The sequence below is a fragment of the Streptomyces sp. NPDC036815 genome (assembly GCF_055609205.1).
In genome coordinates this window covers 335396-390301 of sequence record NZ_JBVJPW010000005.1, presented here as the reverse complement: position 1 = coordinate 390301, position 54906 = coordinate 335396, and the positions used below count along the sequence as shown (strand labels likewise).

At 72.2% G+C, this 54906-nt stretch carries 54 protein-coding genes and 1 riboswitch (2 of these 55 only partly in view); of the genes, 22 read left to right on the top strand and 32 right to left on the bottom strand.

All coding sequences use genetic code 11. The annotated features are described in order from the left end of the window. A protein-coding gene (locus ACZ69I_RS14900) for a TetR/AcrR family transcriptional regulator C-terminal domain-containing protein (RefSeq protein WP_470832430.1) crosses the window boundary here: on the bottom strand, positions 1-416 show its 5' portion. It extends 232 nt beyond the left edge of the window; the window shows 416 of its 648 coding nt (coding positions 1-416); its start codon is at positions 414-416; its stop codon lies off the left edge, out of view. 37 nt (positions 417-453) lie between these two features. Between ACZ69I_RS14900 and ACZ69I_RS14895 the strand changes: the two genes are divergently transcribed. After that, the gene (locus tag ACZ69I_RS14895) at positions 454-1887 is read left to right on the top strand and encodes an FAD-dependent monooxygenase (protein WP_470832428.1); all 1434 of its coding nucleotides are present in this window, start codon (positions 454-456) and stop codon (positions 1885-1887) included. A 34-nt stretch (positions 1888-1921) separates the two neighbouring features. After that, positions 1922-2389 carry a MarR family winged helix-turn-helix transcriptional regulator gene (locus tag ACZ69I_RS14890; RefSeq protein WP_470832426.1) on the top strand — a complete coding sequence of 156 codons (468 nt, stop codon included), beginning with the start codon at positions 1922-1924 and terminating at the stop codon, positions 2387-2389. 12 nt (positions 2390-2401) lie between these two features. On the opposite strand, the gene leuE is transcribed toward ACZ69I_RS14890, so the two are convergent. Further along, entirely contained in the window at positions 2402-3061 is a 660-nt protein-coding gene (leuE, locus tag ACZ69I_RS14885; protein ID WP_470832425.1) for a leucine efflux protein LeuE, read from the bottom strand. Positions 3062-3122: 61 nt separating this feature from the next. Beyond that, positions 3123-4703, bottom strand: coding sequence for an acyl-CoA mutase large subunit family protein (locus ACZ69I_RS14880; RefSeq protein ID WP_467670204.1), 1581 nt, complete (start codon positions 4701-4703; stop codon positions 3123-3125). A gap of 99 nt (positions 4704-4802) precedes the next feature. Here ACZ69I_RS14880 and ACZ69I_RS14875 point away from each other — a divergent pair, with 99 nt between their 5' ends. Then, positions 4803-5696 carry a L,D-transpeptidase family protein gene (locus tag ACZ69I_RS14875; protein ID WP_467670206.1) on the top strand — a complete coding sequence of 298 codons (894 nt, stop codon included), beginning with the start codon at positions 4803-4805 and terminating at the stop codon, positions 5694-5696. A 196-nt stretch (positions 5697-5892) separates the two neighbouring features. On the opposite strand, the gene ACZ69I_RS14870 is transcribed toward ACZ69I_RS14875, so the two are convergent. Further along, positions 5893-7023, bottom strand: coding sequence for a hypothetical protein (locus tag ACZ69I_RS14870; protein ID WP_470832423.1), 1131 nt, complete (start codon positions 7021-7023; stop codon positions 5893-5895). Next, the gene (locus ACZ69I_RS14865; RefSeq protein WP_467670210.1) at positions 7023-7688 is read right to left on the bottom strand and encodes an RNA polymerase sigma factor; all 666 of its coding nucleotides are present in this window, start codon (positions 7686-7688) and stop codon (positions 7023-7025) included. The genes ACZ69I_RS14870 and ACZ69I_RS14865 overlap by 1 nt, the downstream gene beginning before the upstream one ends. 740 nt (positions 7689-8428) lie before the next feature. Between ACZ69I_RS14865 and ACZ69I_RS14860 the strand changes: the two genes are divergently transcribed. Further along, on the top strand, positions 8429-11053 hold the full coding sequence (locus ACZ69I_RS14860) for an FG-GAP-like repeat-containing protein (protein ID WP_470832422.1): 2625 nt from the start codon (positions 8429-8431) through the stop codon (positions 11051-11053). 47 nt (positions 11054-11100) lie between these two features. Here ACZ69I_RS14860 and ACZ69I_RS14855 read toward each other — a convergent pair whose 3' ends face one another. From ACZ69I_RS14855 to ACZ69I_RS14830, 6 genes are all read right to left on the bottom strand, one after another. After that, positions 11101-12699: an amino acid ABC transporter substrate-binding protein gene (locus ACZ69I_RS14855; protein ID WP_470832420.1), complete on the bottom strand. Its 1599-nt coding sequence runs from the start codon at positions 12697-12699 to the stop codon at positions 11101-11103. A 41-nt stretch (positions 12700-12740) separates the two neighbouring features. Beyond that, positions 12741-14951: a hypothetical protein gene (locus ACZ69I_RS14850; protein ID WP_467670216.1), complete on the bottom strand. Its 2211-nt coding sequence runs from the start codon at positions 14949-14951 to the stop codon at positions 12741-12743. A gap of 168 nt (positions 14952-15119) precedes the next feature. Next, positions 15120-15719, bottom strand: coding sequence for a hypothetical protein (locus ACZ69I_RS14845; RefSeq protein ID WP_470832419.1), 600 nt, complete (start codon positions 15717-15719; stop codon positions 15120-15122). Between the two features lie 63 nt (positions 15720-15782). After that, the gene (locus ACZ69I_RS14840) at positions 15783-16289 is read right to left on the bottom strand and encodes a hypothetical protein (RefSeq protein WP_470832417.1); all 507 of its coding nucleotides are present in this window, start codon (positions 16287-16289) and stop codon (positions 15783-15785) included. Positions 16290-16373: 84 nt separating this feature from the next. Continuing rightward, positions 16374-17108 carry a DUF4328 domain-containing protein gene (locus ACZ69I_RS14835; protein ID WP_467670222.1) on the bottom strand — a complete coding sequence of 245 codons (735 nt, stop codon included), beginning with the start codon at positions 17106-17108 and terminating at the stop codon, positions 16374-16376. Positions 17109-17183: 75 nt separating this feature from the next. Next, positions 17184-18770 carry a beta-N-acetylhexosaminidase gene (locus tag ACZ69I_RS14830; protein WP_470832415.1) on the bottom strand — a complete coding sequence of 529 codons (1587 nt, stop codon included), beginning with the start codon at positions 18768-18770 and terminating at the stop codon, positions 17184-17186. Positions 18771-19054: 284 nt separating this feature from the next. Between ACZ69I_RS14830 and ACZ69I_RS14825 the strand changes: the two genes are divergently transcribed. The 6 genes from ACZ69I_RS14825 to ACZ69I_RS14800 all read left to right on the top strand — a co-directional run bounded on the left by ACZ69I_RS14825 (position 19055) and on the right by ACZ69I_RS14800 (position 23758). Then, entirely contained in the window at positions 19055-19618 is a 564-nt protein-coding gene (locus ACZ69I_RS14825; RefSeq protein ID WP_467670226.1) for a 2-oxo-4-hydroxy-4-carboxy-5-ureidoimidazoline decarboxylase, read from the top strand. A 149-nt stretch (positions 19619-19767) separates the two neighbouring features. Beyond that, positions 19768-20148, top strand: a complete 381-nt coding sequence (gene sdhC / locus ACZ69I_RS14820) for a succinate dehydrogenase, cytochrome b556 subunit (protein ID WP_361716248.1) — start codon at positions 19768-19770, stop codon at positions 20146-20148. A gap of 8 nt (positions 20149-20156) precedes the next feature. Then, on the top strand, positions 20157-20651 hold the full coding sequence (locus ACZ69I_RS14815) for a succinate dehydrogenase hydrophobic membrane anchor subunit (protein ID WP_389720234.1): 495 nt from the start codon (positions 20157-20159) through the stop codon (positions 20649-20651). Between the two features lie 16 nt (positions 20652-20667). Continuing rightward, positions 20668-22422 (top strand): succinate dehydrogenase flavoprotein subunit, encoded by a 1755-nt coding sequence (gene sdhA / locus ACZ69I_RS14810; RefSeq protein ID WP_470832413.1) that lies wholly within the window; start codon positions 20668-20670, stop codon positions 22420-22422. Next, on the top strand, positions 22422-23192 hold the full coding sequence (locus ACZ69I_RS14805; RefSeq protein WP_362993249.1) for a succinate dehydrogenase iron-sulfur subunit: 771 nt from the start codon (positions 22422-22424) through the stop codon (positions 23190-23192). The genes sdhA and ACZ69I_RS14805 overlap by 1 nt, the downstream gene beginning before the upstream one ends. 155 nt (positions 23193-23347) lie before the next feature. Further along, the gene (locus tag ACZ69I_RS14800; protein WP_467670850.1) at positions 23348-23758 is read left to right on the top strand and encodes a VOC family protein; all 411 of its coding nucleotides are present in this window, start codon (positions 23348-23350) and stop codon (positions 23756-23758) included. 34 nt (positions 23759-23792) lie between these two features. Here the strand turns inward: ACZ69I_RS14800 and ACZ69I_RS14795 are convergent, their stop codons facing one another. The 3 genes from ACZ69I_RS14795 to ACZ69I_RS14785 all read right to left on the bottom strand — a co-directional run bounded on the left by ACZ69I_RS14795 (position 23793) and on the right by ACZ69I_RS14785 (position 26228). Continuing rightward, positions 23793-24191: an ATP-binding protein gene (locus ACZ69I_RS14795; protein WP_467670231.1), complete on the bottom strand. Its 399-nt coding sequence runs from the start codon at positions 24189-24191 to the stop codon at positions 23793-23795. Positions 24192-24375: 184 nt separating this feature from the next. After that, a complete protein-coding gene (locus tag ACZ69I_RS14790) occupies positions 24376-25011 on the bottom strand; it encodes a response regulator (protein ID WP_470832411.1) in 636 nt (211 codons plus the stop codon). Then, positions 25008-26228, bottom strand: a complete 1221-nt coding sequence (locus tag ACZ69I_RS14785; RefSeq protein WP_470832410.1) for a sensor histidine kinase — start codon at positions 26226-26228, stop codon at positions 25008-25010. The genes ACZ69I_RS14790 and ACZ69I_RS14785 overlap by 4 nt, the downstream gene beginning before the upstream one ends. A 173-nt stretch (positions 26229-26401) precedes the next feature. Between ACZ69I_RS14785 and ACZ69I_RS14780 the strand changes: the two genes are divergently transcribed. Both ACZ69I_RS14780 and ACZ69I_RS14775 read left to right on the top strand, forming a co-directional pair. Then, positions 26402-27493: an ABC transporter permease gene (locus tag ACZ69I_RS14780; protein WP_470832408.1), complete on the top strand. Its 1092-nt coding sequence runs from the start codon at positions 26402-26404 to the stop codon at positions 27491-27493. Continuing rightward, positions 27490-28266: an ABC transporter ATP-binding protein gene (locus tag ACZ69I_RS14775; protein ID WP_470832407.1), complete on the top strand. Its 777-nt coding sequence runs from the start codon at positions 27490-27492 to the stop codon at positions 28264-28266. Before ACZ69I_RS14780 ends, ACZ69I_RS14775 begins: the two co-directional genes overlap by 4 nt. On the opposite strand, the gene ACZ69I_RS14770 is transcribed toward ACZ69I_RS14775, so the two are convergent. Next, the gene (locus ACZ69I_RS14770; RefSeq protein WP_470832405.1) at positions 28170-29549 is read right to left on the bottom strand and encodes a metallophosphoesterase; all 1380 of its coding nucleotides are present in this window, start codon (positions 29547-29549) and stop codon (positions 28170-28172) included. The genes ACZ69I_RS14775 and ACZ69I_RS14770 overlap by 97 nt on opposite strands. Then, entirely contained in the window at positions 29546-29794 is a 249-nt protein-coding gene (locus tag ACZ69I_RS14765) for an SCO4848 family membrane protein (protein WP_389720226.1), read from the bottom strand. The genes ACZ69I_RS14770 and ACZ69I_RS14765 overlap by 4 nt, the downstream gene beginning before the upstream one ends. A 109-nt stretch (positions 29795-29903) precedes the next feature. Here ACZ69I_RS14765 and ACZ69I_RS14760 point away from each other — a divergent pair, with 109 nt between their 5' ends. Next, complete coding sequence (locus ACZ69I_RS14760; RefSeq protein WP_467670235.1) at positions 29904-31172, top strand: D-alanyl-D-alanine carboxypeptidase family protein; 1269 nt, start codon at positions 29904-29906, stop codon at positions 31170-31172. 8 nt (positions 31173-31180) lie between these two features. On the opposite strand, the gene ACZ69I_RS14755 is transcribed toward ACZ69I_RS14760, so the two are convergent. From ACZ69I_RS14755 to ACZ69I_RS14740, 4 genes are read right to left on the bottom strand one after another with little or no spacing between them, the layout of a single operon-like run. Further along, complete coding sequence (locus ACZ69I_RS14755; protein WP_470832404.1) at positions 31181-32137, bottom strand: YihY/virulence factor BrkB family protein; 957 nt, start codon at positions 32135-32137, stop codon at positions 31181-31183. Then, on the bottom strand, positions 32125-32592 hold the full coding sequence (locus tag ACZ69I_RS14750) for a GtrA family protein (protein WP_467670852.1): 468 nt from the start codon (positions 32590-32592) through the stop codon (positions 32125-32127). The genes ACZ69I_RS14755 and ACZ69I_RS14750 overlap by 13 nt, the downstream gene beginning before the upstream one ends. Before the next feature lie 55 nt (positions 32593-32647). After that, entirely contained in the window at positions 32648-33601 is a 954-nt protein-coding gene (locus ACZ69I_RS14745; protein WP_467670239.1) for a decaprenyl-phosphate phosphoribosyltransferase, read from the bottom strand. Continuing rightward, complete coding sequence (locus ACZ69I_RS14740; RefSeq protein ID WP_470832403.1) at positions 33594-34115, bottom strand: phosphatase PAP2 family protein; 522 nt, start codon at positions 34113-34115, stop codon at positions 33594-33596. The genes ACZ69I_RS14745 and ACZ69I_RS14740 overlap by 8 nt, the downstream gene beginning before the upstream one ends. A 186-nt stretch (positions 34116-34301) precedes the next feature. On the opposite strand from ACZ69I_RS14740, the gene ACZ69I_RS14735 reads away from it, so the two are divergent. Together ACZ69I_RS14735 and ACZ69I_RS14730 are read left to right on the top strand one after the other, a co-directional pair. Continuing rightward, positions 34302-35744, top strand: a complete 1443-nt coding sequence (locus tag ACZ69I_RS14735; protein ID WP_470832402.1) for an FAD-binding protein — start codon at positions 34302-34304, stop codon at positions 35742-35744. 13 nt (positions 35745-35757) lie between these two features. Then, positions 35758-36513 (top strand): decaprenylphospho-beta-D-erythro-pentofuranosid-2-ulose 2-reductase, encoded by a 756-nt coding sequence (locus ACZ69I_RS14730; protein ID WP_389720214.1) that lies wholly within the window; start codon positions 35758-35760, stop codon positions 36511-36513. A gap of 27 nt (positions 36514-36540) precedes the next feature. Here ACZ69I_RS14730 and ACZ69I_RS14725 read toward each other — a convergent pair whose 3' ends face one another. The 3 genes from ACZ69I_RS14725 to ACZ69I_RS14715 form a co-directional block, all read right to left on the bottom strand. Next, complete coding sequence (locus tag ACZ69I_RS14725; RefSeq protein WP_470832401.1) at positions 36541-37122, bottom strand: 2'-5' RNA ligase family protein; 582 nt, start codon at positions 37120-37122, stop codon at positions 36541-36543. A 95-nt stretch (positions 37123-37217) separates the two neighbouring features. Then, positions 37218-38231, bottom strand: a complete 1014-nt coding sequence (gene trpS / locus ACZ69I_RS14720; protein WP_467670247.1) for a tryptophan--tRNA ligase — start codon at positions 38229-38231, stop codon at positions 37218-37220. Between the two features lie 85 nt (positions 38232-38316). Then, positions 38317-39606, bottom strand: coding sequence for a serine hydroxymethyltransferase (locus ACZ69I_RS14715; RefSeq protein WP_470832399.1), 1290 nt, complete (start codon positions 39604-39606; stop codon positions 38317-38319). 40 nt (positions 39607-39646) lie between these two features. Beyond that, positions 39647-39736, bottom strand: a riboswitch (ZMP/ZTP riboswitch). Positions 39737-39801: 65 nt separating this feature from the next. Here ACZ69I_RS14715 and rocD point away from each other — a divergent pair. Next, positions 39802-41076 (top strand): ornithine--oxo-acid transaminase, encoded by a 1275-nt coding sequence (gene rocD / locus ACZ69I_RS14710; protein WP_470832456.1) that lies wholly within the window; start codon positions 39802-39804, stop codon positions 41074-41076. A gap of 109 nt (positions 41077-41185) precedes the next feature. Here the strand turns inward: rocD and ACZ69I_RS14705 are convergent, their stop codons facing one another. Next, on the bottom strand, positions 41186-41602 hold the full coding sequence (locus tag ACZ69I_RS14705) for an ATP-binding protein (RefSeq protein ID WP_467670251.1): 417 nt from the start codon (positions 41600-41602) through the stop codon (positions 41186-41188). A 142-nt stretch (positions 41603-41744) separates the two neighbouring features. Here ACZ69I_RS14705 and ACZ69I_RS14700 point away from each other — a divergent pair, with 142 nt between their 5' ends. Both ACZ69I_RS14700 and ACZ69I_RS14695 read left to right on the top strand, forming a co-directional pair. After that, positions 41745-42587, top strand: coding sequence for a helix-turn-helix domain-containing protein (locus ACZ69I_RS14700; RefSeq protein ID WP_470832398.1), 843 nt, complete (start codon positions 41745-41747; stop codon positions 42585-42587). Beyond that, positions 42584-42811 (top strand): DUF397 domain-containing protein, encoded by a 228-nt coding sequence (locus ACZ69I_RS14695; RefSeq protein ID WP_389720204.1) that lies wholly within the window; start codon positions 42584-42586, stop codon positions 42809-42811. The genes ACZ69I_RS14700 and ACZ69I_RS14695 overlap by 4 nt, the downstream gene beginning before the upstream one ends. Before the next feature lie 24 nt (positions 42812-42835). Here ACZ69I_RS14695 and ACZ69I_RS14690 read toward each other — a convergent pair whose 3' ends face one another. Both ACZ69I_RS14690 and ACZ69I_RS14685 read right to left on the bottom strand, forming a co-directional pair. Further along, positions 42836-44023 carry a glutathionylspermidine synthase family protein gene (locus ACZ69I_RS14690; protein ID WP_470832396.1) on the bottom strand — a complete coding sequence of 396 codons (1188 nt, stop codon included), beginning with the start codon at positions 44021-44023 and terminating at the stop codon, positions 42836-42838. A gap of 25 nt (positions 44024-44048) precedes the next feature. Next, a complete protein-coding gene (locus tag ACZ69I_RS14685; RefSeq protein WP_470832394.1) occupies positions 44049-44426 on the bottom strand; it encodes a hypothetical protein in 378 nt (125 codons plus the stop codon). A 143-nt stretch (positions 44427-44569) separates the two neighbouring features. On the opposite strand from ACZ69I_RS14685, the gene ACZ69I_RS14680 reads away from it, so the two are divergent. Then, positions 44570-45409, top strand: coding sequence for a DMT family protein (locus tag ACZ69I_RS14680; protein ID WP_470832455.1), 840 nt, complete (start codon positions 44570-44572; stop codon positions 45407-45409). Positions 45410-45717: 308 nt separating this feature from the next. Here ACZ69I_RS14680 and pdxR read toward each other — a convergent pair whose 3' ends face one another. Further along, positions 45718-47148 (bottom strand): MocR-like pyridoxine biosynthesis transcription factor PdxR, encoded by a 1431-nt coding sequence (pdxR, locus tag ACZ69I_RS14675; protein WP_470832392.1) that lies wholly within the window; start codon positions 47146-47148, stop codon positions 45718-45720. A gap of 46 nt (positions 47149-47194) precedes the next feature. Here pdxR and ACZ69I_RS14670 point away from each other — a divergent pair, with 46 nt between their 5' ends. Genes ACZ69I_RS14670 through ACZ69I_RS14660 form a run of 3 tightly spaced genes read left to right on the top strand, consistent with a single transcriptional unit; the run spans position 47195 to position 48887 of the window. Next, positions 47195-47719 (top strand): carboxymuconolactone decarboxylase family protein, encoded by a 525-nt coding sequence (locus ACZ69I_RS14670; RefSeq protein ID WP_467670261.1) that lies wholly within the window; start codon positions 47195-47197, stop codon positions 47717-47719. After that, positions 47716-48162: a carboxymuconolactone decarboxylase family protein gene (locus ACZ69I_RS14665; RefSeq protein WP_470832390.1), complete on the top strand. Its 447-nt coding sequence runs from the start codon at positions 47716-47718 to the stop codon at positions 48160-48162. The genes ACZ69I_RS14670 and ACZ69I_RS14665 overlap by 4 nt, the downstream gene beginning before the upstream one ends. Further along, positions 48156-48887 carry an isocitrate lyase/PEP mutase family protein gene (locus ACZ69I_RS14660; RefSeq protein WP_470832388.1) on the top strand — a complete coding sequence of 244 codons (732 nt, stop codon included), beginning with the start codon at positions 48156-48158 and terminating at the stop codon, positions 48885-48887. Before ACZ69I_RS14665 ends, ACZ69I_RS14660 begins: the two co-directional genes overlap by 7 nt. A gap of 59 nt (positions 48888-48946) precedes the next feature. On the opposite strand, the gene ACZ69I_RS14655 is transcribed toward ACZ69I_RS14660, so the two are convergent. From ACZ69I_RS14655 to ACZ69I_RS14635, 5 genes are all read right to left on the bottom strand, one after another. Continuing rightward, positions 48947-49912 carry an ABC transporter substrate-binding protein gene (locus ACZ69I_RS14655; RefSeq protein WP_467670268.1) on the bottom strand — a complete coding sequence of 322 codons (966 nt, stop codon included), beginning with the start codon at positions 49910-49912 and terminating at the stop codon, positions 48947-48949. Between the two features lies 1 nt (position 49913). Beyond that, positions 49914-51881, bottom strand: a complete 1968-nt coding sequence (locus tag ACZ69I_RS14650) for an ABC transporter permease (RefSeq protein WP_470832386.1) — start codon at positions 51879-51881, stop codon at positions 49914-49916. Next, positions 51881-53002, bottom strand: coding sequence for a quaternary amine ABC transporter ATP-binding protein (locus ACZ69I_RS14645; protein WP_467670272.1), 1122 nt, complete (start codon positions 53000-53002; stop codon positions 51881-51883). Before ACZ69I_RS14645 ends, ACZ69I_RS14650 begins: the two co-directional genes overlap by 1 nt. Continuing rightward, complete coding sequence (locus tag ACZ69I_RS14640) at positions 52999-54534, bottom strand: GMC family oxidoreductase (RefSeq protein ID WP_467670274.1); 1536 nt, start codon at positions 54532-54534, stop codon at positions 52999-53001. The genes ACZ69I_RS14645 and ACZ69I_RS14640 overlap by 4 nt, the downstream gene beginning before the upstream one ends. Before the next feature lie 123 nt (positions 54535-54657). Next, positions 54658-54906, bottom strand: the 3' portion of a protein-coding gene (locus ACZ69I_RS14635; RefSeq protein WP_470832384.1) for an aldehyde dehydrogenase family protein. 1281 nt of this gene lie beyond the right edge of the window; the window shows 249 of its 1530 coding nt (coding positions 1282-1530); the start codon falls outside the window, past its right edge; it ends in the stop codon at positions 54658-54660.

Below are 54906 nucleotides of genomic sequence, written 5' to 3'. Positions count from 1 at the left end.
GTGAACCAGGCGCGCGCGGCCGGGCCCGGCGCGAAGCCCGCCTCGACGAGCACCCGCAGCATGGCCTCCATCGGCGCCGCGTACGACAGGTCCGTGTAGCGCGTGCCGCTGAACACCTTGGCGCCGTCGCGGTAGCGCAGCAGATGCGCGCGCAGGCCCCGCATCGCGCCGGTGAGCGTGGACTGCCAGTCGGGGCCGGGGGTGCTCAGGAACTCCTCGCCCATCCGCCGCATCATCTCGGTGGCCATCTCGTCGAGCAGCGCCTGTTTGTCCTTGAAGTGCCAGTACAGGGCGGGTGCCTTGACGTCGAGGCGCTGTGCGATGGCGCGCAGGGTGAGCCCTTCGAGTCCGGTCTCGTTCAGCAGGTCGAGTGCGGTGCGCGCGACGCGGGCGCGGTCCAGTTTCGTTGTGGCCACCTTGACAATTTAACACCGTTAAGCGCAGGCTTCCGCCATGGAACTTAACGACGTTAAGGAAACCGGTGTGCTCGTCGTGGGCGCCGGTCCGACCGGCCTCACCCTCGCCTGCGACCTCGCGCGGCGCGGCGTGCGCACCCTCGTGGCCGAGCAGGCCCCGGCCCTCTTCCCCGGCTCGCGCGGCAAGGGTCTGCAACCCCGCACCATGGAGGTCTTCGACGACCTGGGCGTGGTCGGCGCGGTCATGGCGGCGGGCGGGCCGCTCCCGGTCGGCATGGTGTGGCGGGACGGCGTGCGGCAGGGCGAGCACCGGATGTATGACCCGCCGGAGTCGACGGAGACCGCCCCGTACATCGAGCCGTGCCTGCTCCCCCAGTGGCGCACCCAGGAGATCCTGCTCGCCCGGCTGCGGGAGCTCGGCGGCGACGTCGTGTTCGGCGCGGCGGTGACGGAGCTCGCGCAGGCTCCCGACGGGGTCACCGCGCGGCTCTCGACGGGCGCGGCGGTGCGCGCGGCGTACGCGGTGGCGGCGGACGGCGGCCGCTCCACCCTGCGCCGGGCCCTCGGTATCACGATGACCGGCGAGACCGTCGACCCGAACCCGATCCTGGTGGCCGACGTCCGCGTCCGCGCGCTCGACCGGGACAACTGGCACATGTTCCCGGCCACCGACGACAGCGGCCTGTACACGGCGATCTGCCCGCTGCCCGGGACCGCGGACTTCCAGCTGACCGCCCAGTTCCCCGCGGGGGCCACTCCCGACCTCTCCCTCCGGGGCGTACGGGAGCTCGTCGCCGCCCGCACGCACCTGGACGCCGACGACGTGACCGAGCTGCGCTGGGCGTCCGACTTCCGGCCGCGCGCGGCCCTTGCGGACCGCTTCCGCGAGGGCCGCGTCTTCCTGGCGGGCGACGCGGCGCACGTCCACTCGCCCGCCGGCGGCCAGGGCCTGAACACCAGCGTCCAGGACGCCTACAACCTGGGCTGGAAGCTGGGCGCGGTGCTGCGGCACGGCGCGCCCGCCGCCCTGCTCGACACGTACGAGGAGGAGCGGCTGCCCAACGCCGCGCAGATGCTGGGCCTCTCCACCCGGATCCACCGGGGCGAGGCGCGGCGCGGTGCGGCTACCCGGCAGCTCGGCATCGGCTACCGCGCGTCGTCACTGGCGGTGGAGACCCGGGCGGGCGTGGGCGATGAGGAGCTGCGGGCGGGCGACCGGGCGCCGGACGGGCCGTGCGGCACCGGCACGCTGTTCGACGCGTTCCGCGGCCCGCACTGCACCCTCCTCGCGGTCGGAACGGACGGCGAACTACCGCCGCTGGACCAGGAGTTGGTGCACGTCCACCGCGTCCCCGCGTACGAGCCGTACGGAAAGGGCCTGTTCCTGGTGCGCCCGGACGGCTACGTGGGCTGGGCGGGCGCCGACGCGCGGGACGGGCTCACGGAGTACCTGGCGCGGTGCGGGTGTTGACCTCAAGTGCGCTTGAAGTTCTAGATTCCGGTGCATGACCAGTTTCACGTATTCGCACAGCGACGCGGACCTCGCGGGCCAGCCCGTCGGCTACTGGAGTTCGGCGGCGGGCGCGGCCGTCGTCCACCACATCCGCACCACCCTCGCCGGGATGGGGCTCACCCAGCCCCAGTGGTGGACCCTCAACCAGCTCCCGCAGGCCCCGGACGGCCGCCACCGCGACGAGGTCGTGGCCGCCCTGAAGGGCTACCTCGAAGTCGGCGAGGGCGCCCTGCACCACGACATCGGGGCCCTGCGCGACCGCGGCCTGATCACCGAGGACGACACGGGCCGCATCGCCCTCACCGACGAGGGCCGCACGCTCCGGGACCGCGTCGCCGAACGCCAGAAGGAGCTGCGCGCGCAGATCCACGAGGGCATCACGGACGAGGACTACGTCCGCACCCTGAAGGTCCTCCAGCGCATGATCCACAACGTGGGCGGCTCGGCCTGGCACCAGTGAGTGCGGTGCGCATCAGACGCTGCTGAGCGACAGCTTCACCGCGAACCCGAGGAACAGCGCACCCGCCGCCGACGAGGCGCCCGCCGCAAGGCGCCTGCGGCGGCGGAAGGCGTCCGCGAGCCGGGTCCCGCTGAAGATCAGGGCCGTCAGGTAGAGGACGCTCGCGAGCTGCGCGAAGGCGCCGAGGACGACGAAGGAGAGCGCCGGGTAGGCGTAGTCGGCGTCGACGAACTGCACGAAGAAGGCGATGAAGAACAGGATCGCCTTCGGATTGAGCAGACTGATCACCAGAGCCCTGCGGAACGGCCGCTCGGCGGGGCTCCCGGTGCCGCCGCCCCCGCCCGCCACGTCCGCGGCCTTCTCGTGCCGCGCGCGCCACAGGGCGAGGGCGCCCCGCAGCATCCCGACCGCGAGCCACGCCAGGTACCCGGCGCCCGCGTACTTCACGATCCCGAAGAGCACCGCGTTGGCCTGCAGCAGCGAGGCCACTCCGGCGGCGGACAGCGTCATCAGGACGGTATCGCCGCACCAGACGCCCGCGGCCGCGGTGTAACCGGTCCGCACGCCCCGTCGGGCGGCCACGGAGAGCACGTACAGGGAGTTCGGACCCGGCAGCAGAATGATCAGTGCGAGGCCCGCGAGATAGGTCGGAAGATCGGTGACACCCAACATGGCGGGAGTCTCGCACGCCCCCGCGGAGCGGCTCGAACGGCGTCCGGACTGCGGACACCCGTCAGAACGCGTCGGTCGGCACGTACGCCCCCCACACCTCCCGCAGCGCGTCGCAGACCTCGCCCACCGTGGCGCGGGCGCGCAGGGCCTCCTTCATCGGGTGGAGGACGTTGGCGGAACCCTTCGCCGCCTCGCGCAGGGCCGTGAGGGACGCGTCGACCGCCCGCTGGTCCCGTTCCGCGCGGAGGCGGGTGAGGCGGGCCGCCTGCTGGGCCTCGATGGCCGGGTCGACGCGCAGGGGCTCGTACGGCTCCTCCTCGTCGAGCCGGAAGCGGTTGACGCCGACCACCACGCGCTCGCCGCTGTCCGTCTCCTGCGCGATGCGGTAGGCGTTGCGCTCGATCTCGCCTTTCTGGAAGCCCTGTTCGATGGCGTGCACCGCGCCGCCCAGGTCCTCGACCCGGCGCATCAGGTCGAGGGCCGCGCCCTCCACGTCGTCCGTCATGCGCTCCACGACGTAGGACCCGGCGAAGGGGTCCACGGTCGCCGTCACGTCCGTCTCGTACGCGAGGACCTGCTGGGTGCGCAGGGCCAGGCGGGCCGACGTGGCGGTGGGCAGCGCGATGGCCTCGTCGAAGGAGTTGGTGTGCAGCGACTGCGTGCCGCCGAGCACCGCGCCGAGGCCCTGCACGGCCACCCGGACGAGGTTCACCTCGGGCTGCTGCGCGGTGAGCTGGACGCCCGCCGTCTGCGTGTGGAAGCGCAGCATCAGGGACTTGGGGTCGCGCGCGCCGAACTCCTCGCGCATCACCCGGGCCCAGATCCGCCTGGCCGCACGGAACTTGGCGACCTCTTCCAGGATGGTCGTGCGCGCCACGAAGAAGAAGGAAAGGCGCGGCGCGAAGTCGTCCACGTCCATGCCCGCCGCGACCGCCGTACGGACGTACTCGATGCCGTCGGCCAGCGTGAAGGCGATCTCCTGCGCGGGCGAGGCACCCGCCTCCGCCATGTGGTAGCCGGAGATCGAGATGGTGTTCCAGCGGGGGATCTCGGCCCGGCAGTACTGGAAGGTGTCCGCGACCAGGCGCAGGGACGGCTGGGGCGGGAAGATGTACGTGCCGCGTGCGATGTACTCCTTGAGCACGTCGTTCTGGATCGTGCCGGTCAGCTGCCCGGCGGCGACGCCCTGCTCCTCGGCGACCAGTTGGTAGAGGAGCAGCAGCAGCGCGGCGGGCGCGTTGATCGTCATCGACGTGGAGACCTTGTCCAGCGGGATGCCGTCGAACAGGACCCGCATGTCGTCGATCGAGTCGACGGCGACGCCCACCTTGCCGACCTCGCCACTCGCGATCGGTGCGTCGGAGTCGTGGCCCATCTGGGTGGGCAGGTCGAAGGCGACGGACAGGCCGGTGGTGCCGTGCTCGATGAGCTGGCGGTAGCGGGCGTTGGACTCGGTGGCGGTGCCGAACCCGGCGTACTGCCGCATCGTCCAGGGGCGGCCGGTGTACATCGTCGGGTAGACGCCGCGCGTGAAGGGGTACGCGCCGGGGGCGCCGAGCTTCTCCGCCGGGTCCCAGCCCGCCAGCGCGTCGGGGCCGTACACGGGTTCGATGGGCAGTCCTGATTCCGACTCGTGTGTCATGCGTCCAGCTTGCGCCCGCACCCGGGACGCGTCACTCGCGGCAAACCGGGAAACACTAGGGGAAGTGTTGTGGGAAGTGTTGTCCGTGAGCACCGATCCATGAGTACCGGGGGCGTGATGGGCAGGGGCGCGATATCGGCAGGGGCCGTGGCGGTGCTGGTCCTGGCCGCGGGGTGCAAGGCGGTCGCGGTCGACACGGACGCGGGGCCGTCCGGCGGGGACGGCAAACGGGGCACGGCGGCCACCCGGCCACCGACGCGGGCTCCGGCCGCACCCCCTGCCAGGACCCCCGCCTCGCCCGCCACCCCCTCGCCCGCCGCTCCCCCATCCGCCGCGACGGCCTCCCCGCCACCGCCCCGCGCCATGACGCTCATGCGGCAGGGCGACCACGGCGGCCAGGTGCGGGAGCTGCAGGCCAGGCTGCGGCAGGTCGCCTGGTTCCTCGGCGCCCCCACGGGGACGTACGGCGAGGCCACCGCCAGGGCCGTGGCGGGCTTCCAGGCCAAGCGCGGCCTGCCCCGCACCGGCGAGACGGACACCGTCACGCTGCGCAGACTGGTCGACATGACGCGCGAGCCGACGCGGTACGAGCTGTACGCGGGCGGGGGCATGCCCGCCGCCGCGCCGGACGAGCGCTGCCTGACCGGGCGGGTCCTGTGCATCGCCAAGAGCACCCGCACGCTGACCTGGATGATCGACGGCAAGGCCGTTTCGACGATGGACGTGCGGTTCGGCTCGCAGTACACCCCGACCCGCGAAGGCGCCTTCACCGTCTACTGGAAGTCCCGGCACCACGTCTCGACGCTCTACGACACCGCCATGCCGTACGCCATGTTCTTCAGCGGCGGCCAGGCCGTGCACTACTCGTCGGACTTCGCGGCGCGCGGCTACTCCGGCGCGTCGCACGGCTGCGTGAACGTGCGGGACGAGAAGAAGATCGCGAGCCTGTTCGCCCAGGTGCGGAGCGGCGACCGCGTGGTCATCTACAAGTGACCGGGTGCGACCTGATGCCGGGCTCCGGTGAAAAGCGGCGTGGGCGGGATCGGGGGAACGTATCCCGCCCACGCCGAGGGCACGGAGCCGAAGGTACGGGGGGAACCCCCGGCTCGTGCGTGGGCCGATGACCAGTCGGCTCACTTCTTACTGCGTCACCGCCGCTGAAAACGTCACACCCCGGTTCGGGCGCCCGTCACGGCAGGTGCGGGAGGGGGCTGTACGAACCCGTGGGGGCCGTGGGGGTCGTCCGCGGTACGGACGGGGAGGACATGGGGGGCCCGGGGGCGCCACCGCCGTCACCGCCCGAGCCGCCGTCCTCCTCGCCGCCCTCGCCGTCGCCGTGGTCGCCACCGCCACCGTGACCGCCGCCGCCCTGGTGACCGCCGCCCGGACGGTCGCCGAGGAGCCGGCCGCAGAACTCCTCCACGCGGGCCGGACCCTTGGCCGCCTCCTCCAGGCGGCGCCGCTTGTCGCCGTCCAGCTCACCGCTGCGGTAGGCGCGGCAGGCGGCCACCGCCTTGCGGTACCAGCCCTTGGCCTCGTCGCGGTGCGGCGGGGCGGCGCTGTCCGGCTGCCGCGGGGTGTCGGTGGGATCGTCGTCCGCCTCGGCCTCCGGCGGCGGGCTGTCCCGCGGCTCTCGCGTCGGCTCGTCGTCGGGCGCCGTGCTCTCGTCAGGGGCGAGGTCCTCGGACGGCTCGCGCTCGTCGTCCGACGGGGCCGCCGAGGGCTCCTCCGGGGTGGCGGCGGACGTGGCGGAGACGGCGGGGCCGGGGTCGGGGTCGGCGTGCGTGCCGAACGGCGAGGGCAGCACGCCCGTCCCCGCGGCCACAGCGACCCCGCCGATCATGCAGGCGGAGAGGGCGGCGGCGATGCCGAAGCGGACCGGTCGGCCCCAGCGGCTGGGCCCTGGACGGTTTCCGGCCCGGCCGAGGCGTACGGTCTCGCCCGCCGCCTCGCGATGGGCGTCGCTCGCGTAGGGCGCGGTCATCGAACGGCTTCCCGCGCCCTGCGGGAGCTCCGCCCGGGCGGCCCGGAACGCGGCCAACGCGGCGGCCTCGCCCGGGAGTTCACCGGGGATCGGGAGCGGGGCGGGTCTGCGGCCGGTGGCTGCGGGGGTGCACTCGGCCGCGGCGGCGTCCTCGGACACGGCGTCGGCGTCGGCTTCGGCGGGCAGGCCGCCGTCCTGCGCGGCCAGCGCGGCCAGGGCCCGGGCGAGCCGGTCGGCCTGCGCGCGTGCGGCGGAGTCGATGCCTTCGAGGGGCTCGCCGCGCAGCAAACGTTCCGCCGCGTCGCGGTCCAGCCACTTGTGCTGCTCGTCGGCCATCACATGTCCTTCTGCGTCCGCGTACGCGAATGCGTCACACCGCCGGACGTCACCGCGCACCCGCGCGGTTCTCTCTGAGGGGGTACGGCGTCGAGCGCGTCCCTGGGGTCCGCGCCCTCCGAGCCGAGCAGCTCGGCGAGCCGCTTCAGGCCGCGGTGGGCCGCCGTACGGACGGCTCCGGGGCGCTTGCCGAGGGTCTGGGCGGCGCTCTTCGCGTCGAGCCCGACGACGACGCGGAGCACGACGGCCTCCGCCTGGTCCTGCGGGAGCCTGGCTATCAGGGCGAGGGCCTCGCCGGTGGCGAGGGACTCCATCGCCTCCGTGGCGGTGTCCGCGTCGCCCGGCTTCCCGGTCAGCTCCGACTCGTCGCCGCCCACGGCGGGGCGCCGGCCGCGCATGCGCAGGTGGTCGAGGGCGCGGTTGCGCGCGACGCGCGCCGCCCAGCCCCTGAACCGGTCCGCGTCACCGCTGAACCGCTCCAGATCGCGCGCTATCTGCAGCCACGCCTCGGAGGCCACGTCCTCGGCATCCGGATCGCCGACGAGCGTGCGTACGTATCCCAGCAGCCGTGGGTGCACGGAGCGGTACACAGTCCGGAAGGCAGCTTCGTCCCCGTCCTGCGCCGCAAGCACCGCGGCGGTCAGCTCCGCGTCGTCCCCCAGCACTCTCTCAATCCTGACACTCGGAGATCTGCGCCCGGCCCCGGCGCGAAGCAGCACGCTACGGGCTGGAACGGGCCTACGTCCATGTTTGTACAACGTGCAACTAGCGGGTGACAGAACGCGGTGTGACACAAAACGCACGCGCGGCGCTGAAGGAAGTACGGACCGCACGCGGTTCGTACCGTGTGCCGGCCGGGGCCTCTCCTGTGGGGGGTGGCGGCCCCGGCCGGTTCCTCGGTACACGCTGATCACCACGAACCGTCGCGCCCCATCCGCTCCCCCAGCCTCCGCAGCCCGCGGTGAGCGGCCGTCCGTACCGCGCCCGGGCGTTTTGCTTCGTCCGGGCAAGGGCCTTGAAGGTCTCGTCCGCCTTCGGCTCGGCGGGCATCGACCTGGTCGGAGCCGCCAGGTCGCAGCCCCTCACGGGGTCGGCGGCGCCGGAGGCGGCCGGGAGCCTCAGATACTTGCCGCGCGCGAGCTCCGTGCCGTCGCGGTCCATCTGCAGGACACCGGTCGTCTCCCCGGCGGTGGTGCGCCACCCGTATCCCCACTCGCGTCCCCGACGCCCACGACAACCGCACAACTGTCACATGACCCAGCGCACCGGCCCGCCCGGGCGTCACGCCGGACGGGTGCGGGATACATCACGCGACAAATCGCCCGCCCCGCTACAACCCTTTGCCACGTCGATCAGTCGTACGAACTCGCTGAGTTCACCTGTGATTCGCTGAGGAGTGGGGCAATTGACGCCGCGCAAACCGCGTGAAAAGGCGCGTACCACGCATGCGTACAGGCCGCTGAGTCTGCGGCGCAGGGCGTGGCTGACGATCGGGGCCGTCGTGCTGGGCGGCGCCGGAGCGGTGACGTACGCCATGGCCGAGCCCGCCGACGGGGAGGGCCCCGGCGCCGACCCGCGCGCGAAGCGGCCCGCGAGCGTGCACGATCTGGCGCTCCGGGGCGACGGCGCGACGAAGCGGGGCCTCTCCCGCACGTCGACCGGGCAGTTCTCGCTCCTCGGCGTCTCGTGGAGCGGCGCCACCACGGAGCTCGACGGCACCGCCCAGGTCCGCACGCGCGCCCTCGGCTCCGGCAGCTGGACCGGCTGGCGCTCCCTGGGCCTTCGGGCGGACCCCGCGAAGAAGGCGGAGGCGGGCACGCGGGCCGCGTCCGATCCGCTCTGGGTCGGCCCTTCGGACGGCGTGGAGGTCCGCGTCACCGCGGCGGACGGCACGTCGACCACCGCTCTACCCAAGGGACTTGAGGTCAACCTCGTGGACCCGGGCGTGACGGCCCAGGAGGCGCGCGACCCCTCGCTCGGCCGCCGCGCGGGCACGGACGTGTCCCCCGCGGCGTTCACCCTCGACGAGGCCCCCGCGGCCCCGGGCACCGCCCCGGCCAGACCGACGCCCCCGTCGTCCACCGTCACCCGGCCGCCCGTGATCGACCGTGCCACCTGGGGCGCCGACGAGTCCCTCGTCGAGGACCCGCCGGAGTACCTCGACAAGGTCAAGGCGGTCTTCGTCCACCACACGACCGGCACGAACGACTACAGCTGCGCCCAGTCGGCGGCGCTGGTCCGCGGCCTCCTGACGTACGACGTGCGGACCGAGGGCCGGAACGACCTCGGCTACAACTTCCTCGTGGACAAGTGCGGCCGGATATTCGAGGGCCGCGGCGGCGGCAGCGACCTGCCCGTGCGCGGCGAGCACACCCACGGCTTCGACGGCGACTCCACGGGCATCGCCGTCCTCGGCGACTTCGAGGGCGACCCGGCGGCGGACAGGCCCGCGGGCAGGCCGACCCGCGCCGCCCTGGAGTCGGTGGCGCGCGTGGCGGCCTGGAAGCTCGGCCAGTACGGCGGGGACCCGGCCGGCAAGGTCACGCTGACCGCCGACGACGACACCGGCGTGTGGAAGAAGGGCGAGCAGGCCTCGCTGCGGACCGTCTCCGGCCACCGCGACGGCTCCACCACCCGCTGCCCGGGCAAGAACCTCCACGCCGAGCTCGGCGAGATCCGCCGCTACGCGGGCACCGCCGGCCGGAACTCCGCGATCCCCACGGCCGACTACAACGGCGACGGCATCACGGACCTGATCGCGGCCACCCCGAAGGCGTCGTCGAGCCGTGGCCGCGTCACCGTCGTGCCCGGCGGCCTCGACGGGCCTGTGGGCGCCTCCCGCGTCTCCCTCACCCAGGCGAGCCCCGGCGTCCCCGGCACGTCGGAGACGGGCGACAGCTGGGGCGCGGCCACGGCGTGGGGCGACCTGAACGCCGACGGCCACGCGGACCTCGTCATCGGCGCGCCCGGCGAGGACGACACCTCGGGCCACGCCGACCGCGGCGCGGTCACGATGCTGTACGGCCCGAAGTTCACGTCCGGCACGGACATGCAGCTCTCGCCCGACTTCCACTACCCCGGCGCCAGGTTCGGCTCCGCGGTCGCCTCCGGTGACTTCAACGCCGACGGCAAGGCGGACGTCTTCGCCGTGGCGACGGGCACGGGCGGCTCGTGGGCCGCGCGGCTCGACCCGGAGCACGAGTCGGGCGGCAGCCTCACCTCGGGCGACACCGCCATCGCGTATCCCGACGCCGCCTCCGGCGACTTCAACCGCGACGGCTACGCGGACGTGGCGCTCACCTACCGCGACCAGGCGGGCAAGGGCAAGGTCGCCTGGTTCCGCGGCGGCCGCTCCGGGCTGAGCCGGGTCGGCGTCCTGTCCGTCCCCGGCGGCCGGTCCGTCGCCGTGGGCGACGTCAACGGCAACGGCTACGACGACCTGGTCATCGGCCAGCCGTACACCTCCGAGTCGGGCGCCCACGCGGGCGGCCAGGTCACGGTGGTCTCGGGCACCTCGACGGGGTTCACCACGACCGGCATGAAGACGGTCCACCAGGCGACGTCCGGCGTTCCCGGCGCCGCCGAGGCGGGCGACGCGATGGGCTGGTCGGTCGCGGCGGGCGACTACGACCTCGACGGCTACGCGGACGTCCTCGCGGGCGCCCCCGACGAGGACATCACCCGCGCCGACAAGAACCGCAAGGACGCGGGCACCTCGCTCCTCCTGAAGGGCTCTTCGGCCGGCCTCACCGGCACGGGCGCGAAGGCCTTCTCGCAGGACGAGCCCGACGTCCCCGGCTCCACGGAGTCCGGCGACCGCCTCGGCTCCTCGGTCACCCTGGCGGACCTGTCCGGCTCCGGCCGCGCGGACCTCGCCATCGGCGTCGAGGGCGAGGACGCGGGCGACGGCACGATCCTCCAGCTGGACGCGGGCAGTTCGGGCGTGCCGGGCGCGAGCGGCGTCTACTACGGGCGCACGCTCCTCGGTACCCCGGCGGGCGCCCGTCTGGGCCAGATCCTGACGCCGTGACGGCGGGCGCGCCACTCCCCCCGCGACGGGGAGCGGCGCGCCCGGTTTCAGCCGGTGTCGCTGGGCACCCGGCACTCGTCGGGCTGGTGCCTGCCCTCGGGCCAGCCGATGCCGACGAACTCCAACGCCTCGGTGCGCGGGTCCAGTTCGACGACGGCGACCGGTTTGTCGTAGGCGTTGCCCGCGTTGGTCAGACAGATCCAGCCGCTGGTCCCGCGCACCCGGTTGACCGCCTCGATGCGCTGCCACATGTCGGAGACCCGCTTCAGGGGCGGCACCGTGCCCGAGGTCTGGGCGTTGGCGAGCAGCACGGCCTTGGCTATGGTCCGCGTGCCGTCGTACAGCAGCATCGTGCGGGAGTCGTCCAGGCCCGTCGGCCCGATGTCCCCGGCGCTGCCCTTGCCGATGAGTGAGCGCAGCGTGTCCAGCTCCGCCTTCGGCTCGGTGAAGTAGGCCGGGCCGCCGCCCTTGCCACCGCCCTTGCCGCTCAGCTGCTCGCTCCAGGCGGCGGGGTGGCCGGGCGCCGCGTACTGCACCTTGACAACGGGTTCCGTGCCGCCGCCGCGCAGCCGCGCCCAGTCGTCGCCCTTCATGTAGCGGTCGAGCGTCGCCGCGCCCGAGCCGCTGACGATCGTGTACTTCTTCCCCTTGCACTGCACGTCGGCCAGCTTCAGCGCGAAGAGCCGCAGGTGGACGGGGCGGCCCGCGAAGTAGACGTACCGCGCCGTGGACTGGCAGATGTTCTGGGCGATGAGGGTGAAGTCGTTGCCCGTGTCCCCCGGGTCGGTGATCGAGGGCGAGTCGAACGTCTGGTCCTTGGGTCCCGGCGGGCCGCTCTCGTCACGGCTGAACGCCTGGGCCAGCGAGTTGTTGTAGATGTCGTGCGGCCGCCTGTCCCGCACCAGGACGGTCTCCTCGTCCTTGAGCCTGCCGTGGAAGCTGGCCAGCGCGTCGGCCTGCTGGCGGTTGGTCGGGATGATCCGGGCGAGGCCCGGATAGGGGTCCTTGCCGGAGCTCTTCTCCGGGTTGGCGAGCCCGTCCGCGCTGACCCGACTGGCCAGGACGGGGATGTGCAGTTCGCGGGTGAGCCGCGCGATGGCCTTCTCGGTGGCGTCCAGGCTGAGGTTGAAGCCCGTGACGGCGCGCAGGCTGCCGTGCTCGCGGTCCGTCATGCCCGCCAACTGGTCGACGACGCGCTTCTGTTGGCCGTACGCGTCGCCGGGGTTGGCGAGGACGAGGCGCAGCAGCGGGGTGTTCTCCTCGCGGTTGGCCCGGTACTGGGCGAGGTAGGCGCCCTGCACCTCGCTGCGGAGCTGTTTGCGCTCGGCGGCGATGTCGGGCTGGAGCGGCAGCATCAGGGCGACGGTGACGTGCGGCTTGTCGCCGACGAACTCCTCGTTCTCCTTGGCGATGGCGCGGGCCACCTTGTCGATCTCCGGCGTGCCGAAGGCGTACCCGGTGCCGTTGACGCCGATGCACTCGCCGCCGTGCTTCTCGACGCCGGTGGCGCAGCTCTCCGGTTCGCCGATCGGGGGCAGGAACACGTACAGGAGCACGCCCGCGGCCGCGAGCCCGAGCAGTGTGAGGATCCTGCGCATCCAGTTGGCCAAGAACGTGTTGTACAGCCAGTTCCCGAGCGGTCTCACCGCTGTCCTCCCCTTGGTCCTGCCCCAGTTGGCCGGCCCGGTCAGCCGAACCCGATGTGTTCCGTGCACACGCACCGCTGCAGCGGCTGTTTGTCCTCGGCCCGGTCGCCCCAGTCGCGGGCCATCCGGATGAGCAGCGCGGCCCCGTCCGCGGCCCTGGCCACGTCGGCGCCCTCCGGCCCCTGGTCGCGCACCGCCTCGTCGGCGGTGCGCGCCAGCTCCTCGCTGAGCTCGCGCAGGGGCCCGCGCAGCACCCCGGGCACGGTCTCGTCCAGCGGCTGGGTCCGGTCCTCGGTGAGCCACACGGCGTGCAGCAGCCGGTCGATCCTGCGCCGCAGGGTGTCGCCGCGCACCTGGGTCTCGCCGAGGGCGCGGGCGTACCGGTCGTCGGCCGCGCCGATCAGCGCGGCGTCCGCGACGGCGAGCAGCTCCTCGCACCAGTCGGCGATGGGGCGGGTGCGGAACGTCTCGGCCAGGTAGCGGGTGACGAGGTCGGCGCCGTCGGAGGCGAGGAGGTGGTGGGTGCGGTGCGCCCCCGCGGTGACGAACAGGGCGTCGGGGTGGCGGTCGCCGAGGTCGCGGTAGTGGCCCTGCAGCAGCGCGTGGTCCGCGTGCCAGGCGGCGCCCCCCTCGCGCAGCCGGTACAGCCTGCGCGTCAGCAGGCGGCGCAGGCCGAGGTCGCCGATGAAGTGCCGGGGGCAGCGGGGCCAGCCGGTGTCCTCCAGGAGCTCGGCGATCCGGTAGGCGTTCAGCTGCTCGGTGCGCCCTTCCTGCACCGCGCGCATCAGGGTCTGGGCGCACTCCACGTCGTGCGCGACCGAGAGGTGCGTGAGCAGGTCGAGCCAGTGGCCGCGGTGTTCGGGCGGAAGCTCCTCGGGGCGCTGGCGGACGACGAGTTCGTCGACGAGTACGTCGGCCACCGGGCGGTCGGCGACGGGGCGCCCCAGGTCGTCCTCGCCCGCGGGCACCCGGGCGTCCAGGATCGCCCAGTCATCGCACTCCTCGGGGTTCGGGAACACTGCCGTGGCGGTCGCCTGGCCGAGCCGGGTCACGAACAGCGGACGTCCGCCGCTCAGCCGGTGCACACCGCTGTGGATACGGAGCCGTACGGCGTTGTCGGGCTGCTCGTGGCCGCCGCGCAACCGGCTGAGCTCGTCCTTCTGCCGGTCGCGGGTGAGGGCGGGCATGCGGACGAGGAGGACGCCGCGCCACAGGGGCGCGTGGTCGGGCACGCCGCCCGCCGGACGGCTCCACTCGGGCAGCGTCCCCGTACGCGGACGCCAACTCACGGTCTCGTCCCGGCTGTTGCCCGCCCGGTGCAGGAACCGGCCGCCGTCCTCGCGGCGGGCGGTCGCGAACACGACGAGGCGGTCGTGGTGCCCCCGCTCCCGGTCCTCGAGGGCGGGCTTCAGGAGCCGCCTGCCGAGGGCGTTGTCGGCGTGGTCGAGGAGCAGGGCGGGCCGTCCCACCCGCGTCATGCGCCCGCGTACGGACTGGTAGGCGGCGTCGACGTCCTGCCGCAGCGCCCGGAAGAGGAAGCCCTCGGCGATCCGCCGCGCCTCCCCGCCCTGCTGGAAGTCCTCGCCGAGCGCGCGCAGTCCGGACAGCGGGTGGCCGCCCGCGCCGGGGTACTCGCCGTAGCAGGCGGTGAGGGCGGCCCGGCCCTCGGCCGACGCGCGGGCGAACAGCCCGTCGAGCAGCGCGTTGAGGAAGGGCCCGACCAGCGGACTCGTGACGAGCCCCGTCAGGTACCCCACGTAGTTCCGCGCCGTCCCCTTCAGCACTCCGCGCCAGAAGGAGCCCGGCGGCAGGATGCCTTCGAGGCGGCCCACCTCGTCGACCAGCGGCGCCGCCCGGGCGAGGCGGTCGCTCGCCGCCACGGCCGCGAGCCCGGCGTACAGCCGCGGCACGGCGATCCCGCCGCCGTCGCCGCCCCAGTCGCCGTACTGCAGCGCGACCTTGCGGAGCACCTCGGTCACTTCCGAGCGGCTGCCGGGCCGCTCCTCGGCCTGCTCACGGCAGTCGGTGAGGGCGCAGTCGACGTACGCGACGGGCACGCGCGGCCCGAAGTGCCGCCGCACACACCGCAGCAGGCGCCCCTTGCCGGTGCCGGGCCCGCCGACGAGCAGCACCACGGGGAGGTCGGGCCCGTAGAGCAGGTCCCGTCTGCGCCCGGCCGCGGTCCTCCCGAGCAGCCTGGCTATCAGGCCGCCGTCGTCCAGCAGCTCGTCGAATCCGAGTTCATCTGGCACGGGCCCTCCGTGGACGTGGCGGCAGGGGTCGCCGGATGATGGCTCGTCAGGTTAACGAGGGGGCGCCCGTTTGGCGAGAGTGCGCCGTCCGGCGTCGGGGGAGGGGCAGGCGGGCGGCGGCGCCACTGTCACGTCCAAGTGGTTCAACGAGTAGGACCACCCGCTCCGTCAGGCCCGTCCCCGCGCCCGCCGCGACACCACCGCCCGCAGCACCCGGCGGCCCTCCGTCGAGACGTCCAGGGCCTGCCGCAGGCCGCCCGCCGGGCCTGCGGCCTTGTCGGAGAGCAGCTCCAGGATCCGTACCTGGCGCCGGAGTTCCGCCGCGACCAGCCGCGTCTTGCCGTCCGTGCGGCCCTCGCGGCGCGCCGCCACCGAGTGGCCGCCGCCGGTGGGCGTGGTGTCCAGGAGCCGGTGGACCTGGAGCGCGGCGACCGAGCAGCCGTCCGCCCACTCCCGCACCTCGGCGCCCGCATACGCCCCCGGGGCCGCGTCGAGCATCCGCCGGGCGAGCGCCGCCGCCTCACCGGAAGCCGCGCGGTCCGGCCGGGCGGACTCCCCCGCCGCGGACTCCCCCGCGGCCCTGTCGAGCGACGCGCGCGCCGCGGCCAGCGGCCCGTCCCAGTCCCCGCCCTCCGCGAGCCTCGCCCAGAGCGGGCGAAGCAGGTCGTCGTCGCCGCCGAGCACCGGGACACACCGGTCGAGGCAGGCCAGCCCGCTCGCCGCCAGGCCTCCCTCGTCGGCCTGCGCGATCAGCTCCACCAGGCTCATGCTGTACGTCTCCCCGTTCCGGACCCTGCACTGCCCCTTACTGCGTGCACCGGCCCCGGAACGTCACTGCGGGACCACTCCGAGGCGGTCGAGGAGCCGGAAGAAGAGCTCCTCCGCGGAGGGTTCGGCGTCCGCCTTCAGCACGTCCAGCAGCGGCCCCGACGACACCGTCCGGCCCGACTCGGCCGCCCAGGCCACCGCCCGCTGCGCGGCGTCGCGCGGCTCCAGGAAGTAGTCCTCCACGGTCGGTTCGGCGTCGCCGAGGTACTTGGCCATCGCGCCCCGCGCCAGGCAGGTGGTCCACGCCCCGCTCCTGGGGGACGCCGCCTCGACGACCACGCAGTCGCTGTCCATCACGTAGCCGAAGAGCGCGGGCGCGTCCGTCTCCCGGGCGAGCGCGTTCATGTTCCCCACGTCGTGCGTGCCGTCGCCGCCTGGCACCTCCCACACCTGCCAGCCGTCGGGCCGCCGGTCCAGGAGGCTCAGTTCGTCCCGTACGCCCGCCACCGCCGCGAGCTCGGCGAGCGGCCGCTCGCTCCTGCCGACGACGTAGTACCCCCAGTAGCCCATGCCCCACTCCCCGTCGTGCTCCTGCCGTGCTCCCGGGCCGAATACACCACAGGCGTCGGTGGGTTCGCCACCAAAAGGACGAATTCAGGGGGCGGCGAGCGGCCCCGGCAGCGGCTGGACCTGCGGCGGACCGGACCGGGCCCGGTGGTCCTGCAGGCGCGTGAGGCGGTGCACGACGAGCAGGGCGAGGACGGCCGAGACGATGTCGAGCACGTCGGAGAACATGAGGTTGCCGACGGCCGCCTTGATCTCGTCGGGCTCCTCGGCCCGCCAGTACGACTGGGTGGACCAGCGCCCGGCGAGGAGGTTCCCCACCCACAGCGTCCACCAGGTGTTCAGGAGCCGGTGCGGGGCGCTCGCCGCCGACGCCGGGTCACCGCTCGCGTCCCAGATGTCGAGGGCGACCCGGCGCGGGAACCAGAGGTTCACGACGGGCACGAACCAGCCCCACACGGTCCAGCCGCGCGCCTTGCGGTGCAGGTGCGGCGCGAACACCTCGGCGTTCACCCGCACCCGGTGGAACCAGACGAGGAAGACGACGCAGGTCGCGAGCAGCGCCCCGGTCTGCAGGAACCCGGAGGCGGCGTACAGCGTGTCGGCGCGTTCGGCGTCCCGCTCCACACCGGCCCCGAAGTCCCCCGCGAGCAGGTCCGCCATCACCTCCCTCATGACGGTGCCCGCCCACAGCGAGTAGAGGTCCGCGGCGATGACGACAGCGAGCAGCGCCATGACCGCCCGGCTGAGGCCGATGGGCGAGCGCAGCCGGGCGGGTGGCCCGCCCCGGACGGGGTGGTACGGCGGATGTTCCTGGGACAGCATGGTCGAGCGACCCCCCACGGGCGGTTCACGAGCGTACGGAGCCGCCCGCGTCCCTCCCCAGGGCGCCGTCGGCGGCTACCGGACGGTATCAGCGAGTTTCACGAAGTCGTTCCAGGCCAGGGCGGGCTTTCCGGGGTCCCAGAGCTTCTGGGCGGTGGCCCGCAGCGGCATCCGGATGCCCGCGGCCACCTGCTCCTGGTTCTGCGCCCCGGCGAGGTCGCCCCAGACCGCGAAGGTGCCGCCGAGGATCTGGTCGTCGTACCGCTCGCTCACCGGCTTCGTGCCGCGGACGACCAGCGGGGTCCAGCTCTCGTAGATCCGCCGACCGGTCGGGTAGCGGAAGTCGTTGGGCTGGCCGAGGACGTAGTAGAGGTACTCGTCGTTGTAGTTGGTGAGCTTGCGGCCGGCCTTCAGGTACTCGACGGGGTCGCGGGCGCCGATCTCCTTGCCCGTCCAGTAGGCGACCTCCAGGTCGTCGGCCGCGTCCGCGCTCCCGCCCCGGAAGAACCCGTCGTTCCAGGCCTTCAGCTTCTTGTCGAACGGCCGCACGGTGGAGGCCCGGTCGTTGAGCCAGCCCGTCGCCAGGTCCTGGACGCGGCCGTCGGCGCCGTAGCGCTCGCGGGCGGCGGCGGCCAGCTGCGGGTAGGAGGACTCGGGGTTCTTGACGGTGAGGGCCTGGTACTCGTCGGCGCCGAGGTGCCAGAAGCCGCCCGGGAACAGCTCGGCGTACTCCTTGAGCAGGTCGTCGACGAGCGCGGCCGCCTCGGGCTTCGAGATGTCGACGGCGCCGTGCGTGGCGACGCCGCGGGCGTCGCGGAGCTGGAGCGACGGGTGCTGCTCGATGACCGCGCCGAGGTGGCCGGGCGAGTCGATCTCGGGCACGACGGTGATGTGCCGGCTCTCCGCCAGCTTCACGATGGAGCGGACCTGGTCCTTGGTGAGGTGGTCGGAGGAGACGATCTCGGGGTGCGAGTCCGACGCGATGCGGAAGGCCTGGTCGTCGGAGAAGTGCAAGCCGAGCTGGTTGTACTTGAGGTCGCCCAGGTCGCGTATGCGGTCTTCTATCCACTTCGCGTCGAAGTGCTTGCGGGCGATGTCGAGCATGAATCCGCGCTGCGGCTTGGCCGGGCGGTCCCGCACCTCGCCCTCGGGAGCGGTCCTGCCGCCGCTCACCTCCTGTTTGAGGGTGCGGGTCCCGTAGAAGACGCCCGCCTGGGCGGGTGCGGCTATGCGTACCCGCTCGCCCTTCACGGTCAGGCGGTACGACTCCGCGCCGCCGTCCTTCTCGTCCGTGAGCGCCAGCTCCACATCGCCCTTGCGGGGGCGGGCGTCTCCCCCGTACGTCAGCTTCAGCTCCCCGGCGAGCAGCTTCGCCTCGTCCGCCAGGCCGTCGTCGCGGACGACGACGCGCCCCTTTCCCTCCGCCGGGCGCCAGCCGGGGCCTCGGGCCGCTGTGTGCTCGCGCACGGCGGGGATGGTGGCCGGGGCCTTCGAGAGCGCGTAGCTCTTGGTGGGGCTCGCCGAGGGCGGTGCGGACGGCGCGTCCGAGGGCGTCGCCTTCGCGGCGCCGCCGCCGTCGCCGCCCGGCCAGAGCCCCACGGCGAGGACCGCGGCCCCCGCGACGGCGACGCCGCCCGCGGCGGCCACGGGGCCGCGCTTCACCGCTCGTCCCGTATCGCGGGGCGCGTCGTGGCTGACGTCGAATCCGGAGCGAGAATCAGAGCCATGCCGCCACGCTACGACGGGCAAGCGGAGGCGGCGCGTCCACAGAAGGCGGCCAAACTCTCCCATTCGAGTGAAATTCGCTCAGCCGTCGTCCGGCTTCCAGCGCGTCTCGATAGCGTTGCGCCACCCCCACACGCTGTGCCCCGTCCCAGCCGCCCCCTGTCCAGGAGCGCACGCTGTCCCCGCACCGTTCCCCTCGTCCCGTCGGCCGCGCCACCCCCGTGCCGCACCAGCTGAACGCCGCCACGCCGGAGGCGGCCGAAGCCTCCCTGCTCACCTGCTGCGGCAGCCGACGCTGGGCCCGCCGCGTCGCGGCCCACCGCCCCTACCCCGACCTCGACGCGCTGCTCGCGGCGTCCGACGAGGCGGTGTACGACCTGTCGCCCGGCGATCTGATCGAGGCGCTGGCCTGCGAGCCCCTTGATCCCGTGGTGCCGCGGCAGAGCGCCTCGCACGCCACCCGCACCGCCGCCCGGACGGCCCTGAGCGCCGCCCACGCCGTGTACGAGAGCCGCTTCGGGCACACGTTCGTGATCTGCCTCGACGACGTCGCGCCGGACGAGGCCCTCGACCAGCTGCTCTCCGGCATCCGGTCACGCCTCGGCAACGATCCCGAGGACGAACGCGCCGTCTCGGCCGAGGAACTGCGCCGCCTCGCCCGGGGCCGCCTCGCCCGGCTCACCCTGTGTCAGGCCACCGGAAACAGCGGCGGACGTGCGGCGGGACACGCCGCAGGGGAGAGTCGCCCGCAATCGCGTCCCGATAGCCCGTACGTGCCTGTTTGATTGCCTGTTTGATCACACCTGCGGACCCGGGGCAGGGACACCGACAACTCGTCGATACGATGACGAGCGGCCGGTGGACCGTACCCGGCCGGGCCCGTCCGACCACCCAAGCCGGCTGGCCCCAATCCCCGCTCCCGGAGGGTTCTGCCGTGCCGGCTGGAACGCTGTACCGCGGCCGGGAAGGAATGTGGTCCTGGGTGGCTCACCGAGTCACCGGCGTCCTCATCTTCTTCTTCCTGTTCGTGCATGTGCTGGACACCGCTCTCGTCCGCGTCTCCCCGGAGGCGTACGACGATGTCGTCAGCACCTACAAGACACCCCTCGTCGGACTCCTCGAGTACGGCCTGGTCGCCGCCATCCTCTTCCACGCGCTCAACGGCCTGCGCGTCATCGCCGTCGACTTCTGGTCGAAGGGTCCCCGCTACCAGAAGCAGATGCTCTGGACCGTCGTCGGCATCTGGGTCGTCCTGATGGTCGGGGCGCTCTACCCCGTCCTCGGCCACGCCGTCCGCGAAGTCTTCGGGAGCTGACGCCAGACATGTCTGCTGACACCACGCTTGAGAAGTCCGGTACGCCGGGCGTCGGCCCCGTCGAGGGCGCCTCGCTCTACGACTCCGACAACCCGGCCCCGGTCATCGAGGCGCCGCGCAAGCGCACCTCCAAGACCCCGCGCTCGACCCGCGGCAACTTCGAGATGGCCGCATGGCTGTTCATGCGCCTGTCCGGTGTCGTCCTCGTCGTCCTCGTCCTCGGCCACCTGCTGATCCAGCTGGTGCTCGACGGCGGTGTCTCGAAGATCGGCTTCGCGTTCGTCGCCGGCCGCTGGGCCTCGCCGTTCTGGCAGGTCTGGGACCTGCTGATGCTGTGGCTCGCGATGCTGCACGGCGCCAACGGCCTGCGCACGGTCATCAACGACTACGCGGAGCGCCCCAACACGCGTCTGTGGCTCAAGGGCCTGCTGTACACCGCCACGGTGTTCACCATCCTTCTGGGCACGCTGGTGATCTTCACCTTCGACCCGAACATCCGCTAAAGCCGAGGCGACTTCCGTGAAGATTCACAAGTACGACACCGTCATCGTCGGCGCGGGCGGCGCCGGCATGCGCGCCGCCATCGAGGCGACGAAGCGCAGCCGCACCGCCGTGCTCACCAAGCTCTACCCCACGCGTTCCCACACGGGCGCCGCGCAGGGCGGCATGGCCGCCGCGCTCGCCAACGTGGAGGAGGACAACTGGGAGTGGCACACCTTCGACACGATCAAGGGCGGTGACTACCTGGTCGACCAGGACGCCGCCGAGATCCTCGCGAAGGAGGCCATCGACGCGGTCCTCGACCTGGAGAAGATGGGCCTGCCGTTCAACCGCACGCCGGACGGCACCATCGACCAGCGCCGCTTCGGCGGTCACACCCGCAACCACGGCGAGGCCGCCGTGCGCCGGTCCTGCTACGCCGCGGACCGCACCGGCCACATGATCCTCCAGACCCTCTACCAGAACTGCGTCAAGGAGGGTGTGGAGTTCTTCAACGAGTTCTACGTCCTCGACCAGCTCATCGTCGAGGTGGACGGGGTCAAGCGCAGCGCGGGCGTCGTCGCGTACGAGCTGGCGACCGGCGAGATCCACATCTTCCAGGCGAAGTCCGTGATCTACGCGTCCGGCGGCACCGGCAAGTTCTTCAAGGTGACCTCGAACGCGCACACGCTCACCGGTGACGGCCAGGCGGCCTGCTACCGGCGCGGGCTTCCGCTGGAGGACATGGAGTTCTTCCAGTTCCACCCGACCGGCATCTGGCGCATGGGCATCCTCCTCACAGAGGGCGCCCGCGGTGAGGGCGGCATCCTCCGCAACAAGGACGGCGAGCGCTTCATGGAGAAGTACGCGCCGGTCATGAAGGACCTCGCGTCCCGTGACGTCGTCTCGCGCTCCATCTACACGGAGATCCGTGAGGGCCGCGGCTGCGGTCCCGAGGGCGACCACGTCTACCTCGACCTCACGCACCTCCCGCCGGAGCAGCTGGACGCCAAGCTCCCGGACATCACGGAGTTCGCGCGCACGTACCTCGGCATCGAGCCCTACACGGACCCGATCCCGATCCAGCCGACCGCGCACTACGCCATGGGCGGCATCCCGACGAACGTCGAGGGCGAGGTCCTCGCGGACAACACCACCGTCGTCCCGGGCCTGTACGCGGCCGGCGAGGTCGCCTGCGTGTCGGTGCACGGCGCCAACCGCCTCGGCACCAACTCCCTCCTGGACATCAACGTCTTCGGCAAGCGCGCGGGCATCGCCGCCGCCGAGTACGCGGCGAAGAACGACTTCGTCGAGCTCCCGGAGAACCCGGAGGAGCTGGTCGTCGCCCAGGTCGAGCGGCTGCGCGACGCCACGGGCACCGAGCGGGTCGCCGAGCTCCGCAAGGAGCTGCAGGAGACCATGGACGCCAACGTCATGGTGTTCCGCACCGAGCAGACGATCAAGACGGCGGTGGAGAAGATCGCGGAGCTCCGCGAGCGCTACCTCAACGTCTCGATCCAGGACAAGGGCAAGCGGTTCAACACCGACCTCCTCGAGGCCATCGAGCTGGGCAACCTGCTCGACCTGGCCGAGGTCATGGCGCAGTCCGCGCTCGCCCGCAAGGAGTCGCGCGGCGGTCACTACCGCGAGGACTTCCCCAACCGCGACGACGTCAACTTCATGCGCCACACCATGGCGTACCGCGAGGTCGGCGACGACGGCACGGAGACGATCCGTCTCGACTACAAGCCGGTCGTCCAGACCCGCTACCAGCCGATGGAGCGTAAGTACTGATGGCTACCCCGACCCTCGACAAGGAAGACGCCAAGCCCGAGGCGGGCTTCGCCGACTCCCCGTACATCACGATCACCCTGCGGGTCCGCCGCTTCAACCCCGAGGTCTCCGCGGACGCCACGTGGGAGGACTTCCAGCTGGAGATCGACCCGAAGGAGCGTGTCCTCGACGCCCTCCACAAGGTCAAGTGGGACCTCGACGGCACCCTGACGTTCCGTCGTTCCTGCGCGCACGGCATCTGCGGCTCGGACGCCATGCGGATCAACGGCAAGAACCGCCTTGCCTGCAAGACCCTGATCAAGGACATCAACCCGGGCAAGCCGATCACGGTCGAGCCCATCAAGGGTCTGACGGTCCTGAAGGACCTGGTCGTCGACATGGACCCGTTCTTCCAGGCGTACCGCGACGTCATGCCGTTCCTGGTCACGACGGGCAACGAGCCGACGCGCGAGCGTCTGCAGTCCGCCGAGGACCGCGAGCGCTTCGACGACACCACGAAGTGCATCCTGTGCGCCGCGTGCACGTCGTCGTGCCCAGTGTTCTGGAACGACGGCCAGTACTTCGGCCCGGCCGCGATCGTGAACGCGCACCGCTTCATCTTCGACAGCCGTGACGAGGCGGGCGAGCAGCGCCTGGAGATCCTCAACGACAAGGACGGCGTGTGGCGTTGCCGCACGACGTTCAACTGCACGGACGCGTGCCCGCGTGGCATCGAGGTCACCAAGGCGATCCAGGAGGTCAAGCGCGCGCTGATCACGCGTCGCTTCTGATCCCGCCGTACGTACGAGTCCGCGGGCCCCGCTCCTTCCGAGGAGCGGGGCCCGCGGTCGTCGGCGCGCCTGCGCCCGCCTCGCGGCCGCCGACCTACCCTGACGGAATGTCAGACAACCAGTCGGTCGGCCTGTCCGCTGACCAGTCCACCGCACTGCTCGACGACCCGTCCGCGGCGCTGCTCGGCTTCGACAACGTGCTGTTCCCCGTCGGTGACCTCGGCGAGGCCGTCGGGTTCTACGAACGGGCGGGGTTCCCGGTCGCGTTCCGACTCGACGAGATCGGGCTCGCCATCCTGAAGGTGGGCGAGGAGACGCCGGGCCTGCTGCTGCGCGTGGAGGACGGCATCGTGCCGCGTACGCCGCCGTGGCCCTCCCCGCGCATCTGGCTGGAGGTCCGCGACGCCCGCGCGAAGGGGCGGGCCCTGGCGGCCGCCGGGATTCCGCTCCTTGCCGAGCCGTTCTCCGTGGCCACCGGGTGGACCGTGGAGATCGCCGACGCGTGGGGGAACGTCGTCGGGTTCACGGACTACCTGAAGCGGCCGGAGCTGGCGCGCACGTCCTGAGAGGAGCCGGTGCCGTCCCGGTACGGCCGGGCGCTCACCCCCGTACCAGCGCCCACACCGTCTTGCCGTAGCGGCCGCGGCGCCGGACGCCCCACGCCTGCGCGACCGTGTCGAGGAGCCGCAGGCCGCGGCCGCTCTCGTCGTCCCAGGTGTCGGACGTGCGGGGCGCGGGCTCCGCCGGGCTGTCGTCGGACACCTCGATGAAGCAGGAGCCGTCGGCGAGCACCGTCACCGCGACCTCGAACTCCCGCTCGACGACGACCCCGTGCAGGATCGCGTTGGTCGCCAGCTCCGACACCAGGAGCACGGTGTCGTCGAGCGTGCCGCGGTCCGTCGTGTGACCCCAGGCGGCCAGGTGCTCCCGCACCCGCGTGCGGGCCAGGGGTACCGAAGCGGGGTGCGGCGGCAGCCTGAAGGCATCGCGTCTCGACAACCCTGCTCCCCCTTCGGCGCGGCGCACGACGCACGGCACGCGTCGGCGCGACGCGCGTCACGAACCGCACAAACAGTCGACGCTCCATGCTGCACAGGGGAATGACACGGTGTCACTGCGGCACCTCGGAGCCCGCCACATCTGGCTGGTTCCCTCTCGCCCGATGGCGCACGCGGACAGGCTCTCAGCGGCGGATGAGGCCGAGTCCGGTGGCGGTCGCCACGGCGGCGGTGCGGGAGTCGACGTCGAGCTTGGCGTAGATGCGGGCCAGGTGGGACTTGACGGTCCCCTCGGTGAGGTGGAGCCGGCGGCCGATGGCCTGGTTGGAGAGGCCCTCGGCGACCAGCGCGAGGACTTCGGTCTCGCGCCGGGTCAGGGCGGTGGCAGGAGTGCGGAGCCGGTTCATGAGGCGGTCCGCGACGGTGGGCGCCAGGGTGGTGCGGCCCGACGCGGCGGTGCGCACGGCGGCGGCCAGGTCCTCGGGCGGGGCGTCCTTGAGGAGGTAGCCGGTGGCGCCGGCCTCGATGGCGGGCAGGGTGTCGGCGTCGGAGTCGTACGTGGTGACGATCAGGACGCGGGGCGCGCCCGCCCCGGCCGTGATCAGGGCGGTGGCCTCGGCGCCGCCCATTCCCCCGCCGAACCGCAGGTCCATCAGGACGACGTCGATGTCCCCGGCGGCGGCGCGGGCGACCGCCTCCTCGGCGGTGGCGGCCTCGGCCACCACCGTGAGGCCGGGCTCGGTCTCGAGGACCGCCCGCAGCCCGGCCCGCACCACCGGATGGTCGTCGGCCAGGAGCAGGCGGACGGGGTTCTCGGTCACCGGAGGGCCTCGGATTCGCCGACGGCGGGCGGGGTCAGGGGGAGCCGGGCGGCCAGGGCGGTGCCCTTGCCGGGGGCGGACTCGACGGTGAGGGTGCCGCCCAGCGCGTGGGTGCGGGCGCGCATCGCGGCCAGGCCGAAGCCGCCGCTGCCGGGTTCGGGGGCGGGCAGCCGGTCGGGGTCGAAGCCGGTGCCGTCGTCGACGACGTCGAGGACGACGTGGCCGTCCAGGTGGCTGAGGGTGATCTCGACGGTCCCGGCGTCGGCGTGCCGGACGGTGTTGGCGACCGCGGACTGGGCGACGCGCAGCAGGGCGACCTCGTACGCGGTGGGCAGCGGTGCCGGATCGCCGGTGGCGTGGAAGCGGGCGGCGAGCCGGTGGCGGGCCGACGTGGTGGCGCACAGCCGCTCCATGGCTCCGGCCAGGGTGGCGCCCTCCAGGCCGGGCGGGGTGAGGGCGGCGACGAAGCGGCGGGCCTCGGCCAGGTTGTCGACGGCTGCCTGACGGGCCTGGCCGACGTAGTGGACGGCGTTCTCCGGCGTGCCGGGCAGGGCCCGCTCGGCGGCGCGCAGCAGCAACTGGATGCTGGAGAGCCCCTGCGCGAGGGTGTCGTGGATCTCGTGGGCCAGCCGCTCGCGTTCGGCGAGCACCCCGGCGGTGTGCTCGGCGCGGGCCAGGTCGGCGCGGGTGGCGGTGAGTTCGTCGATCAGCCGGCGGCGCTGTTCGCTCTCCCGGTACAGGGCCTGGTAGCCCCAGACCCCCGCGACGGCCACCGCGGCGCCCAGCGCGGGCCCGATGGCCATGGCGACGCTGAAGGACCCGGTGTGCGCGGCGAACCCGGTGATCGCCGCGAGGGTGGTCGCCGCCACGGCGGCGAGGCCCGCGCGGCGCGGCAGCAGGTGGAGCTGGAGGAAGAACAGCGGGAAGGCGACCCAGACCCCGTCGGCGGTCAGCAGCAGGAGCCCCAGCCAGCAGACGCCGAGGACGGCGGGCCACCAGACGGCGGCCGACCGGGAGCGGCGGACGCGCGGCAGGAGCGGCCCGGCCGCGTACGCGAGCGCGCACACCGTCGCCGCGGCGACGGTCGCCGCGGCGTGCGGCCGTCCGTCGAGCACGGCCCGGCCGGCGGCCAGGGCGAGCAGGGCCAGGGTCAGCACGTGCAGGCACCAGGCCAGGGGCCGGGTGGTCGGGGTCGGCGCGGGAGCGGGGGAGTTCACAGTTCTCCCAGCCTAAGGACCGGATCCCCGGGCGGCCTCCATCGAAAGTTACAACCGGCGCGCCGCCTTTCGGCCCGTGAAGTGCCGTCCCCGGCCAGATGCCCGGGCAGGGGGGTGGCGGCGACGGTGGAGACGTACCGCTTCCCCCCTACCGGAAAGGGCCGGCCGCAGCCGTGTTCGTCGCCTGGAGAGATCTGAAGTTCGCCAAGGGCCGCTTCGCCCTGATGGGCGGCGTCATCGTGCTGATCACCCTGCTGGTCGGCCTCCTGTCCGGTCTGACCGCGGGCCTGGGCCGGCAGAACGTCTCCGCCGTCACCGGCCTGCCCGCCGACAGGATCGCCTTCCAGTCCCCCGGCGGCGGACAGGACCTGTCGTACGCCGACTCCACCGTCACCTGGCGGCAGTGGCAGCGGTGGGCCAAGACCCCCGGCGTCACCGGCGCCGAACCTCTGGGGATCACGACCACCGAGGCCATCGCCGACGGCAGGAGCGCCGGGGTCTCCGCCTTCGGTGTGACGCCCGGCTCCCGGCTGGCGCCGGAGAGCGCGAGGATCGACGACCGGTCGGCGGTGCTGTCCACACCGGCCGCCGACGCCCTCGGCCTCGCCCCCGGCGACCGCTTCGTCCTGGCGGGGCGGCAGTTGACGGTGGCCGCCGTCCGGGGCGACGCCTCGTTCAGCCACACCCCGGTGATCTGGACCTCACTCGTCACCTGGCGGAAGGCCGCGCCTCCGCCGGCCGTCCCCGGCGACGGCCCGACCGCGACGGTGATCGCCCTCAGCACCACACCGGACGCCGACGTGGCGGCCGCCGACCGGGCCGCGGGCACCAGGACCGTCACCAAGGGCGACTCGCTGTCCGCGATCGGCTCCTACACCTCCGAGAACGGCTCCCTGCAGCTGATGCGCGGTTTCCTGTTCGCCATCTCCGCCCTGGTCATCGGCGCCTTCTTCACCGTGTGGACCATCCAGCGCAGCGCGGACGTCGCCGTCCTCAAGGCGCTCGGCGCCTCCACCGCGGGCCTCCTCAAGGACGCCCTCGGCCAGGCCGTCGTCCTGCTCGTCGGCGGCACGCTGACCGGCACCGGCATCGCCGCCGCCGTCGGCGCCCTCGTCACCGGCTCGGACGTCCCCTTCCTGCTCACCCCCGCGACCGTCCTGACCCCCGCCGCCGTGCTGGTCCTGCTCGGCGCGCTCGGGGCCGCCCTGTCCATCCGCCGCATCACTTCCGTCGAGCCGCTGACCGCCCTGGGGGGCGCCCGATGAGCCTCAACCTGACCGACGTCACCCTCACCTACCCCGACGGCGACACCCGCCTGACCGCGCTCGACCGGGTCACCCTGGACGTTCCCCGGGGCACCGTCACCGCCGTGGTCGGGCCCTCCGGCTCCGGCAAGTCCAGCCTCCTGGCGGTCGCCGCCACCCTCATCGCCCCCGACACCGGCACGGTCACCGTCGACGGCACCGACACCACCGGCATGAGCCGCGGCGACCGCACAGCGCTGCGCCGTCACAAGATCGGCATCGTCTTCCAGCAGCCCAACCTGCTGCCCTCCCTCACCGCCGCCGAGCAGCTCCAGGTCATGGCCCACATCGACGGCCGCAGCCCCGCGAGGGCCCGCGCCCGCGCCCTCGAACTCCTCGACGCGGTCGGCCTGGCCGAGCAGGCCCGCCGCCGCCCCCACCAGCTCTCCGGCGGTCAGCGCCAGCGCGTCAACATCGCCCGCGCCCTGATGAACGACCCCACCGTCCTGCTGGTCGACGAGCCCACCAGCGCCCTGGACCACGAGCGCGGCGCCGCCGTCATCGACCTGATCACCGGCCTCACCCGCCGGCGGGCCACCGCCACCGTCCTGGTCACGCACGACCGCGCCCACCTCACCGCCGTGGACCGGACGGCCGAGGTCCACGACGGCCGTCTGCGTCCCGGGCCGCCCGGGTCTCAGGCCTGTCGCGACGCCAGCTCCACGACCGTGATGTCCGACGGCGCCCCGACCCGGACCGGCGGCCCCCAGGCGCCCGCGCCCCGGGTCACGTAGAGCTGCGTGTCGCCGTACCGTTCGAGGCCCGCGAGGGTCGGGTTGGCGAGGTCCGCGACGATGTTGCCGGGCCAGAGCTGGCCGCCGTGCGTGTGGCCGGACAGCTGCAGGTCCACGCCGTGCTCGACGGCGTCGTGGATGACGACCGGCTGGTGCGCGAGGAGTACGGAGGCCCGCGAGCGGTCCCGGTCGCCCAGCGCCCTGGCGAAGTCGGGGCCCTTGCCCTCGCTCTCGCCCGCCACGTCGTCGACGCCCGCGAGGTCGAAGGCGGGGAGCTCGGTGCGCGCGTTGCGCAGCGGGTGCAGACCGAGTTCGCGCACGTGGCCGACCCACTGCTCGGCCCCGGAGAAGTACTCGTGGTTGCCGGTGACGAAGTACGCGCCGTGCCGCGCCCGCAGTCCGGCGAGCGGTGCGGCGGCGGGGCCGAGGTGCTCGACGGTGCCGTCCACCAAGTCTCCCACCACGGCGATCAGATCGGGCTGCGTGGAGTTGACGGTGTCGACCACGCGCCGGGTGAAACCGCGTCCGAGGATCGGCCCGAGGTGGATGTCGCTGACCACCGCGATCCGGAACCCGTGTGCCGCGCGCGGCAGTTTGGCCAGCGGCACGGTGACCCGCTTCACCTCGGGGCCGCGCAGCACGCCGTACGTCCCGTATCCGACCGTTCCGGCGGCGACGGCCGCGGCGGTCCCGCCGACGACGCGGGAGACGAAGAGGCGACGCGAAGGGGCGGGCGGAGCGGCGGGAGAAGGAGCAGACGAAGGGGCAGTCGTGGGGGCGGGGGCGGCGGCCTCGGGGGCAGACTCCGCGGTCCCTCCGGACCCGCCGACGGACGTCTGCGCGGCTGCGCCCGCCTCCGCGGCGCAAGCCGGACCCACCTCCACGGAGTCGCCCTCTTGCGGACCGTCCTCCCCGGGGAGGCGCGCCCCGGGTGCTTCCGCCCCGGGCCGTCCGGAGGCGGCCCCGCGGTCGGCCCACCGCCGCACCAGCGGCCGTACCAGCTCCCCCGCGAGCAGCGCGAGCAGCAGGTAGAGCGAGACCGCCATCCACATGAACCCTGGCCAGGCAAGGGTCCGCTGCAGCAGGAAGGGTGCCCCGGTGCGTTCGGCGGCGAGGGCCGCGAACATCAGCAGGGGGCCCGCGACGAAGACCACCGTCCCGGCGCGCCGGGCGGGGCCGGGCCCGGCCGTGGTGTCGCGGACCAGCCTGCGCCAGGCGTACCAGTGGAGGCCGGCGAAGGCCGCGAGGACGGCGAGGCCCACCAGGACCACGAGGACGATCACGGGGACGGCGTTCTGCGCAGGGCACGGACTCCACGGAACCCGATGGCCCCTACCACCGTCCCCAAGACAAAGGAGACAACGGCAAGCGTCAGGTGCACCCAGAAGTACCCGGTCGGGTTGTCCGCGTCGTCGAAGGCCAGCCCACTGCCGTCCTTCCACAGGTTCTTGACGAAAGTGATCCAGATGAACCAGCTCCACACCCCGAAGGCGAGCAGGAACCAGGAGACAGGGCGGCTGAGCTTCATACGTTCAGTATCGCGAGTTCCCCTGCCGAGCCGCCGCCGGGGTGGGGACGGCGGGACACAGCCCACCTCGGCGACCACGCGCACAGGCCCGCCCTGTACGTTCTCGTCCGTGCCTGCCGTAAAAAAGACCGCCATGTTGGTCGCTTCCGCCGCATTGCTGACCATGTCGACCGCAGCGCCCGCACTGGCGGACGGGAAGCCGGGAGACGACAACGACCAGCCGAAACCGCCCGCCAGGATGTCCACCGTCGGTGGCGCCCAGCTCGGTGAGGCAGGAACACAGGTGAAGCTCAAGGCGGGCGCCCCGGTGCTGCCGAAGGAGCTGACGGGGCGTTCCTGGATCGTCTCGGACGCCGAGTCCGGCGAGGTCCTGGCCTCGCACAACGCGCACTGGCGGCTGCCCCCGGCGAGCACCCTGAAGATGCTCTTCGCGGACACGGTCCTGCCGAAGTTCCCCAAGACGCAGCAGCACAAGGTCGCGCTCACCGACCTGGCGGGCATCGGCGCGGGCAGCAGCATGGTCGGCATCAAGGAGAACGAGTCGTACAGCGTCCACGACCTGTGGCTCGGCGTCTTCCTGAAGTCGGGCAACGACGCGGTGCACGTCCTGTCCGCGATGAACGACGGCATTCCGAAGACCGTCGAGGACATGCAGAAGCACGCCGAGGACCTGCAGGCCCTCGACACGCACGTGGTCTCCCCGGACGGTTACGACGCCAAGGGGCAGGTCTCCTCCGCGTACGACCTGTCGCTGTTCGCCCGCTCCGGGCTGCAGAAGAAGGACTTCCGCGAGTACTGCTCGACGGCGACGGCCAAGTTCCCCGGTGAGACCGAGGAGATCAAGAAGGGCAAGGACAAGGGCAAGACGAAGCGCGGGTCCTTCGAGATCCAGAACACCAACAAGCTGCTCACCGGCGCCGAGGGCGTCACGCCCTACAAGGGCATCGCGGGCGTCAAGAACGGCTACACCTCGAACGCGGGAAACACGTTCACCGGTGTCGCCGAGCGCGACGGCAAGGTGCTCCTCGTCACCGTCATGAACCCCTCCTCCACCGAGGCCCACGCGGTCTACAAGGAGACCGCGCGCCTCTTCGACTGGGGCTTCGCGGCCGCGGGCAAGGTCGACCCGGTGGGTGAGCTGGTCGCCCCGAAGGGCGCTGCCACGGGCGGCGCGGGCAAGGGCGCGCCGGGCAGCGGCGGCGAGGGCACGGACGCGGCCGAGAACGCGGCGCACTCCTCCGGCGGCGGGGGCAACGGCATGGGCATCGCCCTCGGCATCACGGGCGGCGTGCTCGCGCTGCTCGCCGCGGGTGCCTTCGTGATCAGGCGCAAGCTGCCGCTGCCGGGCCAGGCGGGGCGGCGGGACCGCCAGGGCTGACGCGGACGTCAGCGCACGCGCCGGGCGCCCGCTTCGGAAGAGGTGTGGGGGGAGGCGGTCTCTTCGGAGGCTGCCTCTTCGCCGTCCGGGGCCTGCGCGTCCGGGGCCTCCGCCTCCGAGGCCTTGCGCGTCGCGGTCCACGCGGCGCAGAACAGCATCAGCTTCGCCGTGAAGCTGATCCACAGGAGCAGCGCGACGGGCACTCCGAAGGCGCCGTACATGCTCTTCGACGCGACGCCCTTCATATAGCCGCCGAGCAGCAGCTTGAGCAGCTCGAACCCGGCCGCGCCGATCAGCCCGGCGGTGATGAGGTCGCGTCGGCGCGGCTGGACCCCGGGCAGCAGCGTCAGGACGTAGAGCAGCAGCAGGAAGTCCGCGGCGACGGCGACGGCGAAGGCGATGATCTGGAGCAGGACGGTGCCCCAGCCCTTCTCGTCGATGCCGATGAGGTCGGCGGCCCAGCCGACGGCGGTCGAGGCGAGCGCGGACGCGGCGAACGACGCGAGGCCCACGCCGCCGAGCCCGATGAGCACCCCCGCGTCCTTGACCTTGCGCAGGACGGGGTTCTCCTCCTCGTCCGCCAGCTCCCAGACGGCCCGCAGGCATTCCCTTGTCGAGCCCACCCAGCCGATGCCGGTGAAGAGCAGCAGGGCGCCCGCGACGAGGCCGACGGTGCCCGCGTTGGCGACCAGGGCGTCCAGGTTCAGCTGGTCGGAGATGCCGGGCACCTGCTCGGAGATCTTGTCCTCGAGCCTGCTCTGCTGTTTCTTCGAGAGCGTCGCGGCAGCGATCGCCGCGGCGACGGTGAGCAGCGGGAAGAGCGCCAGGAAACTGATGAAGGTCATGGCGGCCGCGAGGCGCGCCCAGTGGACCTGGTCGAGCCGTTCATAGGCCTGCCACGCGTGCGTGCGCATGCCCTTCTCGACGAGCGGCCCGATGCCGGGCAATTTCTTCAGCCAGTCCATGACGCCTCCGTGCCTGCTGTCCTGCCCGATGTCCTGCCCGCTGTGCGGAAGACCAACGTCCGGGTACCCCAGAACCGCAGGACAGTGGCGAGTGCCATACCGATTCCGGCGCCGGAGACGGTGTCCGCGCGCTGCGAGGTGTGGCCGAGCCCGTAGTGCGACACGGCGATGCACAGCAGTTGGACGAGGGCGCCCGCGATGTTGACGGCGAAGAACACCGCGTACTGGCGCAGCCGCGAGACCCCCGCGGTCCTGTTCCGGTAGGTGCCGAGCGCGTTGCCCGCGTACGCGACCGAGCAGCCCGCCACGAACGAGAGGGCCTTGGCGGTCAGCGGGTCGAGGCCCACGGGTCCGCGCAGCCAGATGAAGAGGCCGAGGTCGGCGGCGTACGCGCAGACTCCGGCGAGGGCGAAGCCGAGCAGTTCGGGACCGAGCGGCCGCAGCCGTTCGCGCAGCGAAGGTGCGTTCACCGGCAGCCCCTCCTCCAGGAGTTCCGTTGGGAAAGCCAACTCACCAGTCCGCAACGGCGAGCCCGTACATCGCGAGCCACACCAGGCCGATCACGGCGAGCGCCCGGTCCCGCAGGACGACGTCCTCGGGCTCGCCCGCGGTGCCGCGGTCGGCGAAGACGGCGTAGCGCAGGATGGCGAGGATGAAGGCCGTCATGGACAGCTGGCGCCAGGGCAGCAGGCCGCTGGCCGTGCCGCCCTCCTCCATGGCCCACAGGCAGTACGCGAGCACGGCGACGCCCGCGGCCAGTTGCCACACGAAGCGCAGGTAGCCGGTGGTGTATTCGGTGAGCAACGCGCGCGTGGCGCCCAGCGTCTCCGCGCTGCCGGACATCTGGACGGCCTCCGAGTAGCGCTTGGCGGAGACCATGAAGAGCGCGCCGAAGCCCGTGGTGATCAGGAACCAGCGGGAGAGCGGGATGTCGAGGGCGAGGCCGCCGATCATGGCCCGCATCAGGAAGCCGGTCGTGACGATGGTGAGGTCGACGACCAGGACGTGCTTGAGGCTGATGCAGTACGCGAGTTGCATGCCGACGTACGCGGCCAGGAGCGCCGCGGTGAGCGGCGTGCACAGGACGGCCGCGCTCACGGGCGCGAGGACGGCCAGGAGCCCTCCCACGGCGTACGCGACGGACACCGGGACCTGTCCGGCGGCGACCGGCCTGCGGCACTTGGTCGGGTGCGCGCGGTCGGCGTCCGCGTCACGGGCGTCGTTGATCAGGTAGACGGCGGACGCGGCGGCCGTGAACAGCGCGAAGACGATCGCGACTTGGCCGAGGGCGTGCCGCGAGAAGAGCTCGCCCGCGGCCGCGGGGGCGGCGACGACAAGGACGTTCTTGACCCACTGGCGGGGGCGTGCGGTCTTCAGCAGGCCGAGCGGCAGGCTGACGGGTCCCGGCCGTCGGCTCTCGGGCGGGCGGGGCCGCTCCAGGACGGTGGCGACGGGTTCAGTCATCGCGATGGCCTCCGTTCATCCAGGCGGCGCCCACGCGCGCGGTGAGCGCTCCGAGCGCCGCGCCCGCGGCGATGTCCGTGGGGTAGTGCACGCCGACGACCATCCGGGAGACGCACATCGCGGCGGCAAGCGGCGGCACGAGGTGGGCGCCCACGGGGCGCAGCGCGCCGTACGCGACGGTGGCCGCCGCCGCCGACGTGGCGTGCGAGCTGGGGAAGGAGTGGCGGCCCACGGTGCGCACGAGGGGCTCGATGCCCTCCGGGTCGCCGGGGCGCGGGCGGCGGACGATCCGCTTGACGCCCATGCTGGCCAGGTGCGCGGCGGCGGTGAGCGCCGTCCCGCGCAGCCAGGCGCTCCGGCGCTCGCGGTCGACGGCGGCGCCCGCGAGGCCCGCGGCGATCCACAGCAGGCCGTGCTCACCGGTTCGGGAGAGGGCGCGGGCGGCGGTCGCCACGCGCGGATCGGTGCCGCAGTCGCGCAGGGCCGACAGCAACCTGTGGTCCATGTCGTGCATGTCGCCTCTTTTTCGAAGACATTCGAGGACGTCCGAAGACATCCGAGGGCTGGGCATCTCGACTCTTCTAGGCAACCTCGTAATAATTACGTCAATCTAGGGTGACACTCGCTTAATCACCCATTTCGGTGAGAGCAAGGACGTTTTATAGCGAACCGCCCACTAGCGGGCGATACCGTCGCCTTCATGCCTGCCGACTCCCCCGCCGACGCCCTCGCCCCCACCCCGGTCCCGGCCCCGGCCCCGGTCCCGACGGCGCACTCCGTCTCCGTGTCCGGCTGGGGCCGCACCGCACCGACCACCGCCCGGCTGGTGAGACCCCGTACGCCGGAGGAGGCCGCGGCCGCGGTGCGCGACTGCGGGGAGCGCGGCGGCATCGCCCGCGGTCTGGGCCGGGCCTACGGAGACGCCGCGCAGAACGCGGGCGGCGACGTCTTCGACATGACGGGCCTCGACCGGATCCGCGTCATCGACACCACCCGCACGTCGGCCGCCGGGGAGCCCGCGGCCACCGTCGTCTGCGACGCGGGCGTCTCCCTGCACCACCTGATGGAAGTCCTGCTGCCCCTCGGCTGGTTCGTGCCGGTGACGCCCGGGACGCGGTACGTGACGGTGGGCGGGGCGATCGGCGCCGACATCCACGGCAAGAACCACCACGTCTCCGGCTCCTTCGCCCGCCACGTCCTGTCGATGGAGCTGCTCACCGCCGACGGCACGGTCCGCACCGTCGAGCCCGGCAGCGCCCTCTTCGACGCGACGGCGGGCGGTATGGGCCTGACCGGCGTGATCCTGTCGGCGACCGTCCAGCTCCTGCCGGTGCAGACGTCCTTGATGGCCGTCGACACCGAACGGGCCACGGACCTGGACGACCTGATGGCCCGCCTCGCCGCCACCGACCACCGCTACCGCTACTCGGTCGCCTGGATCGACCTGCTCGCCCGCGGCGCCACCATGGGCCGCTCGGTCCTGACCCGCGGCGACCACGCCCCCCTGGACGCCCTTCCGGAGCGGGCACGCGCGCGTAGAGCCCCTCTCGCGTTCCGTCCGGGGCAGTTCCCCGCGGCCCCCTCCTTCGTCCCGGAGGGCCTGCTGGGCAAGGCCTCGGTGGGTCTCTTCAACGAGCTCTGGTACCGCAAGGCGCCCCGCTCCCGCACCGGTGAGCTCCAGAAGATCTCCACCTTCTTCCACCCCCTGGACGGCGTCCCGCACTGGAACCGCATCTACGGACGCGGCGGTTTCGTGCAGTACCAATTCGTCGTCGGATACGGCAAGGAGGAGGCCCTGCGCCGCATCGTGCAGCGCATCTCGGAGCGCGGCTGCCCCTCCTTCCTCGCCGTGCTGAAGCGCTTCGGGGAGGGCGATCCAGGCTGGCTCTCCTTCCCGATGCCCGGCTGGACGCTCGCCCTCGACATCCCCGCGAACCTTCCCGGGCTCGGCTCCTTCCTCGACGACCTCGACGAGGAGGTGGCCGCCGCCGACGGGCGCGTCTACCTCGCCAAGGACTCCCGCCTGCGGCCCGAGATGCTCGCCGCGATGTACCCCCGGCTCGACGACTTCCGCGCCCTGCGGGCCGACCTGGACCCGCGCGGCGTGTTCCGCTCGGACCTCTCCCGCCGCCTCGCCCTCTAGGAGACCGGTACTCATGAAAGACGCCTTCGGCACCCCTCAGTCCCTGCTCGTCCTCGGCGGCACCTCGGAGATCGGCCTCGCCACCGCGCGGCGCCTGGTCGCCCGCCGCACCCGCACGGTGTGGCTGGCCGGGCGCCCGTCGCCGGACCTGGAGAAGGCCGCGGCCGGCCTGCGCGACATGGGCGCGGAGGTGCACACCGTCGCCTTCGATGCCCTCGACTCCGAGTCCCACGAGGAGTCCCTCGGCAAGATCTTCACCGAGGGCGACATCGACATGGTGCTGCTCGCCTTCGGCATCCTCGGCGACCAGGCACGCGACGAGGACGAGCCGCTCGCCGCGGTGCGCGTCGCCCAGACCAACTACACGGGCGCGGTCTCCGCGGGCCTCGTCTGCGCACGGGCGCTGCAGTCCCAGGGGCACGGCTCCCTGGTGGTGCTCTCCTCGGTCGCGGGCGAGCGCGCGCGCCGCTCGAACTTCATCTACGGCTCCAGCAAGGCGGGCCTCGACGCCTTCGCGCAGGGCCTCGGGGACGCGCTGCACGGCACCGGGGTGCACGTGATGGTCGTGCGCCCCGGCTTCGTGCGCTCGAAGATGACGGCGGGCCTGGAGGAGGCCCCCATGGCGACGACTCCGGAGGCGGTGGCGGAGGCCATCGAGACGGGCCTGCGGCGGCGGTCGGAGACGGTGTGGGTGCCGGGGGCGCTGCGCCTGGTCATGTCGGCGCTGCGGCACGTGCCGAGGCCGGTCTTCCGGCGGCTGCCTGTGTAAGGCCCGTCCGGGGCGGCCCGAGGCCGGTCAGCGAGCGGGCAGCGTGCCCCGGGCCGACGAGGACGAGGCCTGCGGGGGCACTACGGAGCCGCCGAAAGTGAAGTCCCGCAGCTTGCGCCAGACGCCGTCGGCGCCCTGCTCGTAGAGGGCGAAGCCGGTGCAGGGCCACTCGGCCCCGTACTCCGAGAGCTCCTCGTACGCCCGGTCCATGGCCTCTTCGGAGATGCCGTGCGCCACCGTCACGTGCGGGTGGTAGGGGAACTGCAGTTCCCGCGCCATCGGCCCCGACGCGTCCCGCACCCGCTCCTGCAGCCAGGAGCAGGCCGACCCGCCCTCCACCACCTGCACGTACACCACGGGAGACAGCGGACGGAAGGTGCCCGTTCCGGAGAGGCGCATCGGGAAGGGGCGCCCCGCCGCCGCGACCGAGACGAGATGCGCCTCGACCGCGGGCAGCGCCGACGCGTCCACCTCGGTGGGCGGCAGCAGGGTCACGTGCGTGGGGATGCCGTGCGCCGCGGGGTCCCCGAAGCCCGCGCGCCGCTCCTGGAGCAGGCTGCCGTGTGGCTCCGGGACCGCGATCGAGACGCCGATCGTTACGGTCCCCACGTCGTACTCCTGTCGTCGCGTCAATGGGCAGGGGACGCCGCCCGTGGGCAGCGCGGTGCTGTTGTGTCCGGTGCTGTTGTGTCCGGTACGGAGGCTCAGTGCTTGGCGGGCAGGAAGCCCACCTTGTCGTACGCCTGCGCGAGGGTCTCGGCGGCAACGGCGCGGGCCTTCTCCGCACCCTTGGCCAGGATCGAGTCGAGCGTCTCCGGGTCGTCCAGGTACTGCTGGGTGCGGTCCCGGAAGGGAGTCACGAACTCGACCATGACCTCGGCGAGGTCGGTCTTCAGCGCACCGTAGCCCTTGCCGGTGTACTTCTGCTCCAGTTCGGCGATACCGGTGCCGGTGAGCGTGGAGTAGATGCTGAGGAGGTTGCTGACGCCCGGCTTCTCCGCCACGTCGTAGCGGATCACGGTGTCGGTGTCGGTGACGGCGCTCTTGACCTTCTTGGCGGTCGCCTTGGGCTCGTCGAGAAGGTTGATCAGGCCCTTCGGCGTCGAAGCCGACTTGCTCATCTTGATCGACGGGTCCTGAAGGTCGTAGATCTTCGCCGTCTCCTTGAGGATGTACGCCGACGGCACGGTGAACGTCTCCCCGAAGCGGCCGTTGAAACGCTCGGCGAGGTCGCGGGTGAGCTCGATGTGCTGACGCTGGTCCTCGCCGACCGGGACCTCGTGGGCCTGGTACAGCAGGATGTCGGCGACCTGCAGGACCGGGTACGTGAAGAGGCCGACGGACGCGCGGTCGGCGCCCTGCTTGGCGGACTTGTCCTTGAACTGCGTCATGCGGGACGCCTCGCCGAATCCGGTGAGGCAGTTCATCACCCAGGCGAGCTGGGCGTGCTCGGGGACGTGGCTCTGGACGAAGAGCGTGCAGCGCTCCGGGTCGAGCCCTGCGGCGAGCAGCTGGGCGGCGGCGAGCCGGGTGTTGGCGCGCAGCTCGGCGGGGTCCTGCGGCACCGTGATCGCGTGCAGGTCCACCACCATGTAGAAGGCGTCGTGGGACTCCTGCAGCGCCACCCACTGGCGGACCGCGCCGAGGTAATTGCCGAGGTGGAACGAGCCGGCGGTGGGCTGGATCCCGGAGAGCACACGAGGTCGTTCAGAGGCCATGGTGCCCATTCTCTCAGGTGACTCTCATAGCTCGGAAACAGGTGTGTGACGGGCGGGAACCGATCGCCCACGGCCGGTGTGTCCGTCAGTCGGCCGGCAGGCCCGGAGCCGGGTGGGCGGCCATCAGGTCGGCGACCTCGGACCTGATCCTGGCCAGGGCGTCCTCGTCCCCGGCCCGCGCGGCGACGACACCGCGGTCGATCCACTCGGCGACGGTCGCCATGTGCTCCGTGCCGAGCCCGCGGGAGGTCAGGGAAGGGGTCCCGATGCGGACGCCCGAGGGATCGAACGGCTTCCTCGGGTCGAACGGGACGGTGTTGTGGTTGACGACGATCCCGGCCCGGTCGAGGGCCTTCGCCGCGATCTTGCCCGGGACGTCCTTGGGGGTGAGGTCCATGAGGATCAAGTGGTTGTCGGTGCCGCCGGAGACCAGGTCGAAGCCGCGGGCGAGCAGGGCGTCGGCGAGGGCCTGGGCATTGGCGACGACCGCGTGGGCGTAGTCGCGGAAGGAGGGCCCGGACGCCTCGTGGAGGGCGACCGCGATGGCCGCGGTGGTCTGGTTGTGGGGGCCGCCCTGCAGACCGGGGAAGACCGCCTTGTCGATGGCCTTGGCGTGCTCCTCGCGGGACATGAGCATCGCGCCGCGCGGGCCGCGCAGGGTCTTGTGGGTGGTCGTGGAGATCACGTCGGCGTGCGGCACCGGTGAGGGGTGGGCGCCGCCCGCGATCAGCCCGGCGATGTGCGCGATGTCGGCGACGAGGACGGCCCCCGCTTCGTGCGCGATCTCGGCGAAGGCCGCGAAGTCGATGGTGCGGGGCAGCGCGGTACCGCCGCAGAAGATCAGCTTGGGCCGTTCCTTGAGGGCGAGGTCGCGCACCTCGTCGAGGTCGACGCGGCCGGTGTCGTGACGGACGCCGTACTGCACACCGCGGAACCACTTGCCGGTGGCGGAGACGCCCCAGCCGTGGGTGAGGTGGCCGCCCATCGGCAGCGCCATGCCCATCACGGTGTCGCCGGGCTCGGCGAAGGCGAGGTAGACGGCGAGGTTGGCCGGGGAACCGGAGTAGGGCTGGACGTTGGCGTGCTCGACGCCGAAGACGGCCTTGGCGCGGGCGATGGCCAGGCGCTCGACGGGGTCGATGTTCTGCTGGCCCTCGTAGTAGCGGCGGCCGGGGTAGCCCTCGCTGTACTTGTTCTGGAGGACGGTTCCGGAGGCTTCGAGGACTGCGGCGGAGACGTAGTTCTCGCTGGGGATCAGCCGCAAGGTTTCGGCCTGGAGCCGCTCCTCGGCGCCGACGAGGGCGGCGAGTTCGGGGTCTTCGGCGGCGAGAGCGGGGTGGTTCGGCGAGGAAGAGGGAGAAGTGGGGAGAGTCATGGCGTCCTCCGGGGCGAGCGGTATGTGTCCGGTCGTGGTCCCGGGGTGCCCAGGCGAACGGCACCCGAAGGTCATGCCTCGCACGGCTTCATCGGGGTCACTTCCCCGTGCGCCAGTCACCGTGCTGTCGGAGCCAGCCTAGCCCGCACACCGGTTCGGCAGGTTTCTTCGTCCGCGATGCGAGCGACGATAGAAATGGGCGCCACACCCGCCCCACGCCGCAGGACGAACGGAGACCCCGTGTCGAGTACGTCATCTCCCTCCACCGGAACGACGAGCGAGCAGTTCATCGCGTCGGCCGAGGCGCACAGCGCGCACAACTACCATCCGCTGCCCATCGTGGTCGCCACGGCCGAGGGCGCCTGGATGACGGATGTCGAGGGGCGCCGCTATCTCGACATGCTCGCCGGGTACTCCGCGCTCAACTTCGGGCACGGCAACCGCCGGCTGATCGACGCCGCGAAGGCCCAGCTGGACCGGGTGACGCTGACCTCGCGGGCCTTCCACCACGACCGGTTCGCCGAGTTCTGTACGCGCCTGGCCGCGCTCTGCGGCAAGGAGATGGTGCTGCCGATGAACACCGGCGCGGAGGCCGTCGAGACGGCGGTGAAGACCGCGCGGAAGTGGGGCTACCGGGTCAAGGGGGTGCCGGACGGGCGGGCGAAGATCGTCGTCGCGGCGGACAACTTCCACGGCCGGACCACGACCATCGTCAGCTTCTCCACGGACGAGGAGGCGCGGGCGGACTTCGGGCCGTACACGCCGGGCTTCGAGATCGTGCCGTACGGCGACCTGGAGGCGCTGCGGGCGGCGGTCACCGACGACACCGTGGCCGTGCTCCTCGAACCGATCCAGGGTGAGGCCGGGGTCCTGGTCCCGCCGCCCGGATATCTGCCGGGGGTCAGGGAGCTGACGCGGGAGCGCCGGGTCCTCTTCATCGCCGACGAGATCCAGTCGGGGCTCGGCAGGACGGGCCGCACGTTCGCGTGCGAGCACGAGGGCGTGGTCCCCGATGTGTATCTGCTGGGCAAGGCGCTCGGCGGAGGTGTCGTGCCGGTGTCGGCGGTGGTCGCCGACGCCGATGTGCTCGGGGTGTTCAAACCGGGTGAGCACGGGTCGACGTTCGGCGGCAACCCGCTCGCCTGCGCGGTGGGCATCGAGGTGGTCGACATGCTGTCGACGGGCGAGTTCCAGCAGCGGGCCACGGAGCTGGGCGAGCACCTGCACGCGGAGCTGGGGCTGTTGAGCGGTACGGGCAAGGTGACGCAGGTGCGGGGGCGCGGGCTGTGGGCGGGCGTCGACATCGCGCCTTCGTACGGCACGGGGCGGGAGATCTCCGAGAAGTTGATGGAGAGGGGAGTTCTTGTCAAGGACACGCACGGGGCGACGATCCGCATCGCTCCCCCACTGGTGATCAGCAAGGAGGATCTGGACTGGGGGCTCGGACAGTTGAGGGCGGTGCTGAGCTGAGCCAGGGGCGGGCCTGGTGGAGTTCCGCCAGGCCGAGGGCGGTGCGGCGCGGATGACGTACGGCGACACGTACCGCCCGAGCCCTGCCCGAACGCGGTCCGGCCTCCGGTCACCGCCGCCGCCCGTCCAGCTCCGCCCACACCGTCTTCAGCGGTTCCGGCCCCCGCTCCACGCCCCACCGGTCCGCCAGCGCCGCGACGATCACGAGCCCCCGGCCCGACTCGTCCTCGCCGTCCGGGTCCCGTACGACGGGAAGCCGGTCACCGCGCGTGTCCGCGACCTCGATCCGCAGGGTGCCGTCCGCCCGCTCGGCGAGCGCGAGCCGGAAGTCCCTCGCGGGCACGCGGCCGTGGGCGGCGGCATTGGCGGCCAGCTCGGCGATGATCTGTGCCGCGTCCGTCGTGTCGTCGGACGCGCGCTCCCAGGTGCGGAGTTGTTCCACGGCGAGCAGCCTCGCCCGGTGGGCGCCCCGCAAGGAGGCGGGCAGTTGGGCCTGGAAGCGCCGCTCACTCTGAACGGAACGCACGGTTCGGGTGATTTCTGAGTTCACGTGACTCAGCGTGGTCGCTGGCGCTTAGCCTGAACAGTGATGAGGCCTGCACGTACGGTGACTGTACTGGGCTGTCCCGCCGCGTACCGGCCGTACCCGTGACCTGGGGAGGTCCGCTGTGAGCGAGGACGACATCGGCTGGGAGGTGGACTCGGACGACGAGTCCAGCGCGATCGCCGAACTCATCGGACGGCAGATCAAGTTCTGGCGCGAGGCGGCGGGGCTGCGGGCCGTGGAGTTCGGGGAACGGATGGGGTACGGGGAGAATCTGGTCCACAAGGTGGAGCGGGGGGCGCGGATTCCTCGGCCGGAGTTCTTGGACCGGGCGGATGAGGTGCTGGGGGCGAAGGGGCACTTGCGGGCGCTGAAGCCCGACGTCGAGAAGCTCCGGTACCCGAAGAAGGTCCGGGACCTGGCGAGGGTGGAGCAGCAGGCGGTCGAGCTGTGCACGTACAACAACTCGGTGATCCACGGGCTGTTGCAGACCGAGGAGTACGCGACGGCCGAGGTCCGGAACCGGCAACCCCCCTTCCCCGAGGCGGAAGTGGAGCGGCGCGTTGCCGGTCGCATGGCGCGGCAAGGCATCGTCAACGACATGTCTGGACTGCCGGTTTTCGGCTTCGTGCAGTGCGAGTCGACGTTGCGGAGGTCCAACGGGGGCAGAATGGTGATGCGCAGGCAACTCGAACACCTGTTGGAAGTAAGGCAGTTGCGGAACGTGTCGATCCAGGTGCTGCCGCTGGACTGCGAGGAGAACGCAGGACTCGGAGGGTCCCTCTCAGTGTTCAAACTGAAGGGCGGCAGCAGCTTGGGACACCTTGAAACCCAACTCATCAGCCGAGTGATCACCGATCCGCGCGAGCTCCAGATCCTCGATATGCGCTATGGGATGATCCGGGCTCAGGCACTCACACCTCGGGCGTCACAGGACTTCATCGAGAAAGTGCGGGGACAGACATGACACTGGTATGGGTCAAGAGCAGCTACAGCACCGCCGACGGACCCGAGTGCGTCGAAGTCGCCTGGCGCAAAAGCAGCCACAGCACCGCCGACGAGCCTGAGTGCGTCGAGATAGCCCCAACCCCCTCCGCCGTCCACATCCGCGACTCGAAGAACCCCGAAGGGCCCCGCCTCACCGTCACGCCCACCGCCTGGGCGGACTTCCTGCGTCGCGCCGTCTCGTAGCCGCGCCGCCCACGTGTGCGTGGGTCAGAGAATGACGTGCGGGATGAAGCGTGCGTACTCGTCCGTGATCAGGCCGGACGACTCGCGGATGCCGAGTCCCGCCGCCTCGTCCTCCACGACCCACGCGCCGAGCACGACCCGGTTGCCGTCGAAGTCCGGGAGCGGGGCCAACTCCTGGTAGCAACAGCCCTCTTCCCGGACCACGGGAGCCGAGCCCGGCTCGTGCACCGTCACTCCGGCGCCCTCGCGGCCGAGCAGCGGCTTGGCGACGTATCCACAGCCGGAAGCGAGCTCGCGCGGGCCGTCCAGGTAGGCGGGGAGCAGGTTCGGGTGGCCCGGGTACAGCTCCCACAACACGGCGAGCAGCGCCTTGTTGGAGAGGAGCATCTTCCACGCGGGCTCGATCCACAGCGTGGACCCCGTGCCGCCGCCGTTGTCCAACGTCTCCAGGACGTGTGGGGCGAAGCGGTCCGTCGTCAGCCACTCCCACGGGTAGAGCTTGAAACAGCTGCGGATGAACCGGAGTCTCTTGTCGACGAAGCGGCGCGAGAGGCGGTCCCAGCCGATGTCCTCCATGGAGATGGACTCCGCGGCGAGGCCCGCCTGTTCCGCCGTCTCGCGCAGGTACGCGACCGTCATCAGGTCCTCGCCGAGCTCGTCGGCGGCGGAGTGCGCGAAGTACAGCGGGCTGCCGGGCGGCAGCAGTGTGGCCTGCTTCTTCCAGGCGTCGACGAGGCGCTCGTGGAGGGAGTTCCACTGGTCGGCGCCGGGGAAGCGTTCCTCCATCCAGAACCACTGGGGGCTCGCGGCCTCGACGAGTGAGGTGGGGGTGTCGGCGTTGTACTCCAGCATCTTGGCCGGGCCGCCCGCACCGTCGTAACGGAGGTCGAAACGGCCGTAGAGGGAGGGGAGTTCGACGCGGCGGAGCCAGGCCTCCGTGACGGCTTCGGCCACCCGTGGATCGGTGATGCCGAGGTCGGCGAGACGGTCGTGCTCGACTATGTGCGCCGCCGCCGCGAGGCACATCGCGTGCAGTTCCTCGACGACCTCCTCCAGTGCCTCGACCTCGGGGAGCGAGAAGACGTAGTAGGCGCTCTCGTCCCAGTAGGGGCGCAGGGTGTCGTCGGGGTAGCGCGTGAGGGGGTAGATGAGCCCCTGGTCCTCGACGGTCTGCTGCCAGCCGGGGCGGGGGTCTATGGTGCGGCGTTCCATGGCGTACGTGTCCTGTGCCGTGCGCTCAGCCGCCGCCGCTGCCGTTGCCCGAGCAGCCGAAGCCGTCCCGGTCGACGGCCTCGCTGCGGCTGAACGTGCCGTTGTCGGCGTAGCGGCCGTCCACGTCGGCGTCGTAGTACCAGGCGGGCTCGGTACGGCCCGTCGTCTTGCCGGTGCCGGTGCCGGAGGGGCTCTTGCGGGACTTCCCCGAGGAACCCGACGCACCTGTCTTGCACTTGCTGTCGCTGACGACGCGGTAGCCGTTGACGTAGTCGTAGCTGTCCCGGTCCACGCAGCGGCGGTCCGGGTCCGAGCCGCAGGAGGCGAGCGCCGCCGCGAGGACGCCCATTCCGCCGAGCGCGACCGTGCTCGACCTCAGTCGGCGTCGTTGCTTCTCCGCCATGTGGCACTCCCCCGTTGTCGTACGTGGTCCCGTTGTCGTACGTGACCGGACCTCAGCGTAGGTAAGGGTCGGCAGCCCGGGCCAGCGTCCCCTTGGATCTTCACCGACTCGCCTTCCTCTACAGTCGCTCCGTGTCTCTTGGGATGATGTGCGCACTCGGCTCAGCGGTCTGCTTCGGCACGGCCTCGGTACTCCAGGCGATCGCCGCGCGCGCGACCGCGCCCGGCACCGGCTCCGGCGTCGACCCGGCGCTGCTGCTGCGCGCCCTGCGCCAGTGGCGCTACCTCGCGGGGCTCGGCCTCGACGGGCTCGGGTTCCTGCTGCAGATCGTGGCATTGCGCTCCATCCCGATCTACGCGGTGGGGGCGGCGCTCGCCGCGAGCCTCGCCGTCACGGCGGTGGTCGCGGCCCGGCTGTTGCGGGTGCGCCTCAGCGGCGTCGAGTGGGGCGCGGTGGGTGTCGTCTGCGCGGGGCTCGCGATGCTGGGCCTGGCCTCCGGGGACGAGGGCGAGGGCACCGGTACGACGACCCTGCGGTACGTGATGCTCGCGGTCGCCGTCGGTGTCCTGCTCGTCGGCGTGGTCGCCGGGCGCCTGCCCGGGCGGGGGCGGGCCCTCGCGCTCGGGTTGGGGGCGGGGTGCGGGTTCGGGGTGGTCGAGGTGACCGTACGCCTCATCGATGACGCGTCGCCGGGTGCGCTGCTCGCCAACCCGGCGACGTACGCCCTGCTCGTGGGCGGTGGCGCGGCCTTCCTGCTGCTCACGTCGGCGCTCCAGCGGGGGTCGGTGACGACGGCCACGGCGGGGCTCGTGATCGGTGAGACGATCGGGCCCGCGCTGGTGGGTGTGGTGTGGCTGGGGGACCGTACGCGCGGTGGTCTTGAGTGGCTGGCGGTTCTTGGGTTCGCGGTGGCGGTGGTGGGGGCGTTGGCTCTTGCGCGGTTTGGCGAGGCGCCGGCCTTGGCGGGGGACGGGGCTCGGTAGCCTTCCCTGTGCCTGGGGGGCGTTCAGGTGCGGGGTGTCTTCGCCGCCGTCTCGGGGCTCTGCCCCGGGCCCCGCTCCTCAATCGCCGGAGGGGCTGCAATTCACGGCCCACCCTCGCTGAACCGCCACGGGGCTCCGCCCCGGACCCTGCTCCTCAAACGCCGGAGGGGCTGAAATTCGCGGCCTGCCTGCGCCGGAGGGCGTTGAACTTCACGGCCTGCCTTCGGTAGCCGCCACGGGGCTCCGCCCCGGACCCCGCTCCTCAAACGCCGGAGGGGCTGAGTTATCACCCCGCAGGAGCTGGTTCCTTACCCCACCACCCGGCACAACGCCTCCAACGCCCCCGCCCACGCGTGCTCCGCCGGAGTCCCGTAGCCCACCACCAGCGCGTCCCGCACGCCTACCGCCGCGTCGGGGTGGCGGAAGCCGGTGAGGCCCTGGACTGCGAGGTGTTCCCAGTTGGCCGCCTGGACGATGGACTGTTCGGTGCCCGGGGGGAGTTCCAGGACCGCGTGCAGGCCCGCCGCGATGCCCGTGGCGCGGACCTCGGGGGCCCTGGCCGCCAGCGCCGCGACCAGCTGGTCGCGGCGGCGGCGGTAGCGGAGGCGGGCGGCGCGTACGTGGCGGTCGTACGCGCCGGACTCGATGAACTCCGCCAGGGTCAGCTCGTCGAGGGCGTTGCCGTACGCTCCCGCGGCGTGCCGTTCGCCGAGGACCTCGTCCTGGAGGCCGGACGGCAGCACCATCCAGCCCAGGCGCAGGCCGGGGGCGAGGGCCTTGCTCGCGGTGCCGAGGTAGACGACGCGCTCGGGGTCCAGGCCCTGGAGCGCGCCGACGGGCTGGCGGTCGTAGCGGAACTCGCCGTCGTAGTCGTCCTCCAGGATCACCCCGCCCTCGCGCCGCGCCCAGTCGACGGCGGTCGCGCGCCGGTCCGGGTGGAGCGGCACGCCCATGGGGAACTGGTGCGCCGGGGTGAGCAGCACCGCCTTCGGCGAGTCGGGGCCGAGCCCCGCGACGTCCGTGCCGAGTGCGTCGAAGCCGAGCGGCGTGGTGCGCAGGCCCGCGCGGTGGAGCAGGTTCCAGTGGATGTTCAGGCCGTACGACTCCACGGCCACCTCCGGCAGTCCGCGCGCCCGCAGCACACGGCCCAGGAGCGCGAGGGCGTGCAGGAACCCGGCGGTGACGACGATGCGGCCGGGGTCCGCGTGCACGCCCCGGGCCCGCGCGAGGTAGCCCGCGAGGACCGTGCGCAGCTCGATGCGGCCGCGCGGGTCCGGGTGGCCGAGGGCGTCGTTCGGGGCCGCGGCCATCGCGCGGCGGGTCGCTTTCAGCCATTCCGCGCGCGGGAACGACGTCAGGTCGGGGGCGCCGGGCCCGAGGTCGTACGTCGGAGCGCCGTCCCGTCTGCGGGGCGTCGCGGGCCGTACGGGTGGCGTGACGACGCGTTCGGCGACGCGCGTGCCCGAGCCCTGGCGTGCGGTGAGCCAGCCCTCGGCGACCAGGTCGGCGTACGCGTCGGCGACCGTGTTCCTTGCGATGCCGAGGTCGACGGCGAGGGAGCGGGAGGACGGCAGGCGGGTGCCCGGGGTGAGGCGACCGCTTCGTACCGCCGCGCGCAGGGCGTCCGTGAGGCCCTTGCGGACGCCGTGGCGGGACGCGTCGCCGCCGGTCTCCAGGTGCAGGTCGACGCCCAGAGAGGTACGCGTGGACGATCCTTGAGTGGCCCACGTTTCTTCCATGGAAATGGACCATACCCGTGGGCTACCGGATCCGTACTGTCGAAGCATGACGACGATCCAGCCCCCCACCGACAGCACCGCCACCACCCCCGAGGGGTACGTCCACGAGCACACCCCCCGCCTCGCCTGGGCCCAGCACGCGCCCGAGGTCTTCAAGGCCATGATCAAACTCGACGCGGCCGCCCGTAAGGGGCTCGACCCGGTGATCGGCGAGCTCGTCAAGATCCGCGCCTCGCAGCTCAACCAGTGCGCGTACTGCCTCGACATGCACACCAAGGACGCCCTCGCCGCGGGCGAGAGCGTCGAGCGGATCATCCAGCTCAGCGCCTGGGAGGAGTCGCAGCACTTCTACACGGCCAAGGAGGTCGCTGCACTCGAACTGACCGAGGCCATCACGGTGCTGACCGACGGGTTCGTGCCGGACGACGTGTACGCCAAGGCGGCCGCCCACTTCGACGAGGCGGAGCTGACCCAGCTCATCGCCGCGATCACCGTCATCAACGCCTGGAACCGCTTCGGTGTCAGCACCCGTCAGGTGCCGGGGCACTACAAGGCGGCGGGCGCCAAGTGAGCGTGCGCACCACGCACTTGGACCAGGGCGTCGCCGCCGCGATGAGCGCGCTGAGTGCCGCCGCCAAGAAGGGGCTCGGCGACCCCGCACTCGCCGAGCTGGTGATGATGCGGGCCTCGCAGATCAACGCGTGCGCCTTCTGCCTCGACATGCATGTGGACGTCGCCCTGAAGGACGGCGAGAGCCCCAAGCGCATCGCCCTCCTCAACGCCTGGCAAGAGGCGGGCGAGCTCTTCGACGCACGAGAACGCGCCGCTCTGGCGCTGACCGAGGCGGTCACCGTTCTCACCGAGGGCTTCGTGCCCGACGATGTGCACGAGAAGGCGGCGGAGCACTTCGACGAGGGGCAACTCGCCCATCTCCTCGGCGTGATCACCGTCATCAACAGCTGGAACCGGCTGATGGTCAGCCGCCGTATCGCACCCGGAGGACCGGCATGGTGAACCCCGTCGAGACCCTGCGCGCCCTGCACCACGGGAGGGCGCCGGGCGAACCGCTGGTCCTGCCCGGCCCGTGGGACGCCGCCAGCGCCCGGGTGTTCGAGGAGGCCGGGTACGAGGCGCTGGCCACGCCCAGCGCCGGTGTCGCGCTGTCCCTCGGGTACGAGGACGGGCAGGTGCCGCCCGAGGAGATGTTCGAGGCGATCGCGCGGATCGTGCGGTCGGTCTCCGTGCCGGTGACCGCGGACATCGAGGCGGGCTACGGCATCGCCCCGAAGGAGCTGGTCGAGCGGCTCCTCCAGACCGGGGCGGTCGGCTGCAACCTGGAGGACTCCGTGGGCGGCCACGGCCCGGACGGTGCCCTCAAGGACCCCGCCGAACAGGCCGCCTTCCTCGCGGAGGTGCGCGAGGCGGCGGGCGACCGGCTCTTCGTCAACGCCCGGGTGGACACGTTCGTCAGGGGCGTCACTGATCCGGCGGCGGCTGTCGAGCGGGCCCGCCTGTACGTGGCCGCGGGCGCCGACTGCGTGTACCCGATCCTGGCGCCGCCGGAGGCGATTCCCGTGCTGCGGGCGGGGATCGAGGGGCCGCTCAACGTGGTGGCGCGGCCGGACGGGCCCTCGCTGCGGGAGCTCGGGGAGCTCGGTGCCACGCGGATCACGTTCGGTCCTGGGCTGCTGCACCGGTCCATGGCGGCCCTGCGGGACATCGCCGATCAGCTGAGGTAGGCGCGGAAGTGCCGGGTGCCCGTCCGTACGGGCACCCGGCACCGGGTCGGCACAGCCGCCTACTTGGGCAGCCACCCCTTCCACTTCGACTTGTTGTCGTCGATCCACTTCTTCGCCGCGTCGTCCGGCGACATCTTCTTGTCGGCGATCATCAGGGAGACCTCGTTCTGGTCCTCCTCCGACCACGAGAAGTTCTTCAGGAACTTCGCGGCGTCGCCGCCGTTCTTCGCGAAGTCCGCGTTGAAGTACTTCTGCAGCGGCGTGTGCGGGTAGGCGCACTTGATCTTCGCCGGGTCGGCGTCGCAGCCCTCCTTGTACTCGGGCAGCTTCACCTCCGTCATCGGCACCTTCTCGAACAGCCACTGCGGCTTGTACCAGTAGGTGAGGAACGGCTTCTTCTGCTTGGCGAACTGCTCGATCTGGGTGATCTGCGCCGCCTCGGACCCCGCGAAGACGACCTGGTAGTCCAGGTCCAGGTTCTGCACCAGGGCCTTGTCGTTCGTCACGTACGACGGGGAGCCGTCCATGAGCTGGCCCTTGCTGCCGCTCTCGGACGTCTTGAACTGGTCCGCGTACTTGTTGAGGTTCTTCCAGTCGGTGACGTCCGGGTGCTTCTTGGCGAAGTACGTCGGGACGTACCAGCCGATGTGACCGGTCACGCCGACGTCGCCGCCGGGCACGATGGTCTTCTTGTCCTTGACGTACCGCTGCTCCTGGTCCGGGTGGCCCCAGTCCTCCATGATCGCGTCGACGCGGCCCTGGCTGAGGGCGTCCCAGGCGGGCACCTCGTCGATCTGGACCTTGTCGACGCGGTAACCCAGCTCGTTCTTGAGCAGGTACTCGGCGACGGCGACGTCCGCCTGCGCGCCGACCCAGGACTGGACCGAGAGGGTCACGGTCTTGGCGCCCTCGGCGTTCGCGTACGGAGACGCCTGCTTGCTCATGTCGGCGGCGCCGCAGCCGGAGAGCGCGAGCAGCGCACCGGCGGCCGTGACGGCGCTCATGACACGCGTACGAACGCGCATGTCACGCTCCCTTCTTGACGCGCCGAGCCGTGGGCTGCGTGACGCGGTCGAGCATCAGGCCGAGGCAGACGATCGCGGTACCGGCCACCAGGCCGGTCGCCAGGTCGCCCTGCGCGATGCCGAACACGACGTCGTAGCCGAGCGCGCCACCGCCGACCAGACCGCCGATGACGACGACGGCGAGGACCAGGACGACGCCCTGGTTGAGGGCGAGCATCAGGGCCGGACGGGCCAGCGGCAGCTGGACCTTGCGCAGCTGCTGCCAGCTGGAGGCGCCGAGCGAGCGCGAGGACTCCATCGCGGCGGCGTCGACCTGGCTCAGGCCCTGCGTGGTGATGCGGACGACGGCGGGCAGCGCGTAGACGACGGCGGCGGCGACCGCGGGGGCGCGGCCGATGCCGAAGAGGGCCACGACCGGGATCAGGTACACGAACTGCGGCATCGTCTGGAAGACGTCGAGCACCGGCCTGAGCAGCCGCTCGAACCGGGTGCTGCGGGCGGCCGCGATGCCGATCGCGAAGCCGATGACCAGCGTCACGGCGACACCGGCGAGCACCTGCGCGAGCGTGTCGAGGGACTTGTCCCAGACGCCGAGGACGCCGATGGCGGCCATCGCGGCGACGGCGGTGAGCGCCGTCTGCCAGGTGCCGATCAGCCAGGCGAGAGCGGCGACGACGAGCAGCACCGACCACCAGGGCAGGCCCTGCAGGCCGTCCCTGGCCGGGTTGAGGATCCAGGTGGTGAAGTGCGCCGCCCAGTCGGCGGTGCCGCCGACGACGGGCACGCCGGTGTAGATGTGGTCGACCATCCACTCCTTGGCGGTGTTGACCGTCGGGGCGATGTTCACGACCCAGTCGGTCGGCCAGTCCACGCGGTCCGCGAAGCGGGCGGCGACGGCGGCGACGACCGTCACGGCGGCGGCCACGGACCAGCCGCGCCAGCCGCGCAGCGGCGAGTCGTCCCCGGCGTGCGCGCCGACGCGTTCGCCGGCCGCGCCGGTGACGCGGTCCAGGACCACGGCGAGCAGCACGATCGGGATGCCGCCGGCGAGCGCCTGGCCGACGTCGACGGTGGATAGGGCCTGGTAGACGCGGTCGCCGAGACCGCCGGCGCCGATCACGGAGGCGATGACGGCCATCGAGAGCGCCATCATGATCGTCTGGTTGAGGCCGAGCAGGAGCTGCTTGCTGGCCAGCGGAAGGCGTGCGGAGAACAGGCGCTGGCGCCCGGTCGCGCCGAGCGAGGTCACCGCCTCCATCACGCCGGCGTCGGCCTGGCGCAGGCCGAGCGCGGTGAGCCGGGCCATGGGCGGAGCCGCGTACACGACGGTCGCGATGATGGCGGCCGGGACGCCCATGCCGAAGACGAGGGCGAACGGCAGCAGGTACGCGTACGCGGGCAGCACCTGCATGGTGTCGAGGACCGGCCGCAGGATCCGGAAGATCCGGTCGTTCAGGCCGCCCGCGAGGCCGAGCAGCAGGCCGATCACGACCGAGGCGAGGACCGCCACGATCATCAGGGCCAGCGTCTGCATGGTCGGCACCCACATGCCGAGCAGTCCGCACACGGCGAACGCGCCGGACGCCATGAGCGCGAGCTTGACGCCCGCCGCGCGCCAGGCGATGAGCCCGGCCCCGACGGTCACGCCGGCCCATCCGGCGGCGAGCAGCACGAGGTAGACGCCGCGCACGGAGAGCACGATGGCGTTGCTGACGTGCCCGAGGAAGTAGATGAACAGCGGGTGGCTGTCGCGGTTGTCGATGATCCAGTCGGTCGTCCTGCCGAGCGGCTCGGTCAGGTCGACCGTGAGGGCGTCCGGCCAGGCGCCGGAGGCCCACTTGGCGTTGACGATCGGCACGAGGACGGCCGCGGCGACGGCGAGCAGCAGGAGCTTGCCGACGGCACGGTGGCGCAGGAGCGCTCCGATGCCCGTGTCCCGTACGGGTCCCGAAGCGGTGGCGGTGGCCATCAGGCGACCACCTCGCCCTTGTCGGGGGCGGTGTCCGTCGCGGGGGCCGAGGTCCCCGCGACCACGGCGAGCAGCCCGGCGTGGTCCACCACGCCCAGGCAGCGCTTGCCGTCCATCACGCGCACCGGGGAGCCGGTGCGGGCGACGGCCTCGATGGCCTCGGTGACCTTGGCGTCGGGCGGCAGGGCCGCGCCGCGGGTCTCCTCGTCGCCGTCGGCCGGGCGCATGGCGCTGCGTACGGTCATGACGTCGGCGCGCACCACGTCGCGGACGAAGTCGCGGACGTAGTCGTCGGCCGGGGAGCCGACGATCTCCTCGGGCGTACCGAGCTGGACAACGCGGCCGTCGCGCATCAGCGCGATGCGGTCGCCGAGCTTGAGGGCCTCGCTGAGGTCGTGGGTGATGAAGACCATCGTGCGGCCCTCCTCGCGGTGCAGGCGGACGACTTCTTCCTGCATGTCGCGGCGGATCAGCGGGTCGAGGGCGCTGAACGGCTCGTCGAAGAGGAGGACCTCGGGGTCGACGGTGAGGGCGCGGGCCAGGCCCACGCGCTGCTGCTGGCCGCCGGAGAGCTGGCCGGGCTTGCGCTGTTCGAGCCCTTCGAGGCCGACCTTCTTGACGACTTCGAGGGCCCTGGCGCGGCGCTCGGCCTTGCCGACGCCCTGGATCTCCAGGCCGTACGCGACGTTGTCGAGGACCGAGCGGTGCGGCAGCAGGCCGAAGTGCTGGAAGACCATGGCGGCGCGGTGGCGGCGCAGTTCGCGCAGGCGGGCCTTGTCCATGGCGAGGACGTCCTCGCCGTCGATGGCGAGGGAGCCGGAGGTGGGCTCGATGAGCCGGGTCAGGCAGCGTACGAGGGTGGACTTGCCGGAGCCCGACAGGCCCATGACGACGAAGACCTCACCCTTGTTGACCTCGAAGGAGACGTCGCGCACGGCGGCGGTGCAGCCGGTCTGCTCGCGCAGTTCGGCGGGGCTGAGGCCGTGCACCTCCTCGTTGCCGGGTATGCGCTCGGCGCCGGGTCCGAAGACCTTCCAGAGGTTCTTGACGGCGAAGACGGGGCCGCCCCCGCCGGTCGTCTTGCCGGTGTCCGTGGACTGCGTCACGGTGGCCTCGCTCATCGGCCGTCACCGCCAAGGATCTCGGCACATTTCTCCCCGACCATGAGTACTCCGATCATCGGGTTCACGGCGGGCATCGTCGGGAAGACGGATGCGTCCGCGATACGGATTCCTGCCAGGCCCCGGATCTTCAACTCCGGGTCGACCACAGCGAGTTCATCAGTAGAGGCACCCATTCGGCAGGTGCCTGCCGGGTGGTAGACGGTGTGCGCGGCCTTGCGCACGAGCTCGCTGATCTCGGCGTCCTCGGTGACCTCGGGGCCGGGGAACACCTCGCGCTTGAGCCACTTCTTGAACGGCTCGGCCTGCGCGACCTTGCGGGCGAGCTTGATGCCGTCGACGAGCGTCCGCCCGTCGTAGTCGCCCTCGTCCTCGAAGTACTTGAAGTCGAGCGCCGGCTTGACCTCCGGGTCCGCCGAGGTGAGGTAAAGGCGGCCGCGGGAGCGGGACTTGGGGATGTTCGGGGTCATCGAGACGCCGTGCTCGGGGCGTTCGTAGCCGAGCCGCTCCGGGTTGTCCGTGAACGGGATCTGGTAGAAGTGGAACATCAGATCAGGGCCCTTGTGGTCCGGGTCCCGCTTCACGAACAGACCGGCGTCGGAGTCCATCGCGGAGTTGCCGGGGATGGGCCCGTTGGTCTCCCAGACGATGACCGACTCGGGGTGGTCGATGAGGTTCTCGCCGACGCCCGGCAGGTCGTGCACGACCGGGATGCCGAGGGCTTCGAGGTCCTTCTTCGGGCCGATGCCGGAGTGCATGAGCAGCCGCGGCGTGTCGACGGCGCCGGCGCAGACGAGGACCTCGCGGCGGGCGGTGAACAGCTTCTCGACGCCGTCCTTGGTGCGGATGTGCACGCCGCGGGCGGTCTTGCCGTCGAGCTCCAGCTTGGTGGCCCACGTCTCCAGGAAGAGGTGGAGGTTCGGGCGGTCACCGGCCTCCATGTGGGGGTGCAGGTAGGCGACCGAGGCGGAGGAGCGCTTGTTGTTCTCCGGGTGGTACGAGAGGTCGAAGAAGCCGACGCCCTCGTCGAAGGGCTTGTCGTTGAAGCCGACGACCTCGGGGACGCCGAGCGCGGTCTTCGTCGCCTCGACCCAGTCGCTGGCGATCTGGTTCTGGTCCTTCTTGGCGACGCGCACGATGTTGTTGCGCAGCTTGCCGAAGTAGGGGTCCATCGCCTTGGCGTTCCAGCCCGCGGCCCCGGCCTCCTCCCACTCGTCCCAGTCGGACGGCAGCGGCTTGAAGGAGATCAGGGTGTTGTGCGACGAGCAGCCGCCGAGGACCTTGGCGCGGCTGTGCAGGATGTGCGAGTTGCCGCGCGGCTGCTCGGTGGTCGTGTACTCGTAGTCCAGCTCACCGCCGAGCAGGCCGAGCCACTTGCGCAGCGTGAGGACGTCCTCCCGGTCGATGTCGCTGGGGCCGCCCTCGATGACGGCGACGGTGACGTCCGGGTTCTCGGTGAGGCGGGACGCGATCACCGATCCCGCGGTGCCGCCACCGACGATGACGTAGTCGAACTCGGTCTGGTCAGACATGCGTGGTGCTCCTCTTCCTGCGAGGTCGTGCCAAGGTGCTTGCGCGTAATGAGCGGGGGGCGCTTGAACGTGTTGCGCGCGGGGCGGACCTCCCGCCCCGCGCGTACCTCTGTACGGCCGGTGTCAGCCGGCGAACCAGCGCACCGGCCGCGGTGCCAGGTTCTGGTAGACGTGCTTGGACTCGCGGTACTCGGCGAGGCCCGCGGGACCGAGCTCGCGCCCGACGCCGCTCTTGCCGAAGCCGCCCCACTCCGCCTGCGGAAGATAGGGGTGGAAGTCGTTGATCCAGATGGTGCCGTGGCGCATCCGGCGGGCCATGCGGGCGGCGCGGCCCTGGTCGCTGGTCCACACGGCGCCCGCGAGGCCGTACTC

Bases quoted from the DNA above. Each gene is read 5' to 3' on its own strand.
- ACZ69I_RS14680 (WP_470832455.1), top strand. From the start codon at position 44,570: ATGATGTGCGCACTCGGCTCAGCGGTCTGCTTCGGCACGGCCTCGGTA.
- ACZ69I_RS14890 (WP_470832426.1), top strand. From the start codon at position 1,922: ATGACCAGTTTCACGTATTCGCACAGCGACGCGGACCTCGCGGGCCAG.
- trpS (WP_467670247.1), bottom strand. From the start codon at position 38,231: ATGGCCTCTGAACGACCTCGTGTGCTCTCCGGGATCCAGCCCACCGCC.
- ACZ69I_RS14875 (WP_467670206.1), top strand. From the start codon at position 4,803: ATGAGTACCGGGGGCGTGATGGGCAGGGGCGCGATATCGGCAGGGGCC.
- ACZ69I_RS14755 (WP_470832404.1), bottom strand. From the start codon at position 32,137: ATGGACTGGCTGAAGAAATTGCCCGGCATCGGGCCGCTCGTCGAGAAG.
- ACZ69I_RS14730 (WP_389720214.1), top strand. From the start codon at position 35,758: ATGAAAGACGCCTTCGGCACCCCTCAGTCCCTGCTCGTCCTCGGCGGC.
- ACZ69I_RS14880 (WP_467670204.1), bottom strand. From the start codon at position 4,703: ATGACACACGAGTCGGAATCAGGACTGCCCATCGAACCCGTGTACGGC.
- ACZ69I_RS14775 (WP_470832407.1), top strand. From the start codon at position 27,490: ATGAGCCTCAACCTGACCGACGTCACCCTCACCTACCCCGACGGCGAC.
- ACZ69I_RS14765 (WP_389720226.1), bottom strand. From the start codon at position 29,794: ATGAAGCTCAGCCGCCCTGTCTCCTGGTTCCTGCTCGCCTTCGGGGTG.
- ACZ69I_RS14835 (WP_467670222.1), bottom strand. From the start codon at position 17,108: ATGCTGTCCCAGGAACATCCGCCGTACCACCCCGTCCGGGGCGGGCCA.
- ACZ69I_RS14845 (WP_470832419.1), bottom strand. From the start codon at position 15,719: ATGAGCCTGGTGGAGCTGATCGCGCAGGCCGACGAGGGAGGCCTGGCG.
- ACZ69I_RS14650 (WP_470832386.1), bottom strand. From the start codon at position 51,881: ATGGCCACCGCCACCGCTTCGGGACCCGTACGGGACACGGGCATCGGA.
- ACZ69I_RS14745 (WP_467670239.1), bottom strand. From the start codon at position 33,601: ATGACTGAACCCGTCGCCACCGTCCTGGAGCGGCCCCGCCCGCCCGAG.
- ACZ69I_RS14715 (WP_470832399.1), bottom strand. From the start codon at position 39,606: ATGACTCTCCCCACTTCTCCCTCTTCCTCGCCGAACCACCCCGCTCTC.
- ACZ69I_RS14840 (WP_470832417.1), bottom strand. From the start codon at position 16,289: ATGGGCTACTGGGGGTACTACGTCGTCGGCAGGAGCGAGCGGCCGCTC.
- ACZ69I_RS14815 (WP_389720234.1), top strand. From the start codon at position 20,157: ATGTCTGCTGACACCACGCTTGAGAAGTCCGGTACGCCGGGCGTCGGC.
- ACZ69I_RS14735 (WP_470832402.1), top strand. From the start codon at position 34,302: ATGCCTGCCGACTCCCCCGCCGACGCCCTCGCCCCCACCCCGGTCCCG.
- pdxR (WP_470832392.1), bottom strand. From the start codon at position 47,148: ATGGAAGAAACGTGGGCCACTCAAGGATCGTCCACGCGTACCTCTCTG.
- leuE (WP_470832425.1), bottom strand. From the start codon at position 3,061: ATGTTGGGTGTCACCGATCTTCCGACCTATCTCGCGGGCCTCGCACTG.
- ACZ69I_RS14670 (WP_467670261.1), top strand. From the start codon at position 47,195: ATGACGACGATCCAGCCCCCCACCGACAGCACCGCCACCACCCCCGAG.
- ACZ69I_RS14645 (WP_467670272.1), bottom strand. From the start codon at position 53,002: ATGAGCGAGGCCACCGTGACGCAGTCCACGGACACCGGCAAGACGACC.
- ACZ69I_RS14805 (WP_362993249.1), top strand. From the start codon at position 22,422: ATGGCTACCCCGACCCTCGACAAGGAAGACGCCAAGCCCGAGGCGGGC.
- ACZ69I_RS14690 (WP_470832396.1), bottom strand. From the start codon at position 44,023: ATGGAACGCCGCACCATAGACCCCCGCCCCGGCTGGCAGCAGACCGTC.
- ACZ69I_RS14740 (WP_470832403.1), bottom strand. From the start codon at position 34,115: ATGCACGACATGGACCACAGGTTGCTGTCGGCCCTGCGCGACTGCGGC.
- ACZ69I_RS14655 (WP_467670268.1), bottom strand. From the start codon at position 49,912: ATGCGCGTTCGTACGCGTGTCATGAGCGCCGTCACGGCCGCCGGTGCG.
- rocD (WP_470832456.1), top strand. From the start codon at position 39,802: ATGGGCGCCACACCCGCCCCACGCCGCAGGACGAACGGAGACCCCGTG.
- ACZ69I_RS14870 (WP_470832423.1), bottom strand. From the start codon at position 7,023: ATGGCCGACGAGCAGCACAAGTGGCTGGACCGCGACGCGGCGGAACGT.
- ACZ69I_RS14660 (WP_470832388.1), top strand. From the start codon at position 48,156: ATGGTGAACCCCGTCGAGACCCTGCGCGCCCTGCACCACGGGAGGGCG.
- ACZ69I_RS14695 (WP_389720204.1), top strand. From the start codon at position 42,584: ATGACACTGGTATGGGTCAAGAGCAGCTACAGCACCGCCGACGGACCC.
- ACZ69I_RS14895 (WP_470832428.1), top strand. From the start codon at position 454: ATGGAACTTAACGACGTTAAGGAAACCGGTGTGCTCGTCGTGGGCGCC.
- ACZ69I_RS14640 (WP_467670274.1), bottom strand. From the start codon at position 54,534: ATGTCTGACCAGACCGAGTTCGACTACGTCATCGTCGGTGGCGGCACC.
- ACZ69I_RS14685 (WP_470832394.1), bottom strand. From the start codon at position 44,426: ATGGCGGAGAAGCAACGACGCCGACTGAGGTCGAGCACGGTCGCGCTC.